Here is a 56,983-nt window from a genome sequence, read left to right as displayed (position 1 = left end):
GCTGGAAAGCGCTGCAGGAACATCTGGCCAAATAGCCGTGTTTGCCTGAAGCGGGCTCCCGAGCGGTACGTTGGCCGCTCGGGAGCAATTCCTGGCTAGGATTGCAGGATCATGTCCGCCGCGCGCTGGCCGATCATCATGCTCGGCGCGTTGGTATTGCCGGCGATCAGCTTCGGCATGATGGAGGCGTCGGCGACGCGAAGTCCCTCGAGGCCACGCACTTTCAGGGTTCCAGGATCGACGACCGCCATGGCGTCGTCGCCCATCTTGCAGGTGCCGACCGGATGATAGACGGTCAGCGCCTCGGCGCGCAGATAGGCAAGGATCTCGTCGTCGGAACGGACGTCCTTCCCGGGCAGCATCTCGATACCCCGCACAGGATCGAAGACTGACGATGCGAAGATCGCACGAGCGACCTTGATGCCTTCGACGAGAACCCGTGCGTCCTGTTCATCCGAGAAGAAACGGTGATCGATCTGCGTGGGCGTGGACGCACCGTCACGTGTGAGCGTGATCTCGCCTATGCTTTTCGGACGCAGCACGCAGGTGTGGATGGCATAGCCGTGGCCGTACTCGATCAGCCTGCCGCGATGGCTGCGATAGCCCGGCACGAAGTGGAACTGGATGTCGGGTTCTGCGCCCGCGTAACGGGTTCGCGCGAAGCCGCCCGCCTCGACATAATTGGTCGTCAGCATGCCTTTGCGGCGCGCGAAGTAGCTGTAGGGCGCGGCGAGGATCCGGGGCAGGTTGGCAACGGAAAGCCCAAGCGTGCGCGGGCTCGACGAGCGCACCGTGATCATGCCGTCGACATGATCCTGCAGGTTCTTGCCGACACCGGGCAGTTCATGGACCGGCGCGATGCCGACGCGCCGGAGTTCTTCTGCCGGGCCAATCCCGGATTCCAGCAGGATCTGCGGTGAGTTGATGGCGCCGGCCGACAGCACCACTTCGCGAACGGCCGTCAATAATGTGTCGATGCCTTTGCGGCGGATGCTCACGCCCGTCACGCGCTTATCCGAGACGACGACGTTCTTGACCGTGCATTCGCTCAATACGGTCAGGTTCGGACGGTTGAGAACCGGACGTGCGAAAGCGGTGAAGGCGCTGAAGCGTTGCCCCCGGTCCTGCGTCACATTGTAGATGCCGACACCGAATTGCGATCCGGCGTTGAAATCGCTGTTCTCCGGCAAGCCAGCATCCTTGCCCGCTGCCACGAACATGCGCGAAAGCTCGTTGGGATCGCGCGGGTTGTCGACCAGAAGGTCGCCGTCCGTGCCGTGATACCGCCTGTCCTGGCCGAGCAGGTTGCGCTCCAGCCTCTTGAAGACGGGCAGCACGTCGTCATAGGACCAGCCGGCGCAGCCAAGGCCTGCCCACTCGTCATAGTCGGCAGCCGCGCCGCGTATGTAGACCATGGAGTTGATCGAGGTTGAACCACCCAGCGCCTTGCCTCGATTGACCGGAATGCGGCGACCGTTCAGTTCCGGCTGGGGAACTCCGAAATAGCAATAGTCATAGTTCGGGTTGCCATAGAGCGAGAGGATTCCGGCGGGAACCTTCACCCGCAGGTTTTGGTCACTGCCGCCGGCCTCGATCAGGCAGACCCTTGTTGCCGCGTTGGCGCTGAGACGGTTAGCCAGCACGCAACCGGCCGAGCCTGAGCCGACGACGATGTAGTCGTATGTGTCATTCATGATTTATGCCGCGATAGCAGGAGAGCCTCCCGCCCACGAATGGGCGGGAGCGGTGTGGTTTGCGCTGCTATTGGAGAAGCTGCGTCCAGACCTTGGTGACCAGTTCCTGTGCGGCTGGCGAGCAGGCCTGGCCCATCTTGACCGGTGCGGTCGGGAAAAGCTCCGGCGCATTCTCCTTGTTGTAGAGCGCCTTGCTCGCATCCACCTTCACCGGCGAGGAATGGCCGTAATAGTTGTATTCGATGGTGGCGTTTTCTTCCGCGGCCATGAAGTTGATGAACTTCTTGGCATTGTCGATATTGGTCGCACCCTTGGGTACGACGTAGGAATCCAGCCAGCCGACCAGGCCTTCCTTGGGCATGGCGTATTCGACATTGGCCTTGTCGTTGCGGCGCACCCGCATGGTGTTGCCATCCCACCAGAAGTGCATGGCGACTTCGCCGCCGCCGATACGGTTTTCGATGTTGTCGCTCGAATAGGCGGCAACGAACGGCTTCTGCGCCTGCAGCAGGTCGAGCACGCGCTTCATCTCCTTCGGATCCTCGCTGCAATAGGCGATGCCGAGATAGTTCTGCGCGGCAGGGATGACTTCGTCAGGCTGGGCAAGGCTGGCGATCTTGCCCTTCAATTCCTCTGACGGTTCGAAATAGACCTTCCAGCTGTCGACAGGTCCCTTGTAGAGGTTGCGGTTGACGGTGAAGCCGGCGTTGCCATAGGCGAGGGGCACCGAATAGTTGCCGGTTGGATCCCACCATTGCTTCTGCCATTCGGGCAGGATCTGCTGGAATGCCGGCATCGAGCTCGCGCCGATGTCCTCGAGCAGGCCGCTGTCGATCATGATCTTCACGAAGTGTTGCGAGGGCGTGACGATATCGTAGCCCGATGAACCGGCCTGCAGCTTGGTCAGCAGGTCTTCATTCGAGGAGAAGGCGTCGACGGTGACCTTGATGCCGGTCTCCTTCTCGAATTTCGCCACCGCGTCGGGGGCGATCGAGTCAGCCCAGGCGTAGATGGAAAGCGAGCCTTCCGCCCATGCCGATGCGCTGGCGAGAAGGCTGAATGCGCTGGCCGCAGCCAGCACGGAAAGACGGGTTTTTACGGACATGAAGCTCCCCTTATCGTTGTGTTTCAGGGGACGATAACAAACGGGCTCCAGCGATAAATTTCATTTGCCCGACGTGCTGCTTAGGAAAAAGCTCGCTCTGTTTACTGCCTTCGCTGGAGCAGGAAGGCGATGGTGGCGAGCGCCACGGAAACGACCATGATCAAGGTGGAGATCGCATTGAGCTGCGGTGAGACCCCCTGCTTGATCAGTGAAAAGATGTAGACCGGCAAGGTCGTGGCGCCGCCTGAGTTCAGGAGATTGCTGGTGATGAAGTCGTCCATGGAAATCACGAACGCAAGCATCGCGCCGGCGAACACGCCGGGCAGGATCAGCGGCAGCGTCACGCGACGAAAGGCAACCCAGGCCGAGGCATAGAGATCACGCGCGGCTTCCTCCAGATCGGCGTCCATGCCTTGCAACCTGGCACGTATCGGCAGGAACGCGAAGGGGATGCAGAATGTCGTGTGCGCGATGGTGAGTTTCAGCAGGCCGTTGGTCAGGCCCATCTCGGAAAACAGGATCAGAACCGCCACCGCGACGACGATCTCGGGCAGCAGCAGCGGCAGGTTGACCACCGTTTCGGAGATGCGCCGGAAGCGCACGTTCCTGCCGCGCACCAGCACAAGCGCTGCCATCAGCGCGACGATCGTGGAAAGCACCGTGGCGATGGTGGCCACGAACAGCGACGTCTTCACCGCTCCGACAAGCGCGGCATTCGACAGCGCCGTCGTATACCAGTGCAGCGAGAACCCGCCCCAGTTGGAGACGATGCGGTTGGCGTTGAAGGAATAGAAAACCACAACGGCAATCGGCAGATAGAGATAGACGAAGAAGATCAGGCTAAATAGGCCGAAGCCTGGATAGCGCCGCACATTGCTGGTCATGCGCTCTCCTCCCGGCCTTCCTTGCGCATCGCCTGAATGCCGCGCCAGAGCAGGAAGATCATCACCGCACACATCAGCACGATGGAAATGGCCGCGCCCAGCGGCCAGTTGCGGGCGGCACCGAACTGCAGCTGGATCAGGTTGCCCATCATCATCGTCTTGCCGCCGCCAAGCAGGACCGCCCGCCGCCATGCCCGGACGGCACAGCGGCAAGATCACGCGGCGAAGCGTCGTCAGGCGGCTGCCGTAGAGGTCGTGCGAGGCTTCCACCAGGGCCGGGTCGAGCTTCTCGATCGAGGCGAAGACCGGCAGGATCATCAGCGGGATGTAGCTGTAGACGAGACCGATCAACATCGCGGTGTCGGTGAAGAGCAGGCTGCCCATGTTCTCGCCGAGCCCGAGTGCCCGCAGCGTCTTGGCGACGACCCCGTCATTGCCGAGGATGATGATCCACGAATAGACGCGCACGATCATCGAGACCCAGAAAGGCAGCGTCACCAGATAGATCAGCAGCATCTTGGCCGACGTCTTCTGCAGCGAGATGAAGTAGGCGACCGGGAAACTCAGGGCGAGGCAGACTATCGTGGTGGCCAGCGACAGGATGACCGTCCGGGCGACGACGATCAGATATTGCGGGTTGAATTCGAGTTCTCCGCTCCAGCCCTCGTTGAACAGGATCTGCTTGTAGGGGGCGGTGGTGAACACATAGTCGAAGCCGCCATACGGGCCTCTGGTCGAGAACGAAACCAGGATGATGATCCCGACCGGAATGATCAACGTCAGCAGCATGATCAGCTGCGCCGGGAGCAGCCCCAGCACATTCCAACTCGGGATTTTCGGGCGCTGGCTCATGCGCCCAGGATCCGCGCCGATTCCGCTGCGAAGCTCAACTTTACCGATTGGCCGACTTCCAGCGTGCGGTCGCGGCTCTGGCTGTTGCGTTTTGAGACGCGCAGCTGGGTGCCGTTGGCGTCCACCACGTAATGTGTGTAGCCGCCGAGGTAGTTGGCGCCGACGATGGTGCCTTCGGTCGTGATCTGGCCGTCCTGCGAGGACAGGCTGATCTTTTCCGGGCGGATGGACATGACGGCCCTGCTGCCCAGTGCCGCCTGTTTCTGCGGTGCGTTCAGCGTGACGCCGAGAGGGATCGAAACCGTGGCGCGATCACCATCGAGCGAGATCACCTCGGCGTCGAGGAAATTGGTTTCGCCGATGAAGTCTGCGACGAAGCGGTTGGATGGTTCTTCATAGATGTCTGCCGGCGTCCCGAGCTGCTGGATCTCGCCGTCGCCCAGCACGCAGATGCGATCCGACATGTCGAGCGCTTCTTCCTGGTCGTGTGTGACAAAGACGAAGGTGATGCCGGTCTGGCGTTGCAGGGTCCGCAGTTCGTCGCGCATGGCTTGTCTGAGTTTCAGGTCAAGAGCCGAAAGCGGCTCGTCGAGCAGCAGCACCTCCGGCTCGGGCGCGAGCGCGCGGGCAAGCGCGATGCGCTGCCGCTGGCCACCTGAAAACTGCTGCGGCTTGCGACCGGCGAACTTTTCCATGTGCACGAGACGCAGCATGTCGGCCACGCGCGCGGTGCGGCGCTCCTTTGGCCAGCCCAGGTTTTCGAGCCCGAAGGCGATGTTCTGTTCCAGCGTCATGTGCGGGAACAGCGCGTAGCTCTGGAACACCGTGTTCACCCGCCGCTTGTGCGGCGGCAGGGACTGGATGTTGGTGCCGCGCAGCGCGATCTCGCCGGTCGAAGGCTGCTCGAAGCCGGCGATCATGCGCAGCAGCGTGGTCTTGCCGCAGCCGGAGGGGCCGAGCAGCGTGAAGAACTCATTTTCATAGATGTCGAAACTGACCGGCTTCAACGCCTGGAAGGTGCCGAAGGCCTTGGAAACATCCTTGATTTCGACGGCCTTCTTGTGCTGCGCGGGGCGGCTCATATCCATATGGACGATCTCGACGGGAGGGGCGTGGCTTGTCACGACGCGAGCGGTCGCCGGCATTGCGCACGCTGTCGCAATGCCGGCTGGGCGATCACATCTTGACCCACTTGCCGTCGTGAACCATGAAGCGGTCGATCTCGACAGGCATCTGCGTCTGGCCATCCTGGTCGAACGAGACCGTTCCCAGGATGCCTTCGTGCTTGATCGCGCGAATGGCTTGGCTCAGCGCCTCCTTATCCTCGATGCCCTTCTCCTTGATGACCTCGAGCAGGATCTGGGTGGCTTCATAGGCGTATTTCGCATAGGAGCCGGCCGGATCGGAGTAACCCTTGGCTTCATAGGCCTTGTAGAAGGCCTCCAGCTTCGGATTGGTCTGCACGGCGGGCGTGCCGACGATCGTGCCTTCGGCTGCCGCACCAGCGATCTCGATGAACTTCGGATCATAGATGCCGGAAATGCCGTACATAGGCAGCGAACCCATGCCGAGGTCGGCCATCTGGCTGCGCACGAGCGCCGCCTCGGTCACCACGCCGCCGAAATAGATCGCATCCGGAGCCGCAGCCTTCGCCGTCGTCAGCATGGCGCGGAAGTCGGTCGTTCCGACGGCCGCCGCATCGGAGAACACGATCTCTCCACCGGCAGCCTTGAAGAAGTCGCCGAACCATTTGGTGTTGGCCGCACCGTAGTCTGTTGTGTCGGAGATGATGGCGATCTTCTTGACCTTGCCTTCCTTGGCGATGGCCTCGGCAAGCGGTCTGTCTTCATTGACGAGGGTCGGGGTGACGCGCGTGACGTTGGGCAGGTTCTGCTCGGTGATCTTCGGGCTGACCGCGCCCCAGACGATGAACGGCATCTGCGCCCGGTTGAAGACCGGGATGGTGGCCAGCGCGACCGAGCTGTTCCAGTGGCCGGTGGCGCCGACGACTGCCGGATCGTTGATCAGCTTCTGGGCGGCGGAAACGCCGACGGCCGGGTCGGAAGCGTCGTCCAGCACGACGCCTTCGACCTGATGCGGGTAGCCACTGGCATTGGCCTCGTCGATGGCCTGCAGGAAGCCGTTGCGGGCGCCGAGACCCTGCTGGGCGTTGCCGCCGGAGAGAGGGCCGATGAAGCCGAGCTTGATCTGGTCGGCGCTGGCTTCGGCCATCCCGAGGGAGAGCGCGAATACGGATCCGGCCAGCAAAGAAGATATGCGCGCGAACGCGCGGCGCCTGTTAAGCATGGTTCCACCTCTGTTTATCGTTTTCTGACGCGATGGCCGCGTTCCTTTGGTCCGTGGACCACCATCTGGACGCAACTATATTGCGCCGCTGCCGGCCCGCGAAATTCGGAAATTGCTATCCGCTACATCGGAGATTCATTATGTGCTCACAGGGGAGGCACTGCTAATCGTTCGGCCTCCAATAGAACAATTCCAGGAAAAGTGTGTAACGGTTCTCCGTCCGGAATTTCATAAAAACAAGGGGTTAGAGCGTGTCCGTTAGAAAACGGAACCGCTCTGGAGAGGAGCGATATGGCGGAGCTGCTGGTCCAGCAACTGGTGAACTGGATAACGCTCGGGTGCATCTATGCATTGCTGGCTATCGGCTTCAGCCTGATCTTCGGCGTTCTCAACGTCATCCATTTCTCGCATGGCGACGTCGCGATGACGTCGCCGTTCATCACACTGGCCGCTGCGCAGGCCCTGGCGATCGCGATCGGCGTATCCGGTCCGGTCTGGCTGATCGTTGCTGCGTGTATCGCCGTGTTCGCTGTCGGTCTCATCGGCATCATTTTGGACAAGGTGGTGATCCGCCGCTTCAGGGACGCCCCGGCGATGATGGCGCTGGTGGCCACCGTTGCGCTCGGCATCGTCATTCGCGAACTGATCCGTCATCTTTATCCGCAAGGCTCCAACCCGCATGCATTTCCGCGTCTCGTTTCCGGCGTTTCATTTGAGATTGCCGGCGTCCAGGTCGGCTGGTTCACGCTGCTTGTGGTGGCGTTGACGCTTGCGCTGGTTGTGCTGCTTTTTGCCTTCCTGCGCCTGACGCCGCTGGGCCTGCGCATCCGGGCGGCGTCCGAAGACCGCATCGTGGCGCGCATGATGGGCATTCGCGACACGCGTGTCTTCCGGGCGACGTTCTTCGTTGCCTCGGCGATCGGTGCGATCGCCGGGCTGCTCTTCGCCAGCTATGCCGGCGTGACGCGTTTCGACTTCGGTGTCATGGCCGGCCTGCTCGGCTTTTCCGCCGCGGTCATTGGTGGTCTCGGTTCGATGCCCGGTGCCATCCTTGGCGGTCTGATCATCGCCGGCATCGAGGTGCTGGCACAGACCTTCGTGCCGGACGGAGCTTCCTACCGGCTCGTCTTCGTCTTCCTGCTGGTCATTGGCGTTCTGCTTTTCCGCCCGGAAGGACTGCTCGGCCGCCCTGTCATGGTGAAGGTGTAGCATGGGCGCGCGCATGTCTTCCGAAACGCTCGGCTTTGGTCGCGCAGCCGCCGTGGCCGTTGGCATCCAGGTCCTGGGTGCCGCCTTCCTCTATCTCATCCTGAAAGCGGAAGGTGGCTGGCAGGTGATCGGCCTTCTGGCGCTGCTGGGGGCAGGTTTCTACCTGATCGAGAAACGGCCGCAGATCACCGATGTCGTCACGGCAAGTTTCTCGCGCGTGCCGATCGTGGCGCTGGCGACTGCTGTCGCTGTTGTGCTCTTGTTTCCGTTTGCTGTCGGCAACAACACCTATGTGCTGCATCTGCTCATCGTCGCGCAGCTTTATGCGGTTCTGGCGCTGGCGCTCAACTTCCAGCTGGGCAGTGCCAACATCCCGAACTTCGCGACGGGTGCCTCTTACGGCATCGGCGCTTATGTCTCGGCTCTGCTGGCTATCAACTTTGGGCTGAGCTTCTGGCTGACCCTGCCTGCCGCCGCGATTGCCGCCACGCTGTTCGGCTTCCTCATCGGCATTCCGTCGATGCGCACACGCGACACCTATCTCGCGCTGGTCACCATCGCCTTCGGCGTGGTCGTGCAGCAGCTTCTGAACAACTTCAACTGGACCGGCGGTCCGAACGGACTGGTCGGTATTCCGGCGCCGTCGCTGTTCGGTCATTCCTTCGCCAGCCCGCTGGTCGTGTTCGGCTGGAAGCTGCCGAGCCAGGCCAATTTCTACTATCTCTCCGCCTTGCTGGTGGTGGTGGCGATCATCACAGCGCACCGCCTGCATTCCTCCCGCATCGGCCTGGCCTGGAATGCGCTGCGCGCCGACGAGATCGCGGCGCGCGCGCAGGGCATCAATGTCGCCTGGTTCAAGGTGCTGGCTTTCGCGGTCGACGCGTTCCTGGCGGCTTTCGCCGGCACCATCTACGCCTTCTACGTCTCCTACATTTCGCCCGACAACTTCACCTTCCTGGTGTCCGTCACGATCATGACGATGGTGATCGTCGGCGGCATGGACAACATCTTCGGTGTCATCGTCGGCGCTTTCCTGCTCACCATCCTGCCTGAGAAACTTCGCGCCTTCTCCGACTACAGGCTGCTCTTCTTCGGCATCGTCATCATCGCCTTCCTGATGATCCGTCCGCAGGGGCTCTTCCCGCAGCGCATCCGCAGCTATGGAGAGAGCCGATGAGCGCGTTGCTGGAAGTCAATGACGCGACGATGCGCTTTGGCGGTCTGGTGGCGCTGAATGCGGTCAGCTTCTCGATCGGCCGCGGCGAGGTGCTGGCCGTCATCGGACCGAACGGCGCGGGCAAGTCCACGCTGTTCAACGTCGTCACCGGCGTCTACCGGCCGACGTCGGGACAAGTGCGCTTCGATGGTGCCGACATCACCGGCCATCCATCGCATGAGGTGGTGGCGCGTGGCATCGGCCGCACCTTCCAGACGTCGCGGCTGTTTTCGGATCTCAGCGTGCTCGACAACGTCATCATCGGCATGCACACGCGCACCAGGACCGGAGTGCTGGGCGCGCTGTTCCTGCCCGGTGCATCGCGACGCGAAATGGCGGCATGCGTCGAAAAGGCCGAACTTCTGCTGAAGGCCAGTTCCGGCGACCTTTTCGAACAGCGCCATCGGCCTGCCGGCACCCTGGCGCAGGCCGACCGGCGCAGGCTCGAAATCGCCCGCGCGCTTGCCTCCGAGCCGAAGCTGCTGCTGCTCGACGAGCCTTCCGTCGGCATGGACGAGGTCGAGACCGACGCGCTGATTGCCGATATCCGCCGCCTGCGGACAGAACGCACCGAGCTTTCGGTGATCCTGATCGAGCACGACATGCGCGTGGTCGAAGCGTTCCCCGATCATGTCATGTGCGTCGACTATGGCAGCAAGATCGCACAGGGCGATTTCGCGACAGTGAAGTCCGATCCGCGTGTGCAGGAAGCCTATCTTGGAAAGGCCGCCGCCCATGCTTGAGTTGAACGATGTCGATACCGCCTACGGCCCGGTGCCGATGCTGCGCGGCCTGAGCATCAAGGTGCAGCCCGGCGAACTGGTCTGTCTGCTGGGACCGAACGGCGCCGGCAAGACAACCACTTTTATGACCGTTTGCGGCGTCGTGCGCGCGCTGCGCGGCAAGGTCGACGTCATGGGCCGAGACATGGCCTCGCTCGGTACCGAGAACCTGGCCGCGCTTGGTGTCGGGCTGGTGCCGGAAGGGCGGCGGCTCTTCCCGAGCCTGACCGTGCAGGAGAATCTGCGCCTCGGTTATGACGCCGTTTCCGGCCGCGGGCCGAATTTCCAGCCGCAGCTCGACAAGATGTGCGACCTGTTTCCGCGCATCCGCGAGAGGCTGCGCCAGGCGGCCGGCACCTTGTCGGGCGGCGAGCAGGCCATGGTCGCACTCGCCCGCGCTCTTATCGGCGAACCGAAGCTGGTCATCATGGACGAGCCGTCGCTCGGGCTGTCACCGAAGCTGATCGATGAGTATTTCGAGATCACCAGCGAAGTGCACCGGCGCGGCACCACGATCCTGCTTATCGAGCAGAATGCCGAGATGGGTCTTGGCATCGCCGATCGCGGCTATGTGCTGGTCAAGGGCCGCGTCGCGCAGGAAGGCCCGGCCCGTGAGCTGCTGTCGTCCAAGGCGGCGAAGAGCCTCTATCTCTGATTTTTACGCTGTGATTTCGTGATTTGCCCGGTTTCCCGGCTGAAGCCGTTCGCTTCGGCCGGGTATTTAGGGACAGGCTAACCACTGCCACGTGAAATCGTAATTTTCGTGATCCGACCCCTCCAGTAAACCGGCAGTCAGACCTCCGCTGCGCTTGCAGGAATCCCGGAGGCCCAGAGAAGGGCGCTGAAATGTCGGTCGAAAAAATAGACACGCTTGTCGTTGGTGCTGGCCAGGCCGGGGTGGCCATGAGCGAAAACCTGGGCAAGTGCGGCGTGCCTCACCTCGTTCTCGAGCGGCACCGTATCGCCGAACGCTGGCGTTCCGAACGCTGGGATTCGCTGGTTGCCAACGGACCGGCCTGGCATGACCGTTTTCCGGGCATGGAGTTCCCCGGCATCCATCCGGACGGCTTTGTCGGCAAGGAGCAGGTCGCGGACTACTTCGTCGCCTATGCCAAGATGATCGGCGCGCCGATCCGCTGCGGCGTCGAGGTCAAGGACGTGCGTCGGCTTGTCGGGCGCCCGGGTTTTCGTGTCGAAACCTCGGCTGGCGTGATCGAGGCCAACAGCGTTGTGGCCGCCACCGGGGCTTTCCAGCATCCGATCATTCCGAAGATCGTGCCGGACAGTGCCGGTCTCATGCAGATACATTCCAACAGCTACCACAATCCACAACAACTGCCCGAAGGCGCCGTGCTGGTGGTCGGAGCCGGATCTTCCGGTGTGCAGATTGCCGACGAACTCGCACGCACGGGAAAGCAGGTCTATCTTTCGGTCGGGCCGCATGACCGCCCATTCCGCAGTTACCGCGGCTATGACTTCTGCTGGTGGCTGGGGGTCCTGAACAAATGGGATGCCGAAACCCCCGGGCCGGGAGCCGAGCATGTCACCATCGCGGTGAGCGGTGCCCGTGGCGGCGAGACGATCGATTTCCGTCGCCTGGCAGCACGCGGAATGACGCTGGTCGGCCGCACCGAAAGCTATGCGAACGGCGTCATGCGTTTCGCGCCGGACCTTGTCGAAAACGTCGCGCGCGGCGACGCCAACCATCACGCACTGATGGATGAGGCCGACGCCTACGCTCTCGCCAACGGTCTCGACCTTCCGGACGAGCCCGAGGCGCGCAGGCTCGATCCCGATCCGGCCTGCATGACCGATCCCATTCTGCAACTGAACCTGGCAGACGCGGGCATAACCTCGATCATCTGGGCCACCGGCTATTCCGTCGACTACAACTGGCTGAAAGTGGATGCCTTCGACGAGAAGGGCAGGCCGAAGCATCAGCGCGGCGTGTCGAGCGAACCCGATATCTATTTCCTCGGCTTGCCCTGGCAGTCGCGCAGGGGCTCCAGCTTCATCTGGGGGGTCTGGCACGATGCCAAGCATCTTGCCGATCGCATTTCCACGCGGCGGAAATACCTGGCCTATCACGCTGCCGCCCAGCGCCAGACCGTGGACGCCTAGGCGGTCCGACCGCTTGGTGGTCCGTCGTTCATCGCTGATTAGGCGGGGCCTTATCAGCAATGAGAAAGACTGTTCTTTCGGCGCTCAGCGCGCCTGACGAAAATCCGAACGATAATTCCGGGCATGGGCCGGCCGTCGCACGACGCGAGCCTTCAGTCCGATCTGATGGAGACCAGCATGGCGCATACCCGGGTTCGCAAATTCAACACCAAGGACACCTATCCCGAGCAGAAGCTCGACAATGATCTCTGCCAGGCGGTGGTGGCGCGCGGCACCATGATCTTCCTGCGCGGGCAGTGTCCGCAGGACCTGGACACCGCCAAGAACCTCGACAGCCACGATCCGGTCGAGCAGACCCACAAGGTTATGCAGAACATCCGGCAGCTCATCGAGGAGTGCGGTGGCAAGATGGAACATCTGGTGAAGGTGGTGGTCTACATCACCGATGTCCGCCACCGCGAAGCGGTCTACAGGACCATGGGCGAATACATCAAGGGTGTGCATCCGGTTTCGACCGGACTGGTGGTGACCGCACTTGCCCGCCCCGAATGGCTGGTCGAGATCGACGGCACTGCCGTCATTCCGGACTGAGGGGCAGGTCATGACCTTCTCCATCGTCGCGCGCTGCAGCAGCACGGGCATGTTCGGCGTCGCCGTCTCGTCGTCCTCGCCGGCGGTTGCGGCACGCTGCGCCTATGCGCAGGCAGGTGTCGGTGCGGTCGCCAGCCAGAACATCACCGACCCGACGCTGGGAACCCGGGCGCTCGACCTGATGGCGCGCGGTGCATCGGCGGCAGAGGCTGTCGCGATCCTGAAGCGCAACGGTGCCTACATGGAATACCGGCAGCTGCTGGCGGTTGACGGTGCCGGGATCAGCGCCATTCATTCAGGGCCGAAAGCCCTCGGCATCTGGGCCGAGGCGCGCGGCGAGAACGTCGCCTGCGGCGGCAATCTGCTCGCCAATGACGGCGTGCCGCAGGCGATGGTCGATACCTTCCTGGCCTCCGAAGGGCATCTCGGTGACCGCATCATCGCAACGATGCGGGCCGCGCTGAAGGCCGGCGGCGAAGCTGGTCCCGTTCACTCCGCCGGCATCAAGCTCGTGCGGGACGTTGCCTGGCCGCTGGCGGACCTGCGCTGCGACTGGACGGAACAATGTCCGATCGAGGAACTGGCCAGGCTCTGGGACATCTACAAGCCCCAGCTCGACGCCTATGTCACCCGCGCCATCAATCCATCGGATGCGCCGAGCTACGGCGTGCCGGGCGACGAATAACAGCGCAGCAGATCCAGACAAGCAGGAGCCGTCATGAGCGAACTCAGCCACAAGGACTGGATCGACAGGGCGGCCGCCATCCGCTTTCGCGACAAGGCTTTCATCGACGGCAAATTCGTCGCCGCGCGCTCCGGCCGCACTTTCGCAAGCATCAATCCGGCGACGGGAGAGACGCTGGCCGAGGTGGCGTCATGCGGGGAGGAAGACGTGGACCGTGCCGTCGCCTCGGCCCGGCGTTCCTTCCAGTCGGGCAGCTGGTCCCGGTCGTCGCCGGCTCATCGCAAGGAAGTGCTGCTGCGCCTGGCACAGTTGCTGCGCGAGAATTTGCAGGAACTAGCCCTGCTGGAATCGCTCGACATGGGCAAACTGGTCGCCGATGCCGCTACCATCGACGTGCCGGGTTCCGCCGGCATTTTCCAGTGGTATGCGGAGGCGATCGACAAGCTCTATGATGAAGTTGCCCCGACGGGCTCCGGCGATCTGGTTCTGGTCCGGCGCGAGCCGCTCGGCGTCGTCGGCGCGGTGGTGCCATGGAATTTCCCGCTCGACATGGCGACCTGGAAATGCGCGCCGGCATTGGCTGCCGGAAATTCGGTCGTGCTGAAGCCGGCCGAACAGTCGTCGTTTTCAGCGTTGCGGCTGGCTGAACTCGCCATGGAGGCCGGTTTGCCGGCCGGCGTGCTCAATGTCGTTCCGGGGCTCGGCGAGACCGCCGGCCAGGCGCTGGGCAGGCACATGGACGTCGACTGTCTCGCCTTCACCGGCTCGACGGCGGTGGGCAAGATGTTCCTGCAGTATTCCGGCCAATCCAACATGAAGCAGGTGTGGCTGGAAACGGGCGGCAAGAGCCCGAACCTGGTCTTCGCCGACTGCGCCAATCTCGATGCGGCGGCCGACATGGCGGCCTTCGGCATCTTCTTCAATCAGGGCGAAGTCTGCTCGGCCAATTCGCGCCTGCTGGTGCAGCGCGGCGTCAAGGACGCCATGGTCGAGAAGCTGGCTGCGCGCGCCGCGGCAACCCAGCCCGGCGACCCGCTGGACCCGGCTTCCAAGATGGGGGCTTTGGTCGATGCGCGCCACGCGGCCAATGTCATGCGGTTCGTCGAGGCCGGCAAGAAGACGGCGCGGCTGGTCATTGGCGGCGATCAGGTCACCGTCAATGGCCGTGGCAGTTTCGTCCAGCCGACGATCTTCGACGATGTGTCGCCACAAGACACCATTGCTCGCGAGGAGATATTCGGGCCAGTCCTGTCGGTCATCGCCTTCGATGACGAAGAAGACGCCATCCGTATTGCCAATGACAGCGTCTATGGCCTTGCCGCCTCGCTGTGGACCGACAGCCTCTCGCGTGCGCATCGTATATCCGAGCGTCTCCATGCCGGCACGGTTTCGGTCAACACCGTCGATGCGCTGAGCCCGATGACGCCGTTCGGCGGTTTCAAGCAGTCGGGTTTTGGCCGCGACCTGTCGTTGCATGCGCTGGACAAATACACGGCGCTGAAGACGACGTGGATCAAATATTGAAAAGCGCGAACGCCTTGATCAGCGCACCGAAACTGGCAACATAGCCGGCATGCCACTTCGTTTTACGCTCAGACAGCTGGAATATTTCGTTGCCGTGGGCGAGGCGGGGTCCATCGCCAAGGCGGCCGAACAGGTGAACGTTTCACCGCCGTCGATTTCGGCTTCCATTGCCCAGCTGGAAACGGAATTCGGTGTCCAGCTTTTTGTCCGCAAGCACTCCCACGGCCTGTCTCTCACTGCTGGCGGCCGTGTGTTCCTGAAGGAAGCGGCGCGTCTCCTCGCCGATGCGGATGCCTTGCACGATGTGGCGGGCGATATCGCCGAAAAGGTGCGCGGGCCGCTTGCGATCGGTTGCCTGCTGACCTTCGCGCAGATCATCCTGCCGGCGCTCCGTCGAAGGTTCGAGGAGAGTTATCCCGACGTGCGCGTCCGGCAGTTCGAGCGTAACCAGGGCCAGTTGCTGGAGATGCTGCAGCGGGGAGAGATCGATGCCGCGCTCACCTACGATCTCGAATTGTCGCAGGACGTCGCTTTCGAACCGGTGATGCAATTGCCGGCCTATGTCATGCTGCCACCGGGACACGCGCTGGCTTCCCGGGACTTGATATCGCCGGAAGAACTGGTCGACCAGCCGATGGTGCTGCTCGACCTGCCGTTCAGCCGCGAATATTTCCTGTCCGTTTTCCAGCAAAAAGGACTTCGGCCCTATATCGCCGAGCGCACCGGCGACATCGCCGTCATGCGCTCTATGGTGGCCAACGGTTTCGGTTATGGCATCGCCAACATGCGGCCGCTCAACACATTGTCTCCCGACGGCAAGCCGCTGGTATTCGTGCCGCTGGGGGGCGATATCCGCCCGCTGACCATGGGCATCGCCATGCCCAATGCCGAGCATCGCACGCAGACCGTGCAGGCGTTCATCCTGCATTGCCGCCGCTTCGTGGTCGAGCAGGGCGTGTTCGGAACCGAGCGGGTCGTGGGATAGATCGATTTATCGGCTCGTTGACACGCCCTCGACCAGTCGGCCCAGAAGCTTCTCCAGCATGTCGTCGCAGCGATGCATCTGCTCGACCGTGACGAACTCGTCAGGTTTGTGCCCCTGTGCCATCGAGCCTGGGCCGCAGACCACCGTGGGCGTGCCGACATCGCGGCTGAACAGGCCGCCTTCCGTGCCGAAGGCCACCTTGATGGTGCCGTTGGCGCCGGTCAGCGATTTCACGAAGGCCACGACTTCTGAATTGGCCGGTGTATCGAGACCCGGATAGGTGTTGGTGATTTCGATGTCGATGGCCGCTTCCGGTGCGATATCGGCGGCCGCGGCGGCGATGCGGGCAGCCTCGCCGCGCAGGCGATCGAGGATGATATCCGGATTGTCGGCGGCGACGTTGCGGATCTCGAAGTCGACCTGGCACAGGTTCGGCACGATGTTCAGCGCCACGCCGCCGTTGATCTTGCCGGCATGGACGGTGGTGTAGGGGATGTCGTAGTCGCCGTCACGGGCGCCATCCCGCGCCAAACGGTCCTGTTCGCTGCGCAGTGCGCCAATGAAGTCGCAGCCGAGGTGAATGGCGTTGAGCGCCAGTGGTGCAAGTGCCGAATGGCCTTCGCGCCCCCTGCAGAGCGCGCGTGCGGCAACCTTGCCCTTGTGGCCGGTGGCGACCTGCATCGATGTCGGTTCACCGACGATGCACATCAATGGCTTGCGGGGAGCCGTGCCCAGCATCTCCACCAGGCTGCGGACGCCGAGGCAGCCGATCTCCTCGTCATAGGACAAGGCCAGATGCAGCGGCGTGCGCAAGGGGCGTTCCGCTGCCTTCAGCGCCGCGGCGACCGCGCAGGCGACGAAGCCTTTCATGTCTGCGGCACCGCGTCCAAACAGCTTGCCGTCAAGCCTCGACATCTCGAAAGGCGGCAGGGTCCAGTCCTGTCCATCGACAGGCACGACGTCGGTATGCCCTGACAGCATGACGCCGGGCTGGTCGGTCGGACCGATCGTTGCGAAAAGATTGACCTTGTGCCCGTCGTGGTTATGGATGAGCTGGCACGGGATGCCTTTTGCTTCCAGCAGATCGGCGACGTAACGGATCAGCGCCAGGTTGGAATCGCGGCTCACCGTCGGGAAGGCGATCAGCCGGTCCAGGATTTCGATGCTGTTCATCCGCACGCCTCATTCATAGCGGCTTTCTAGCATCCGCATGCCGGATCATTGAATTCGCATTTGCTTTTGTCCTGCATCGGCTTTGCCGTTCTGTGCAGGCTCCGTCCATTAGGCGGCTCCTAAGCGGCACGGAAGAAAACTCTAGTTTTGTGTCGCCGCCGTCCTCCTATGAATAGGCGGCAACATTGCCAGCGCCCGATGCCAGCCACCGGAGGAGAGTTCATGCGCGATCCCCGCTACGACATTCTGTTCGAACCGATGAAGATCGGCCCGGTCACCGCCAGGAACCGTTTCTACCAGGTTCCGCATTGCAACGGCGGTGGTTATCGCGATCCTTCAGCGGCGGCCGAGATGCGGCGCACGAAATCGGAAGGCGGCTGGGGCGTCATCTTCACCGAACAGACCGAGATGCACCACACCTCGGAAATCACGCCTTTCATCGAGCTGAGGCTGTGGGAAGACCAGGATATTCCGGCACTGGCGAAAATGGCCGCCGCGATGCGCTCGCATGGCGCGCTGGCAGGTATCCAGCTCGCTTATTCCGGCATCAACGGGCCGAACCTCTACACGCGTGAGGTACCGCGCGGGCCGACGGCCTTGCCGATCCGCACCTTCACCAACGATCCGGTGCAGGCGCGAGCCATGGACAAGCAGGACATACGCGACCTGCGCCGCTGGCACCGCAATGCCTTCAAGCGCGCCAAGCTGGCCGGCTTCGATCTTGTCTGCCTCTATGGCGCCCATGGTTTCGGCATCATCCAGCATTTCCTCTCCACCGCCACCAACCAGCGCACCGACGAATATGGCGGCTCGCTGGAGAACCGATCGCGGCTTATGCGCGAGCTGATCGAGGAAGGGCGCGATGCCATCGGCGACACCTGCGGGCTGACGCTGCGCCTTTCGCTGGACGAGATGATCGGCGAGCTCGGCTTCGCCAATTCCGAAGTCCGCGACATGATCGAGATGCATGCCGACCTGCCCGATCTCTGGGACCTGGCCCACGGCGCCTGGGAGGATTGTTCCGGCCCATCGCGCTTCAAGGAGGAAGCCGCGCAGGAAAGCCTGGTGGCCGGCATCAGGAAGCTCACCTCCCGGCCGGTCGTCGGGGTGGGGCGCTTCACCTCGCCGGATGTGATGGTGAAGATGATCAAGTCCGGCACGCTCGACTTCATCGGCTGTGCCCGGCCGTCGATCGCCGATCCCTTCCTGCCGAAGAAGGTGGAGGAGGGCCGCATCGAAGACATCCGCGAATGCATAGGCTGCAACATCTGCATCACCGGCGACATGACCATGTCGATCTCGCGTTGCACGCAGAACCCCACCTTCATGGAGGAATGGCGCAAGGGATGGCATCCGGAGCGCATGCAGGCGAAAGGCGCCAGCGAAACGGTGCTGATCGTCGGCGCTGGCCCCGCCGGGCTGGAGGCGGCCCGCGCGCTCGGTGCGCGCGGCTATCAGGTGGCCCTTGCCGAAGCGGGTACGGAGCTTGGCGGCCGCGTTGCGCGCGAATGCCGCTTGCCGGGCCTCTCGGCCTGGGGGCGCGTGCGCGATTATCGCCAGTACCAGCTTGGCCAGATGCCGAATGTCGATGTCTATTTCGACAGCCGGCTCTCCGCCGATGACATTCTTGCCTTCGGCTTCGAGAATGTCGCCATCGCCACCGGCGCGGCCTGGCGGCGCGACGGCGTGGCGCGAGCCCATGTCGTGCCGATGCCGATGGACCCGGCCATGCCGATCCACACCCCGGACGATCTGATGGATGGCAAGGTACCGGGCGGCAACGTCGTGCTGTTCGACGACGACCACTACTACATGGGTGGCGTGTTGGCGGAGCTGATGGCGAAGCAAGGCGCAAAGGTCACGCTGGTCACACCATCGGCCTACGTGTCCGACTGGACCCGCAACACGCTGGAGCAGGGCGCTATCCACAGGCGCCTGGCTGAGTTGGGTGTCGAGATCGTTCTCAATCGCGTGGTGACGCGGGTGATGGCCGGCGGCGTCGCCACGGCATGCGCCTATACCGGAGCCGAGCGCGACTTCGCTGCCGACGCGGTGGTGCTGGTGACGTCGCGCCTGCAGAATGACGGCCTGTGGAACGAACTGAAGGAGCGTCGAGCCGAATGGGCGGACAACGGCATCCGTTCGATCAAGGTGTTTGGCGATGCCGAAGCACCTGGGCCTATCGCCTGGGCAACCTATGCTGGTCACCGCTTCGCCCGCGAACTGGATGAGCCGGATATCGGCGATGCGCTGCCATTCCGGCGCGAGGTCACCGCACTGGCGGTCGGCTAGATCGGAGCGAAGAAGCCGCCGGGCTCCGGAGGAGTGCCGCCGGCTTCTTCTGTTTCGAGGGTTAGTCGATCTGTCCTGTGTGGATGTTGACCCGCGCCAGGACGTCCCCCACCGCATCGGCAACCTTGCTGACTTCCTGTGGCGTGATGACCAGTGGTGGGGTCAAAGCCACGGCGCCGCCATGGATAGCCGTGATGACGCCATGCTTCCTGCGCGTGAAGAGCGGTATCTCTTTCTTCAGCCTGGGAAACGTGTCGAACAGCGACTGACGTGTCGCCTTGTCGGACACCAGCTCGACACCGATCATCAGGCCGCGGCCGCGCACGTCGCCGACGATTGGCAGGTTGATCAGCTCGCCGAGTTCGTCGAGGAACTGCTTGCCGCGCAGCCGGGACGCTTCGAGCAGGTTTTCCCGCTCGATGATGTCGATATTGGCCGACCCGATGGCCGAGGCCATCAGGTGCCCGGCATAAGAGCCGCCGCCGCCGGCACCGTCGAGAACATCGGCGAGATTGCCGTCGAGGAGAAGCGCGCCCAGCGGCACGTAGCCGCTCGCAATGCCCTTGGCCAGAACGATGATGTCGGGCGTGAGATTGTAGTCGAGCGCCGTGTACCAGGCGCCGGCGCGACCAAAGGCGGTCACGACCTCATCGGCAACGAAAAGGATGCCGTGCGACTTGAGCACCGCGACCATGCGCGGCCAGTAGTCGTCGGGAACCGGGATCATTCCGGCCGGTCCCATCACCAGCTCGCCGAACATGGCGGCGATGTTGTCCGCGCCGACACGCGCGATCGTCTGTTGTAGTTCGCGCACGCAGAAGTCCGTCGCGTCCTCGCCACCGAAAAGCTCGGTGTGATAGGACAAGGGTGGTGTCAGCATGATCGCGTTGTTCGGCACGTCACCGATGCCCGGGCGTCCGCCGGCAAGTTCCGCGCCGCCATAGGTCCGGCCATGGAACGAGCCACGCAGTACCAGGATCTTGCTGCGTTTTGGCTGGCCGCGCTTGTGGTGATAGAGCCGCACGAGCTGCAGCGCTTCGTCATCCGCTTCCGAGCCGCTGCTCATCAGGCGAACCTTGGCCATGTTTTTCGGAGCGCGTGCGATCAGCCTTTCGCAGAATTCGATTGTCGGGATGTTGGCGTAGTCGCCCATGATCGTGAAATGGGCGAGCGTCGACATCTGCTCAGCGGCGATCCTTGCCAGTTCCTCACGACCATGGCCGACCTGGGTCAGCCAGGCGCCGGCATGAGCGTCGATGTACTCGCGCCCGTCCACGTCCCACAGCGTCGATCCCTTGCCTCGTACCAGCACGAAACGCTCTGGGTCGGTTGCATCGCCATGCGGATGATGGACGACGCGGGCGTCCCGTGCGGCCCAGTCGATAGTGGGATCGGTCTTGATGTTCATGTCTGGTTCCCGGGCTTTTTGAAAGAGACAGCGATCGGCGCGGTTGCCGCGCTCGAGCAGGTTCAGAGGGTGGTGAAGAGCTTGCTGATGATGCTCCAGCGGCCGTCTTCTTCGACGAGATGCATGAAGTCGTTGAAGTTGAGCCCGGCAAGGCCTGACATCACGACGGTGGCGGTGGCAACGGAACCCTGAATGGTCAGGCCCTCGATACGGGCCTGATAACCTTCGTTCGAAACGCCCTGCGATGCCATTCTCTCAATGTCGTCGAGATAGAGTTCGGGTGTGCCGATCACGGCATTGCCGAGCAGATAACCCGTCATGATCGCGTTGGGATGGAAACAGCCCGCCAGCTTGGCGCGATCGAGCTCTCCGGAGCCATCGACATAGGCCTGAAGGACGGCATTCGGGGTGGTGTTCTGCATGGCTGCTCCGATCGTGATGGCGTCGAACAATATGGTTGCTGTCAAAGCGATAAAAGTCGTGACGCTTCGCACTTAGTGTTCTACCAAAGCGAACGATGACCAACGTCCGCAACATCAATCTCAACCGCCTCTCGATCTTCGTTTCTGTGGTCGAGGCAGGATCGCTGTCGGAGGCGGCGCGGCGAACCGGGCTGGCCAAGTCCGTCATCAGCACACACCTGTCACGGCTCGAAGCCGAGGTCGGGGCGGCACTTCTGCTGCGCAATCCACGCCACTTCGGCCTGACGGTTGCCGGCCGGCAGTTCTTCGAGGCGTGCACGGCAATCCTGCGCCAGGTCGATGAAGCCGTTACGGCTCTGGACCGGGAGAACCTCGACATTCGCGGGCTGTTGCGCGTGACCACTTCGGTGGATTTCGGTGCAACCGTGGTGACCCCGGTCCTCGTCTCGCTGATCAACCAGTTTCCCAGCCTGAAGGTCGACCTGATCGCGTCGGATCAGATCGTCGATCTGGTGGGAGAGGGAATAGACGTTGCCATCCGTCTGGGCTGGCCTCGCGACAGCAGCCATACGGCAGCGTTGCTCGGTTCCTTTGCGCAATGGCTTGTGGCGCCGCCGTCATGGTCGGATCGCCTTGCCCGCGTGCAGCGCCCCCAGCATCTGGCGGACTGGCCCTTCATCGAGCTGTCTATCCTGGAGAGGCCCGAGAACTGGTCTTTCACCAGCCCCGATCAGAAGGTTCAGCAGGTGCGGTTCGACCACCGTCTTTCGATATCGACGACAAGTGCGGTCCGCACAGCCGTCATGGCCGGTGGCGGGCTCGCGGTGCTTCCGGATTACCAGGTAGCCGAGGATGTCGCTCTCGGGCGCCTCATCCACGTCCTGCCCGACTGGGCGCTGCCGACAGGCGGGATTTATGCGGTGTTCCCGCAGAAGCGTCACCGGTCCCGGAAGGTCGAGCTGTTCCTGGATGTGATAAGGACCAGGCTTCGTTACCTGGAGACCAGGGGTCAGGTTGCAGGCGCCCGATGAGCTTGGACGCGGCTGGATCGCCGCGCCGTGTCGCTGAACGAAGTGGTCACGCCTGATCCGACTTCAGGAACGCCAGCACTTCTTCGACGAATTCCTTCGGAAATTCGACATTGGTCAGGTGCACTGCGGGAAAGCCCTTCAGCCGCGCGCCGGGAATGCCGGCTGCAATGGCTTCGCTCATGACATAGGAGGTCACGGTGTCAAACTGGCCACCGATGACCAGAGTGGGGCTTTGGATCAAGGCAATGGTACGGCGCAGATCGGCATCGCGTACCGCGGCAAAAAGCCCTGCCAGTCCCTGGCGAGGCGTCTCCAGCAGGTCCTGGCGGAATTTCCGGATGGCCGGGCCGTTGTCCTCGATCATCGCCGCGGGGAACCAGTTGTGAAGGAAGCCTTCGGCGGTCTCCTTCATGTCCACCGCCGCGAGAACCTTGCGGATGGCAGTGTCGAAATGGTCAGCCGGCCCGATATGGGAAGCGGTGTTGGCAAGCACCAGCCGGTCGATGCGCTCCGGGGCGTGGATGGCCAGCCACTGGCCAACGAAGCCGCCGAGGGACAGTCCCATGAAATGGGCGTGCTCGATGCCGAGATGGTCCATCAATTCCAGTACATCGCGGCCAAGCCGGCCATCCGAATAGGCTCCGGCGGGCACCTCGGAGCCGCCGTGGCCGCGATAGTCGTAGCGGATGACCTGGAAGTGCTGTGACAGTTCGGCGATCTGGCCGTCCCACATGTGCAGGGTTGTGGCGATGGAGTTGGCAAGGATGAGAGCTGGAAGGTCGGCAGTGCCATCGATCCTGTGGGCGATCCTCACACCGTCGCCGGTCGTGAAGAACGAAAGGCTGGTCGGTTCTTCCTGGTTCAGATTGGCTCGGAGAGCGGAGTTCATGACGGCACCTTTCTGTGTATCGGGCGGCATCGTTGCCGGCCTCAATCGGGAATGATGCGAAGGTAGTGCGAACTTGTTTCGATAAATATTGAAAAGATTTAGATTTCTTTATAAGAAAAACTTACAATGAATTCATTCACGCTCCAGGAAGTCCAATGCTTCGACGCTGTGGTCCGCGAAGGTGGATTCCAGGGAGCCGCGTTGGTGTTGAACCGCTCCCATGCCGCGGTGTTTGCCGCCGTCGCCAAGCTGGAGGACAATCTTCAGGTCGCTCTGCTCGATCGTACTGGTTATCGGGTGGTACTCACCGATGCAGGCCGCTCATTTCATCGCAAGGCGCAGTCGCTGCTTTCCGAGATGGAAACGCTGAAGCTGCATGCACGGCAGCTGGCTATGGGCGAGGAGACGCATCTGCGTGTCGTCATCGGCGACACCTGTCCATTGCATGACGGACTGGAACTGCTGAGCGGCTTTTTCACAGATCGCCCGAACACCAGGCTCGATCTTCATTTCGAAACCATCAGCGGGCCCTGGGAGCGGCTTTTCGAAGACGAGGCGGACCTCATCCTGCACTGGGTCGAAAAGACCGATCCACGGCTGGAATGGATCGACCTTGGCACAGTGTCATTCATACCGGTGGTTGCTCCGGGTTTTATGCCGTTTTCGCTTTCGGCTTCGGTCACTCCGGAACAGATGCGAGGGTTCACCCAATGCATCATCCGCGACACTGCTCGTGCGGCTCAAAGGGCGAATTATTATGTCGTCGAGGGCGCGCCGCAATGCACGGTGGGCGATCATCTGATGAAGAAGGAGATCATCCTGCGCGGCATGGCCTGGGGGCATCTGCCGCGCTTCATGATCGAGGACGAGTTGCGAAGCGGGCGTCTCCTTTCGATCGCCGGCGAGCATTTTCCCGGTGTCGATATCGACCTCGTCGCCGCGCGTCGCCGCGATCGCCCGCATGGGCCCGTAGCAACCCGCCTCTGGCTACATATTCAGGCTTGTGCGGTGGATTTTGGCGGCGACCCGCGGCAGATGCCTGTCTGAGGGCGGCGGAAGTCTCGTTAGTCCTTGTCGGGCTCGAACGCACCGATTCCCTGCGCGATCAGGTTGGCGGCCATCACCAGCGAAATGATCGCGCCGGAATTGAAGACGACAATCCACCACTTGCCGCCGGTGAGGAACCCATATCCCTCCGCGATGGCCAGCCCCCAGTCCGCCGATGGCGGCTGGATCCCGAGCCCGAGGAAGCTCAGCGTGGCGATGGAAAAGAAAGCATAGCCGAGCCTCGTGATCAGTTCGACCAGGATCGTCTCGCGCACATTCGGCAGGATCTCGAACAGCATGATGCCGGCCGAGCTTTCTCCCGCCAGTCGTGCGGCACTGACATAGTCGCGTTCGCGCTCCTGCCGCACGGCCGTACGTACGGTGCGCGCGACGAGGGGGGCATATGCGATGCCAATCACCAGGATGACCGTCAGGTTCGACGGGCCTAGTGCGACCAGCGTCATGGTGACCAGCACGATGAAAGGAAACGCCATCAGGGCATCGAGCAGCCTCGCGCCGATGGCATCCACCCAGCCGTTGAAGTAGCCGAGTACAAGCCCGATGAAGCTGCCGGCTGTGACGCCGGCCAAGGTGGCGAGCGGCGCGACCAGCAGGATATCGCGCGAACCGACCACGATACGGGAAAGGATGTCGCGACCCAGCGTGTCGGTTCCTAACCAGTGGACTGCATCCGGTGGCGCGAGCATGGCAAGGAAGTCTTCAGCGTAGGGGTCGAACGGCACGAACAGGTGCCCGAACACCGCGCACGCTATCCAGAACAGCAGGATGGCACCGCCGACCAGCATGGACGGTGCCGGAAGTATGCTGCGCAGCCTGGACAGGAAGCTGGTTTTGAGCGCGGCGGCGTCTGGCGCCGGAGCGTGGACGAGATCGGTCATGTTGCCGCCCTGCGCCGCTGTCGGGGATCAAGCAGCATCTGGATCAGATCGCCGATGGTGGCCGACACCACAAAGATCGCGGCGATGACCAGGACACCGGCTTCCAGGGTCGGGAAGTCCCGTGCCTTGGCAGCTGTCAAAACGAGATTGCCGAGGCCCTGGATGCCGAACAGCGCCTCGATGACGATGAGGCCACCGAGCAGGAAGCCGCTCTGCGTGGCAATCACCGCGATCGTCGGCGTCAGCGCATTGCGCAGTACGTGGCGGAAGATGATCTCGTGCCGGGTGAGGCCCTTCAGGACCGCAGAACGCGTATAGTCGGCGTTGACAGCCTCGATCACGCCGGCACGGGTCATTCGCGCTATGTAGCCGAGAAGATTGAGCACGAGCGGCAGCGCGGGCAGGATCAGATAGTAGCTGCTGGTCCAGAAGCCTGAACCGTCCGGGGCGACGCCCGATATCGGAAACCAGTTCAGCCACAGGCCGAACACGATCAGCAGCAGAAGACCGGAAACGAAGTCCGGCACGATCGCCAGGGATATGCCGGAGAGCACGATCGCCCGGTCAATGAGACTTCCGGCTTTCAGTCCGGCGACGATGCCGGTGCCGATACCCAGCGGGATCAGCAGGGCGAGGGAGACACCGGCCAGCGCCGCCGAATTGCGCAGGCTTTCCAGGACCAGGGGTGCCACAGGCTGGCGCAACGACAGCGACACGCCGAAGTCGCCCTGGATCGCCTTCTCGAACCAGCTCCAGTATTGCACGAGCACCGGTTGGTCCGTGCCGAGCTTCCGGTTGAGGGCCGCGACAGCCTCGGCATCAGCAAAAGGTCCGAGCATGACGCGCCCGACATCGCCGGGCAGGACCTGCCCGGCAAAGAACACCAGCACGCTGAGCAGCCATAGGGTCAACAGCAGCGAACCGATGCGCGAAGCGATGGTTCGGCCGAGCGTCATCGGTCACTCTTCCTCATGCGAAGGAAGCGCGATCGAGCAGAAGGTGCGAGATCGCCGTGAAGCGCACGCCCTCGATCTTCGCGCTGGTGATGCGGCTGTACTGCGAGAAATAGCTGATGATCAGCGGCGTCTCGTCCAGCAGCAGATTCTGGATCTTGCCGGCGACCAGCCTCTGCGCCTGAAGGTCACGGGCCTTGCTGTAGTCCAGCAGCAAGCCATCATAGGTGGGGTTGTTGAAATGCGCGGCGTTCCAGGTGCCGCTGCTCTTGAGCGTTGCATTCAGGAAGATATCGGGTGTGCCGCGGTGGCCGAAATCGGTAATGCCGAGCACGGAATCCAGCCAGGGTGAGCTGCCGAAGGTGGCTGACCCGTAGTAGGCGTCTTGCGGCAGCACGTTGAGCTTGATGTTGATGCCGGCCTTCTTCGCGAAATTCTGGATCAGCACGGCATAGTCGGGAATGTCGTAGGCGCGCTCGGTGGTCAGTGTGACGTCGAAACCGTTGGCGAAGCCGGCTTCAGCAAGCAGGCGCTTTGCCTCGGCGAGATCCTGCTTGCGCTGCGGAACCGATGGATCCGAGGATGGGAAGATCGGCGCGAAAGGTGTGTCGTTGCCGACGATCGCCCTGCCTTTGAGCAGGCCTTTCACCACGGCTTCGCGATCGATTGTCAAGGCAAGCGCCCGGCGTACCCGTTTGTCGGTAAATGGCGTCTGATCGGTGCGCAGGTGGACCTCGTCATGCGAGCTTGCCTGCACGCTGATGATCCTGAAGGCGGGATTGCCCTCGATCGCCAGCGAGGATCGGGTGGTCTCGGGGATCACATCCAACTGGCCGGCCTGCAGCGCCAGCAACTGCGCCTGCGAGTCGTCGAAGAACTTGATCTCGACTTTGTCCGGCAGAGCCTGTTCTCCCCAGTAGTCGGGATTGCGCACGAATGTCGCGCCCTGCTTGGGGCGGAAGGATTCCAGTTTGAACGGCCCGGTGCCGATAAAGGTCTTCTCGAAGTCGCCGCTATAGTCCGCCGGCAGGATGATGGCGTTGACGACGTCGGATGAGACATAGAAAGGAAAATTGCTGTTGGGCGCGTCGAGTTCGAAGGCGACCGTCTGCTCGTCGACTTGCCGGATGGCGCCCTTGGACAGGATCCCTTTGTAGGCGGAGAGGGCCGATGAACCGCTCTTGGGGTCGACCAGCCGTTCGAACGAGGCGACAACATCCTTTGCCGTGACCGCTCGGCCGTCGTTGAATTTGACGCCTTGCCTGAGCTTGAAGGTCCAGCGCTGGGCGGTCTCGTCCGCTTCCCAGGAAACGGCGAGCCGCGGCAGCAGACCGTCCTTCGGGTCGTCCAGCAGCAGATATTCACCCACCTGGCTGATCAGCGCGATGCTGGCGGGGTCGGTCACCAGGATAGGATCGATGGCCGCGGTTGGCTGGTCGAGACCGACGCGGACCGTGCCGCCCGGCTTGCTGGTGGCAGCGCGCGCCGGGCTGGACAAGCCGAGCCCCTGCGACGTCGCGAACCCGGTCAGGCCGATCAGCATCGCGTATTTGAGCAAGTCGCGGCGTTTGAGGAATCCGGCGGCATGTTCATCTACGGCGACATTCCAGAGATCGCCGGACAGGCCGCGCAAGGCATCGATATCAGAACGTTTGGTCATGGCTTTTCCGATGGATGGAGGAAGTGGCGAGAACGGCTAGGAGACGATTTCGCCGTCGAGTTCGATGCGATCCACAGCTTGCGGATAGAAGGCGATCAGCCCTTTGATCTTCGGGATCTCGTCGATCGGATCGCGGTAGCTCCAGGCGATGTCCCTGGCGATCGACCCGTCCTTCAGCTGTCCGGACCAGTAGGAAGCGATGCCCTTGTAGGGACAGCGCGTGTTGCTGTCCGAGGCAACCAGGCGGTCGAGCCGCACATCGTCGGGGTGGATATAGTAGCGGGTCGGCAGATGGGTCTCGAACAAGAGCACCGGGCGCCGGCTGTCCGCGATCAACTCGCCGTCGAACCAGACCCTGACATGGCTTGTGCTGTGCAGGACATCGATGCGGGCGTAAGGGTCGCGCGCATGGACGAAGACCTCTTCCTCCTCTTCGAGCCATTGGTCGACCGCGTTCCAGACGAAGGCGATACGGCCGGAAAGCAGATGCAATTCCTCGTCCGGCGGCGACACGAAGGTCCAGGCTGCGTTCGCCGTTTGCCGGCCTCCGCTATCCAGGTTCCAGTACTGGCGTTCGCCGCCGACCTCGTGCGGGTCGCGATATCCTGAGGGTTTGAGCACGGACGGCAGCACCGCCTCAGCGGGGAAGAAGTAGATCGGCAGGAAGTGGTTCGAGCGGAGCACGAGCACGTCGCGACTGTCGGCTATGGTCTGGCCGTCGAAACGAACGCGGATACGCTTCGGGCTGGAAAGGACGTTGACGAGCCGGGGTGTGCTGGCTTCGCGCGGCTGCAGCTTCGTATTGGTCACGGGGGCATTCATTGTTTCATCTCCATGCCGCGGTCAGGACACCGCGCGTACATTGTCGCGCTGCTCGGCAAAGCGGTTGGCCGGTCGGGCAAGGCCGAGGCGGTCGCGCAGCGTGCCGGGCTCGTATTCGGTCCGGAAAAGGCCGCGGCGCTGCAGTTCCGGCACCACGTTTTCGGCAAAGGCGTGCCAGTCTTCCGGCAGCAGCGGGAACATCAGGTTGAAGCCGTCCGCGGCTCCGGCAACGAACCAGTCCTCCAACTGGTCGGCGATCTCGACCGGCGTTCCGGCGACCGTCGGGACTGAGCCGCTGTTGGAAAGGCGGCGTGCCACTTCGCGCAGAGTGAGGTTCTGCTTGGCCCATTGCCGCACACGATTGAGCGAGGTGTGGCCGCCGTTGAACGTGCTTTCATCCGGCAACGGTGGCACGGGGCCGTCAGGGGGATAGGCCGAAAGATCGAGTCCGCTCCAGCTCGACAGAAGGTCGATGCCGACCTGATCGGGAAGCAGCGTCTGCAGGTATTCCTGACGCTCGAGCGCCTCGTCCTTCGAGCCGGCGACGATCGGCAGGATGCCCGGCAGGATCTTGAAACTCTCCGGGTGCCTGCCGTGGCGGGCAAGGCGCTCGTTGATGTCCTTGCGATAGCGGACACCATCTTCCCTGGTGCTGAAGATCGCGAAATGCGCGTCGGCATGGGCCGTTGCGAAATTCTTGCCGTCCTCCGACGAACCGGCCTGCACGATCAGCGGATGGCCTTGCGGCGGTCGCGGGACATTGAGCGGACCGCGTACCCTGAAATGTGGTCCCTTGTGATTGATGGCGTGGACCTTGGCCGGGTCGGCGAAGTAACCGGTCTCCTTGTCGATCAGCAGCGCCTCGTCCTCCCAGCTGTCCCACAGCGCCTTGACGATATCGAGATATTCGCCGGCCCGTTCGTAACGCAGTGCATGGTCGATGTTGCCGTCTCGTCCGAAGTTCCTGGCTTCCTCTTCCATGGCGGAGGTCACGACGTTCCAGGAAGCGCGACCCTTGCTGATGTGATCGAGCGAGGCAAAGAAGCGCGCCACATTGTAGGGCTCGCTGTAGGAACTCGAGGCCGTGGTGATCAGGCCGATGTGACGGGTCACGCCGGCCAGCGCCGCCAGAAGCGTCAACGGCTCCAACCGGGCATTGGCGTAGTGGGCGACGCCGCTCTTGACCGAATCCCAGATCGACACGTGATCGGCGACGAAGATCGTGTCGATCTTGGCGCGCTCTGCCGCCTGCACGAGATCACGATAATAGTCGAAGTCGAGGATTTCGCGGCCCGGCGCGCGCGGATGCCGCCACGACATCCGGTGATCGCCCTGCGGATTGAAGAAGAATGCGCTGAGGATGATGTGACCATGCGCCATGGCTGGTTGCCTCCCTTCTGCAGTCAAAAACTTCGCCGCATCGGCGGAGTTGGCGGCTGGAAATCTCCAAACCGGCAAAAGGTTAGATTGCGCGCATATTCAATACGAGTAATTTTATAGACATTATGGATCTCACATCCGGAAGCCGTTGCCCCGGACGGCAAAGCGAGAAGAATGTGGTTCCGAAAGAGACGTCATCGCCATCCGTTCTGAACATCGAACGCCTCTCCGTCAGCTACCGGTCAGGCAGATCGCTGCAGCGTGCCGTCAGCAATGTCTCGCTGAGTGTGGGGCCTGGCGAAGCGTTGGGCCTGGTTGGCGAGTCCGGCTCCGGCAAGAGTTCGGTGGCATTGGCCGCCCTGCGTTATCTGCCGAAACACACGCAGGTGGAGGCCTCCGCATTGCAATTCCTGGGACGCGATCTGCGAACGCTCTCGCCGGAGGAACTGCGCCGGTTGCGCGGCGATCGCATTGCAGCCGTCTACCAGCACCCCGGTTCGGCGCTCAATCCCAGCCTGACGATCGGCAGGCAGATCACCGAGACCATCGTGCGACATCGTCGTGCCAGCCAGCAGGACGCTTCCTTGCAGGCCGCTGATCTTCTACGCCGTGTGCGTGTCGCTGATCCGGAGCGTGTGCTTCGGCTTTATCCGCACGAACTGTCGGGCGGCATGCAGCAGCGGGCCAATATCGCGATTGCCATTGCGCTCGACCCCGCCCTGCTGATCCTGGACGAGCCGACCACCGCGCTCGACGCCAGCGTGCAGTCCGAGATCATCGCGATCCTGGACGACCTTCGCCGAAGCCACCAGACCGGTATCCTTTTGATCAGCCATGACATCGACCTGGTCAAACGCTGCTGCGAGCGCGTCGCGGTGATGCAGTCCGGCGTCGTTGTCGAAAGCGGCAACGCCAGCACGTTGTTCGACGAACCGCGGCATTCCTATACGCAGATGTTGGTCCGCAGCATCCCGACATTGACCTATACCAAGCGCGACGGGCGGCTTGCCGAAAGTGGATCGCCTTGCGCGGACCAATCGGCCGAGGAACTCCCGGTTTCAGATGACACGCTGATTGGCTGCCAGCGCCAGACCGTGCTCCGGTGCAAGGACATCCGGCAGTCCTTTGGCGGCCAGGCGGTTCTCCACGATGTCGACCTCAGCATTGCTGCCGGCGAGACCTATGGCTTGATTGGTGAGTCCGGCTCCGGGAAGTCGACGCTCGCCAGGATCGTCACCGGCCTGCAGGCTCCTGTCGCGGGCACGGTCGAACTGTCTGGACAGGCAGCCGCCACGCGTGTGGAACGGCGCAAGTCCAGCCAGCGTCGCGACATTCAGATGGTTTTCCAATCGCCGGATCGCACATTGAATCCGCAGCAGCGGATCAGCACCATCCTCGGCCGCTCGCTGCGGCGTCTGGCCGATCTGCCAAGATCTGCCAGGACGCAGCGAATATCGGACCTGCTTGGGTCGGTGCGGCTTGCGCCGTCATTCGCCGAGCGCAAGCCGGGGGCGCTTTCAGGTGGCCAACGCCAGCGCGCGGCAATCGCCCGTGCCTTTTCGGGAACACCGAAGCTGGTGGTCCTTGATGAGCCGACCTCGGCTCTCGACGTCTCGGTACAGGCGACTGTTCTCAACCTGCTCAACGACCTGCAGCGCCGTAACGACACGGCGTATCTGTTCATCAGCCACGATCTCAGGGTCGTGCGCTACATGGCCGACAGGATCGGCGTGCTCTATCGCGGCCGCCTTGTCGAAGAAGGGGCATCCGAGCAGATCTTCGCGGGTCCCAATCATCCGTACACGGAGATGCTGCTCGCTGCCGACGACACGGAGCCAGGTCCCGCCGGGCCTGCCCCCTTTGCTTCGGAAATCGAAACCCAGGCAGGTCAGGGCTGTGCTTTCGCCAGCCGCTGTCCGCAGGCGCAACCTGCCTGCATGGAAGCTGAGCCGCCGGGCAAGATGATCGCGGAAGGTCATACGATCCGTTGCTGGCAGCGGGGAAGGTGACCCAGCGTCGAGGTCATTCGCTAGTCGATCGCCATCACTCTCTTGTGTTCGGCGACCTGTTCAAGCAGCCAGTTCTGGAACAACGCGGCGCTCTGTTTGCTGCCTATGCTGCGGCGTTGATAGAGATAGATGCCTGCCGGATAGGTATGACGTGCCTTGAAGGGAGCGACGAGCTTGCCCTGATGCAGCAGGTCCTGGGCCATCATCGTGTCGGCGAGCGCTACCCCGCCGCCGTTCATCGCCTCGCGCATGATCAGCGTGCAGTCGTCGAGCACGGTGCTGGATTTCGGCATTGCCTCGAAGACACCTTCCTGTTCCAGCCAGCGCTTCCATCTGTTGGTTTCGCACTCATGGATCAGGTGATGGTGGATCAGATCGGCGGGTGATCGCAGCGGTACGGTCCCGTCGAGCAGCGCAGGCGAACAGACGGGAGTCAGCACCAGCGGGATGAGCAGTGTCAGCGCCGGGCCGGCCTTGTAGTCGAACTCGTCGACGATGGCCAAATCGAAATTGGTGCGTTTGCCTGAAGTCAGGATCTCAAGGTCGACTGACGGATGCTGCCGCCGGAAACCCGGCAGCCGGTCCGCGAGCCAGAGGTTCAAGACCGGGGGTACACACAGGACGCGTAGGCGCTGAGCCTTGTCGCGCCGCGCGCCGTCGTGAAAGCTGACATCCTCCGTGGCACGCCATATCGCCTCGAAGGCTTCCGAGAGATTGCGCGCGTAATAGGAGCCTCTTGTCGTCAGCGTGACCTGACGAAATCCCCGTTCGAACAGATCCTGGCCGAGATTTTTCTCGAGCGTGCGAATATGGCGGCTAACCGCCGATGCCGTGAGATGCAGTTCTTCCGCGGCATCCTTGATGCTGCCAAGACGTGCTGCAGCCTCGAAAGCACGCATGCCATTGAGTGAGGGTAGAGCCATTGCCCGATCATGGGTTCTCAGCTGAGTTTTTGTCAATCGACAAGGACAAAATTGGCGTTTGAACGCCTGCGTTGTCAGCGATACCCAAGAGACAAGAACAACTAAGTCGTCAAGAGAACACGACTATTCGGGGCTCCGGAACATTCCGTCATCGGCGGATGCGGCTTCGCGCATGAACATTTCGGACCGGCATCACTGCCGGGGCCGGGGCATGTCGCGGCGGCCGCACCTTGTTTGAGCCCCGACAATTTGGAGGAGATACCCGCCTGATGCCGCAGTCGCCAGTGCCGGTCTTTGAAACGACAGACAACCTCCCGGCGGACGCCTCCGTCATCGTCATCCTGCAGACGCCAGGAAGCGACCTCGGTTCTCAAGCTCAGGCATTGGATAGCAAGATCGGCGGGATCATATCTCGGGCCTGTTCAGGCGCTGGCGCCTTGAACGAAAACGGCGCCTGCCTCGATCTTGTCCCACCTCACGGGGTAAACGCACGGCGTGTGATCGTGCTCGCGTTGGGCAATGCGGATACGGTGACTGCCCTCTCGCTGACACGTGCGGGCGGTGCTCTGGCCGCTCATCTGGAAGCCAAGGGTGAAAATGAAGCAACGCTGCTTTTCGATGCCGTCGCCGGCGTCCGTGTGACCGAGGCCGAAGTCCTCGCGCGCGTCGCGCTTGGCATGCGGCTGCGCCGCTATCGCTTCGATATGCGCAACAAGCGGCCGAAGGCCGGTGCCGATCAGGTCTGGCGTATTCGTCTGGTCGCGGCCGGACAGGCGGAATTGCGGGCGGAACTCGCCCGCACGCTCGCCATCGCCGATGGCGTTGAATACGCGCGCACCCTTGTCAATCTGCCGCCGAACCATCTTCATCCCGACAGTTTCGCTGATCATCTCGACCCCCTGCGTCAGGCCGGTCTCGAGGTTGAGATTCTCGACGCGAAAGAGCTGAAGAAACTCGGCATGAACGCGCTTCTGGCCGTTGGGGCGGGTTCAGTTCGAGCGCCCAAGGTGGCGGTTCTGCGATATCGCGGCAAGAACGCCAATGCACAGCCACTCGCCTTTGTCGGCAAGGGTGTCTGCTTCGATTCCGGCGGCCTTTGTATCAAGGGCGGCGCGCAGATGTTCGACATGAAGGCCGACATGGCTGGCGCTGCGGCGGTGTGCGGCCTGCTGTTGGCGCTCGCCCGGCAGGACAGCCCGGTGCATGTGGTCGGCGTCCTGGGTATCGCCGAGAACCTGCCCTCGGGCACGGCCTTGAAACCGCGCGAGATCATCACGACGGCTTCCGGACAAACAGTGGAAGTGTTCGATACCGACGCGGAGGGGCGTCTGCTTCTGGCGGACTGCCTCTACTATACCGCGACGCGCTTCAAGCCCGCGGCAATGGTCGACCTGGCAACCTTGACCTATTCGGTCATGCGTGGGCTCGGCTCGATCTTCGCTGGCCTGTTCAGCACCGATGATGCCATTGCTTCACAGATGGTCGCCGCCGGTGAGACGGTGGGTGAGCGTTTCTGGCGCCTGCCGCTCGACCGCGCTTACGATGAAGGGCTGCAGTCGCCGTTTGCCGATCTCAGGCATCACGCCAAGGACATGGAGGATGGCGACGCGCCTTACGCGGCGGCTTTCCTGCGCCATTTCACTGAAGGCTGCGCCTGGGTTCATCTCGATATCGCCGGCAAGGAACTGGCTGAAACCGATGGCCCAGGCGGCCGCCAGGGCGCGACGGCTTTTGGTGTCCAGATGCTGGAGGAATGGGTTCGCACCAGCAGGGCTTGATGATGCGGTGCGACCGGGTTTGTTCAATCAGGGTAGGAAAGCGGAATGTCGTCTGAGATCGTCGTTAGAGAAGGCCGTGCCAGCTTCAGGGATTATGAAACCTGGTACCGGATAGCCGGCGAACTCGGCGGCGAGAAACCTCCACTGGTGATCCTCCATGGCGGTCCGGGCGTCGCGCACAACTATGTCGACGCCTACAAATTGCTCGCGCGGGACGGGCGCGCTGTCATCCATTACGATCAGCTCGGTTGCGGCAACTCGACCTTGCTGCCCGAAAAAGGTGCCGACTTCTGGACGCCGCAACTGTTCATAGACGAGCTCGAAAACCTGGTCGATCACCTCGGCATCCGGGCGGGCTTCCATGTACTGGGCCAGAGCTGGGGCGGCATGCTCGGCGCCGAATATGCGGTGCTGCAGCCGAAAGGTCTGAAATCGCTGACGATCGCCAACTCGCCGGCATCGATGAAACTGTGGGTGGAAGAAGCCAATCGCCTGCGTGCCGACCTTCCTGAGGATGTGCAGGAAACGCTGACGCGACACGAAAAGGCGGGCACCACCGACGCTGCGGAGTATCAGCAGGCGACAATGGTGTTTTACGAGCGGCACGTCTGCCGCGTGGTGCCTTTTCCGCCGGAGGTGGCTGAAAGCCTCGCTCAGGTGGCACGCAACCCGACCGTCTACAATGTGATGAACGGCCCGAACGAATTCCACGTCATCGGTACGCTAAAAACCTGGAGCGTGATCGACCGCTTGCCGGCGATCGATGTTCCGACGTTGATCGTCTCGGGGCGCCATGACGAGGCCACGCCGGCGACGGTGCAACCCTACAAGGACGGCATCAAGGGCGCCAGCTGGGTGATATTCGAGCATTCCAGCCACATGCCGCATGTCGAAGAGCAAGAGGAATGCATGCGGGTGGTCGGTTCATTCCTGCACCAGAACGACAACTGAAAAAAGGGGAATAAGAATGAAGAAACTGCTCTTGGCGGCAGCCGCCGCGACCTTGCTGACCTGCACGTGGCAGGCGCCTGCAAATGCGGAATATCTGAAGGAACATCGTGGCGGCACCATGCGGCTGCTGGCCCGCTCGGCGGCTGGCACGCTCGATCCGCATATCAACTACACGTTGCAATACTGGCAGATTTTCCAGCCGCTCTACGATGGTCTCGTCGCTTTCCGCAAGGCGGACGGCAAGGACGGCTTCAAGATCGTCGCCGATCTCGCCGAGGATATGCCGTCGGTGAGCAACGACGGTAAGACCTTCACCTTCAAGCTGCGCAAGGGCATCAAGTTCTCCAATGGCCAGGACATGACGGTGAAGGACGTCGTGGCGTCATTCCAGCGCATCTTCAAGGTATCGGGCCCAACCTCAGGCACGTTCTATGCTGGCATCGTCGGTGCCGACAAATGCCTCGCCGACACCAAGAGCTGCACGCTGGAGGGTGGCGTGACAGCCGACGAAGCCGCCGGCACGATAACGATCAACATCGTCAAACCCGATGCCGAATTCATCGACAAGCTGGCCATGCCGCACGCCGTGGTCTTGCCGGCCGGCACGCCGACGGAGGATGTCGGTTCAAATCCGATCCCGGGCACCGGAGCGTATGCGATTTCGGCCTACGATCCGAACAAGGGCATGACGATGGTGCGTAATCCGCACTTCAAGCAGTGGAGCGAGGAAGCACAGCCGGATGGCTATCCGGACGTCGTGCAGTACGACTTCGGCCTGACCGAGGAAGCGGCGGTAACAGCGATCCAGAAGGGCGAGGCAGACTGGATGTTCGATCAGCCGCCCACCGACCGGCTCGTTGAACTGGGCACCAAATACATGGACCAGGTTCACATCTCGCCATTGACGGCCTGGTGGTATGCGCCGTTGAACACGCGCCTGGCGCCTTTTGACAACGAGAAGGCTCGACAGGCTGTCGCCTATGCCGTCGACCGCAACACTCTGGTCAATCTCTTCGGCGGCAAGGTGTTGGCCACGCCGGTGTGCCAGGTGCTGCCCCCGGACTTCCCGGGACACGAGGACTATTGCCCCTTCACGAAGAATCCGGGAACAAAATGGTCTGCTCCTGACGTCGACAAGGCCAAGCAACTGGTCGAGGAATCCGGAACCAAGGGCCAGAAGGTCACGGTCATCGTGGAAGACACCGCCGTATCCCGGTCGATCGGCGTCTATCTCCAGAGCGTTCTGACCAGCATCGGCTATGTTGCCGACGTCAAGCCGATCTCCAGCAACATCCAGTTCACCTACATTCAGAACACCAACAACAAGGTGCAGATGTCGGTCAGCCAGTGGTACCAGGATTATCCGGCTGCATCGAACTTCCTCAACATTCTGTTCGGTTGCGACAGCTTCCGCGAAGGCTCGGATGCATCGGTCAACATTTCCGGCTTCTGCGACAAGGATATCGACGCCAAGATGAAGCAGGCGATGGACCTTGGCGTGACCGATCAGGATGCAGCCAACAAGGCATGGGCGGAAATCGACCGGGCGGTCACCGACAAGGCTGCAGCGGTGCCGCTGTTCACGCCCAAGCATGTGGACTTTGTCAGCAAACGTCTCGGCAACTTCAAGTTCAACGCCCAGTTCTACTGGATTGTGACCCAGGCCTGGGTGCAGTGATATCGCGCTGACGGGCTAGCTTCATGTCGAGCAACGTTGTCGCCGTGCCGCGCAAGACGCGGGGGCCCTGGGCCCTCGCTTTTGCAAAGCTGATGGGAAACAAGGCCGCCATGGCGGCCTTGGCAATCTTTGTCCTCATCGTGGTCGCCTGCCTCAGCGCGCCGCTCTATGCGCGCTGGGCCGGTGTCGATCCTTTCGTTTCGACGCTTGATGCGGTCATTATCCTGGATGGGCAGGATGTGCCCGTGATGGAACAATCCACGGAAGGACTGGGTCTGGGCTATACTCCCCTTGGTCCTACGTGGCGGCTCGGCAACTACTTCCTCGGCGCGGACAACCAGGGTCGCGATGTCATGGCCCGTCTGCTCTACGGAGGGCTCAACTCGCTCCTCATATCCGCCGTGGCAACCGTCTTGACGTTGCTGCTTGGGACGGCGACCGGGCTGGTCGCCGGCTATTTCGGAGGCCTTACCGACACCTTGCTGTCGCGGCTCCTCGACATATTGTGGGCTTTTCCGATCTATCTCCTGGCGATTTCGCTTTCGATCGTGATGATCGCGCAAGGCATCACGATCGGGCCGATTACGATTGAATCCGGTAGTCTCTGGCTGCCCATCATCATCATCGGCATTGTCTACGTGCCCTATGTGGCGCGACCCATTCGCGGCCAGGTCCTGTCGCTGCGCAACAGCGAGTTCGTGATGGCCGCCATCAATCTGGGCGTTCCGGGTTCGCGCATCCTGTGGCGCGATATCCTGCCCAACATCACCACCACCCTGATCGTCTTCGTGCCGTTGATGATGGCACTGAACATGCTGACGGAATCGGCACTCTCCTTCCTGTCGATCGGCGTCCAGCCACCCGCCGCCAGCTGGGGCACCATCATTCAGGATGGACAGGCTCTGCTCTATACGCGCCCGATCGTCGCCTTGGCGCCGGGTATCGCGATTGCCATTTCCGTCATGGCGCTCAACGTCTTTGGCGACGGCCTGCGCGACGCACTCGACCCTCGTTCCAAAGTCCGGCTGGGGCGCGACTGATGATTTACGCGATCCTGCGCCGTTTCGGTCAGATGCTGTTCGTGATGTTCGGCATCTCGGTCATCGTTTTCCTGATCTTCTTTGCAACACCGGGTTCCGATCCGGCAGCCCGCATCGCCGGCCGCAACGCATCGCCCGAAGTGCTCGAGGCGGTGCGCCACAATTTCGGTTTCGACCGTCCACTCTATGTGCAGTACGGGCTGATGATGAAGAAGATCTTCGTCACCGGCGACCTGACCTCTTTCGTCAACCGCGGCTGGAAGGTCGTGCCGGCAGTCCTGGATTCGATCCCGGTGACATTGTCGCTTGTCTTTGGCGCGGCGGTTCTGTGGGTGCTGGTGTCGATCCTCATTGGCGTCGTTGCCGCCGCCACGCGCGACAGCTGGCTGGACAAGCTTCTGATGGCGCTGGGATTGCTCGGCATTTCCATGCCTGTCTACTGGCTGGGCGAGGTCATGAACCTCATCACCCAGAGCCGCTATCACGACACCTGGCTGTTTTCCTGGGTGCCGCCGCTCGGCTATAAGAATTTCTCCGATGACCCCAAAGGCTGGTTCCTTGCGTTGGTCATCCCATGGGTCACGCTCGCCATCCTTTACATAGGCATCTACGGCCGCGTTCTGCGGGCAGCCATCATCGAGTCGATGCAGGAAGACTACATCCGCACCGCACGCGCCAAGGGCCTGTCCGAGACGCGCATCCTGCTGCGCCACGCGTTGCGCACCTCGTTGATCGCCTTCGTCACTTTGTTCGGCCTGGATTTCGGCGCGCTTGTCGGCGGATCCGCCCTTCTGACGGAAGTGGTTTTCGGCCTGCAGGGCATCGGCAAGCTGACCTATGATGCGCTTCAAAGTCTGGATCTGCCGATGATCATGGCCACGGTGATGTATGCCTCGATGTTCGTCGTCGTGGCCAATGCAGTGGTGGATTTCGTCTATATCCTTCTTGATCCGCGCGTGAGGACATCATGATGCTGTCGGTTCGCGACCTCAGGGTTTCATTCCGCACTCATGAGGGGCTGGTACGGGCCATCGACGGGGTTTCCTTCGATCTCGGCGAAGGCGAGATCCTGGGCGTCGTCGGTGAATCCGGTTCGGGCAAGACTGTCTCGCTGCTGGCCGTAATGGGCCTGATCACCGACCCCAATGCGATCATCGAAGGGTCGATCCGCTACAGGAATACTGAGCTGGTGGGGCTGCCGGCCCGCGAACTTCGACGCCTGCGCGGCAATGAGATCGCCATGATCTTCCAGGATCCGATGACCGCGCTGACGCCGGTCTATACGATCGGCTGGCAGATCGCCGAACAGATCCGTGCACACAAGCGTGTCAGTAAATCCCAGGCTCTGGCGCGCGTCGAGGAATTGCTCGCCGAGGTGAACTTCCCCAATCCACGCGAGGCGATGTCACGTTTCCCGCATCAGCTTTCGGGCGGCATGCGCCAGCGCGCGGTGATTGCCATGGCTCTCTCTTGCAACCCGGCGCTGCTGGTGGCCGACGAGCCGACCACAGCGCTCGACGTGACGGTGCAGGCTGGCATCCTCGATCTCGTGCGCAAGCTGCGCGCCACGCACAATTCCGCTGTCGTCTTCATCACCCACGACATGGGGGTGGTGTCCGAACTCGCCGACAGGGTGATGGTCATGTATGCCGGGCGCGTCGTCGAGCGCGGCAGCCGCGGCGAGCTCTTCTCCGCGCCTCAGCACCCCTATACCCGTGCACTGCTTGGCTCGATCCCGCCGCTGACGGGCGAGAAGCCGCGCCGCCTGCCGGCCATTCCCGGCTCGCCGCCATCGCTGCTGCGCTTGCCTGCAGGTTGCGCATTCGCCCCACGTTGCCCGGTCAACTATGAGCCCTGCGGGGCCGGCAAGCCAGATCTTGGCCAAGGCGCGCATGCCGCGGCATGTTTCCAGGTTCAGGCATGAGCGGGCAGATGATGGAACAGGACCAGCCAATTATCGAGACGCGCACGCTGAGCAAGCGGTTCTCGATCGGCACGCGCTTTTCCTCGCAAGGCAAGCGAACCGTCCACGCCGTCGACAACGTCTCGCTGACAGTCCGGCGTGGCGAAACCGTCGGCCTGGTCGGGGAGTCGGGTTGTGGCAAGTCCACCTTGGCGCGCTGTCTTGTCAGGCTCTACGACATCACCGACGGCAAGCTGCTGTTCGAAGGGGACGACATCACCGGCAAGTCGCTGGCTGAACTGAGGCCGTTCAGACGCCGCTTGCAGATGGTGTTCCAGGACCCGTCGGCTTCGCTCAACCCACGGCGCCGGGTCGGAGACCTGGTTGCGGAGCCACTGCGCATCCACACCAAACTGTCCTCCGGCGAAATCGCCAAGCGGGTTGCGGAACTGTTCGATCTTGTGGGTCTCCTCCCGGACCATGTCATGCGCTATCCGCATGAATTCTCAGGCGGGCAGCGTCAGCGTGTCGGTATCGCGCGAGCCATTGCGCTCAATCCCGATCTCGTCGTGCTGGACGAGCCGGTTTCGGCGCTTGACGTGTCGGTTCAGGCGCAGATCGTCAACCTGCTGGCCGACCTTCAGGAGAAACTCAACCTCACCTACATCTTCATCGCCCACGACCTGTCCGTGGTCCGCCAGGTCTCGACCCGCATCGCGGTCATGTATTTGGGATCGATCGTGGAGGAGGGGCCAGCGGAAGAACTGTTCGAGACACCCGCGCATCCCTACAGCCAGGCGCTGATCTCGGCCGTTCCAGTGGTAGAGACGACGCCTGGTGGCGTACGCAAGCGCATCATCCTGACCGGCGACGTGCCAAGTCCGCTCAAGCCGCCGTCAGGGTGCCGCTTCCATCCCCGATGCCCGATCGCAGCCGAGCGATGCCGCGTCGAACGGCCCGAACTCACCGAACATGGCCCTGGGCGAAAGGTCGCTTGCCATTTCCCGACACTTTCTTCTCGGTGACCTTCGAGTGTTTCCGCTTTTCACGGAAACGCTCTAACTCCTTGTTTTTCGCAATTCAGGACAGAACCCGTTACACACTTTTCCTGGAGTTGCTCCAGCCAAGCTATTGAAAACGGCCTGCGAAGTTGATGCGTCGGTGGCTTTTCGCTCCCCCGCGGTGGTCTACATCTCGTCTTTCAGGACCCCAAGCGGGTGCGGAATGAACCAGCCGTAGAACGTTCGCCTCGTGAATTTTCCCGGGGAACGTTTGAAGTTTGGCTCATGCGCTGGTGCAGGGCCTGTGGTCTCGCCTTCTTTTCTGTTTTCGTCTGGCTTCGGGCGCCTTCTGCGGTAGAACGGCCTTGCCTGTCCGCCGCGCAGCACACGAGTTGGGCGGGGGTGATTGGACATTGTCATATCGCCCGCGCCTCGATGATGAAGACCGGAGCGGCGGTCGGCACCGCCTTTGTCAGCTCGAAGCCATTCCGACGCAGCAGTTGTGCAAACTCTTGCTCGGTGCGCTCGCCTCCCGATACGAACAACAGCATCTCGATGTCGGTCAGGGTGGCGAGCTGTGCCGGTTTGCCCGGCTCGATCAATTGCTCGACCAGGATCAGCCGGTCGCCCGTTTCGAGTGCATTGCGGCTGTTGGTCAAGATCGTGCTTGCCTCTTCGTCGCCCCAGTCGTGAATGATGAATTTCATGATGTGAATATCGCCCTTGGCAGGGATCGGCTCGAAGAAGCTGCCACTGCTCACCTTGCATCGCCCGGTGCTGATTGCAGCGGCAAGGCGAGGGTTGGAAACCGCACGCTCCGTCACTTCCGGGAGGTCGACCAGGACGCCGCGGAGATGCGGATTGGCCTCCAATATGGCTGCAAGCAGGACACCTGCGCCGCCACCGATATCGACCACGGTGGCGGTCTCGGGGAACTCGAGTGCCGCGAGCACGGCGGGATTCCAGCCGCCCGTTATACTGGTCATTGCCGCATCGAAGGCGGCTCCGGCTTCCGGGTGCTGTCCGAGATAGGCGAACACCGGCATCCCGAACAGTCGGTCGAAGACGGGACCGCCGTTTTTCACGCAATCGACGATGCCGCCCCAGTTACGCCAGTGCCAATGCTCGCCATTGAGTGCCGCGAAACCATGCAGGGAGTTCGGCACGTCCGAGCGCAGCAATTGCCCCGTCGGCGTGAGATCGAAGCGCCCTTGGCTGTCTTCCTCGGTCAGTCCCAGGCCAGACATGGCGCGCAGCAGTCGGTAGAGGGGGCGCTCCATCGCGCCGACAGCCGAGGCGATCTCCCTCGCTGTTCTGGGGCGGCTTGCCAGTTCATCGGCCAATTTCAGCTTGGCAGCCGCATAGACGACCTGAGATGCCCAGGATCCGGTGATCAGATTGAGAAGGCTCCTTGTCGACTCCAGGATCGAGTGCGTCGGATGGAAGTCTTCCTGCAGGCGAACTTGCGCATGTGTCATGGTCGGCTCCGCTTTGCTGATGTCAGTGCTTTCCGTCTCGCTGCGACTTCGGACCCCGTCAGGGGGATGTCTCATTGCCTGGTGGTGTTGCCCTGCGCATCGACCACCGTCATTTTGACGAAACCGGTCGAAAAGCGTGCGCTTTCGGGAACATAGCAAAGAACGACGTCGCCGATCTGGCAGTGCCCCCCATTCAGGAGTTCCTCGATCATCAGATACATCGACGCCGCGCCGACATTGCCGACGCGTTCCAGATTGGTGAACCAGCGCTGCTCGGGAATCTCGAAACCAATGTCGCGCAGGGCCTGCTGGACGACCGGCCGGAAATAGGCCGATGAATAATGCGGCAGGAACCAATCGACTTCGTCCGGGTCGAGTGGACGCGTCTTGAGTATGTCGGAGAGCCCGCGGGCGACCGTGACAGGCACTGCTATGGCGTTCAGGAGCTTGACGTCCTGTTCCAGGGCAAGCACGTCGTTGTCGATAACTTCCTGCAGGGAGCCATATTCCTTCCAGCCCTTGATGCTGCCGTCGGGTTGTTTTGCCGCTCCCATGAACATGCAGGTTTCATGGTCGTGCGCATAGGAGCGCATCTCGATCCAGTCGATGCGCATCGAAAGCCCTTGCGGGTTAGGTGTCCCGCTCAGCAGGGCAGCCCCGGCACCGTCGGACAGCATCCAACGCAGGAAGTCCTTTTCGAAGGCGAGTGCTTCATGTCTTTCGAGCTCCGCGATCTTCGCATCGGATTCCGGGGAGAAGTTGCGTGCGTGAAGCTGCGTGGAGAGCATCTCCGAACCGGTAACCACGGCATTGCGCACGAGCCCGGCGGCAACCGCCATGTACCCGTATTTCATTGCCAGGACACCGGACACGCAGCCGCCACTCGAAGCGGCCGTCTCGCAGGTACCGCTACGCAGTTCGCCATGCACCATCGAGGCATGATTTGGCAGCATCTGGTCCGGCGAGGTGGTGCCGCAGGACAAAAGCTCGATGTCTGCGAGTTGGAAGTCTTCATCTGTCAGCGCGCGCACCGCCTCGGCAGTCAGTTGCGCGTTGGTGTAGCGCAGCTCACCGGTTTCGCGGGAGATCGAATAATGCCGGCTGCGGATACCGTTGCTGCGCAGCGTGATCCGACGGGCACGCGACGGCCTGCCATCGATCATGCCCAGAACATCTTCCACATTGTCGTTGTCGACGGGGCTGTTTGGCAGGAACTTCGCCGCGCGTGTGAGATAGACCGCAGATGTCATGTGTGCACTCCATGTGAGATTGACGGTATGGACCTAATGTCTGCTTGCGCTTCCACTGGCATCGACAACGGTCATTTTCATAAAGCCAGTGGAGAAACGGCCGCTTTCCGGCACGAAGCAAAGCACCACATCGCCGGCCCGGCAGCGGCCGCCATTCAGCAACTCTTCCACCATCAGATACATCGACGCCGCGCCGACATTGCCGACGCGCTCAAGGTTGATGAACCAGCGCTGCGCGGGGATCTCGAAGCCGATGTCGCGCAGACATTGCTGCAGGATGGGGTGAAAGTGATAGGACGAAAAATGCGGCAGGAACCAATCGACTTCATCGGGGTCGAGCTTGTGCTGTTTGAGGATGTCCGGCAGGCCGCGGCCGACCAACACCGGGGTGATGTTGGGATTGAGCAGCTTCACATCCTGCTCGAAGGCGAAAGCGCCGCTGTCGACCGCGTCCTGGAGCGAGGTGTTTTCGCGCCACCCGCGCATGTTGCCGTCGGCCTGCTTGGTGGTACCGAGATACATGCAGGTCTCATATTCGTTGGCATAGGAACGCATCTCGATCCAGTCGATGCGCATCGAGAGTCCATGAGCGTTGGGTGTGTCGCTCAGCAGGATCGCGCCCGCACCGTCCGAAAGCATCCAGCGCAGGAAGTCCTTGCCGAAGGCCAGTCCCGGCTCCCTTTCCAGTTCGTCGACTTTGGCGTCGGATTCCGGAGTGAAATTCTGGGCCCGCAACAGGGTGGAAAAGAGCTCCGAGCCCGTTGTCACGGCATTGCGGGCGAGGCCAGCCGCAATCGCCATGTAGCCGTATTTCATCGCCAGAAGTCCCGCCAGGCAAATGCCGCTGGATGCGGAAGTCTCGCAGGGCTGGTTGCCGAGTTCGCCGTGCACCATCAGGGCGTGGTTGGGCAGCACCTGGTCGGGTGAGGAGGTACCGCAGGACAGCAACTGGATGTCATCGAGCTGAAACTCGTCGTCGGTCAGCGCCCGTACCGCTTCTGCCGTCAGTTGCGCATTGGTGTAGCGCAGTTCACCCGTATAGCGTGAGATCGCGTAATAGCGGGTGCGGATGCCGTTGTTGCGCAGCGTGATCTTGCGGGCACGCGACGGCTTGCCGCCAATCATGCCAAGCACTTCCTCCATGTTGTCGTTGTCGACGGGATTGTTCGGCAGGAATTTTGCAGCGCGGGTGAGATAGACTGCAGCTGTCATGAAAATTCTCCCATGCGGAAGTCGGCCGAACCTGAAGGCCGCTCGAAGTAGTCGCGTTGCCGCTGGATGCTGTTCTTGCGGATAGGTTTGAGCAGGCTGCGCACTGCCATCGTCACCGGCACCACGGTGATGATCAGCAGGAACAACACGCAGGCCCATAGCACGATGATGGGCTTGCGGGCGGCGTCACCCTGCCGTCCGCATCGGCGCAGCAGCCGGCCCCAGAGCATGAAACTGCGGCGTCCGATCTCTTCGCTGGCAATCAGCCGCTGATCGACGGTTGCCGCGCGCAGGCCGGTCACGATCGGCCTGTCTGCGCTCGGCAGCCCTGCTCGCATGGCGGTGAGGATGGCGCGACCAAACCGCGAGGCACCGGCAATATCCTCCTCTGTAATACCGGCGCGCGGGAAGAAACCACCCCAGAAGGCCTCGCGCCTGCCCGTGAACATCCAATGCGGCGTCGTCACCAGCGTCTTCATCGCGCTGCCGCGATCGGTAAGCACGATGTTGTCGATCAGCCGAGCGCCGGCGTCGGTCAGCAGTTCCTTTGTCCGTTCCTGCGCCTGCAGCCACATGTTGCGGCACCCGATGAGGGTGACGACCGGCGTGCCGGCCAGCACCCTCCGGCCTTCCGGCGACTTCAGGAAGGCAGTGATCGGCGGCGATGGCGACAAGTACCATACGGTATAGGCGAGTATGACCAGATCGAAATGCTCGCCTTCGAGCAGGCCCAGCGGCTCCAACGCGGGCGGGTCGAGATAGACGGCTTCCGGAAATTGATCGAAGAAAGCGAAGAACGGCCAGGGGAAGGGGTATGGTTTCGTCGGCTTCAGCGACAGCCAGCGCAGACTGATATCGTCAGCGCGTGCCAGGGGTGCAGCGACTGACTCGGCGATGCGTCTCAACTGCCCAGTTTGCGAGAAATAGACGACCAAAACTTTGCGCATGACGGTACCTCTCGGCTGGGTGGTTGGATCCAGTCGTCGCCAAGTCAATACTGTGAATGTACATCGGAAGTTCTTGCATGCTTCCCAATACTAAAATTATGGAACGCTAATATGAGAGTCAACAGTTATAAATTAGTGGCGTTTTGAATCGATTCTACTGTACATTGTGCCGTTCAAGTCGCGATAAGTTCTTCATATTTCTGCATGAAAATAGATTTCATATAGAGGAATGGTGCTTTTTTATTGATAAAGATCAGCGTCATGGATGTTGGGTGATCGCCATGGCGCGAGTTCCATGCACGTCCCGATGCTCTGCGCATCCCGCCAGAATCCCGATTGACGGCGCCATTTCAGCATAATAAGTTCGGTTATAGAACGAATTAATGGGGTGGAGATGACGGACAGCCTGCGCATCTCGCGGCGATTTTCGCAGCGCTCGGTCATGGAGGCGGTCGTGCAGGGCGGGCCGATCTCGCGAGCGTCGATCGCCAAGCAGACCGGACTTTCCAAGCAGACGATCTCGGAGATCGTGCGCAGCTTGGAGCAGGATGGCTGGGTGCAGGAAACAGGGCGTACCAGTGGCCATGTCGGGCGCACGGCGGTGACCTATGAGCTGGTCTATGATGCCGCCTACATCGTCGCCGTCGATCTCGGTGGTACCAAGGTGCGGGTCGCGATAACCGACCTTGCCTGCCAGATCTTCGCCGAGGACACCGTGCCGACCGATCCTCGCGGCGGTCAGCATATCGTCGATCAGATCGTTGCCCTGGCTTTCCAGGCCGCATCACGCCGCGGAATTCCTCGCACGAAGATCCGCCTGGCGGTGATCGGTGTTCCGGGTGCGCCCGACAACGCGACGGGTCGGGTGCTGATGGCGCCCAACATCGCCGATTTCGACACGATGGATGTGGTCGCGGCTTTCGAAAGCGGCTTCGGCTTCGACGCGATGCTGGAGAACGACGTCAACCTGGCCGTTCTCGGCGAGAACTGGCTGGGTCAGGGGCAGGGCATCGACAATCTTGCCTATGTTGCCCTCGGCACCGGCGTGGGTTCCGGGCTGATGGTCGGCGGCCATCTGGTGCGTGGCGCCATCAACGCCGCCGGTGAGCTGGGTTTCCTGCCTCTGGGTGCCGACCCCTTCGAAGCTGAATCACTGCGCACGGGTGCTTTCGAACGTGTTGTCGCGTCGCACGGTATCGTCGAGCGTTATGCCGCTCTCGCCGGCGAGCGGCTCGGCGTTCCGGGCATCTTCGAAAGGGCTGAAGCCGGCGACGAAGCTGCGCTGACCGTGCTGGACGAGACCGCTCGCTATCTGACCAGAGGCATCGCCGCCATCGCCGCCATCGCCAACCCGGAAAAGGTCATTCTGGGTGGCTCGATCGGCCTGCGTCCGGAAATGCTGGCACGAGTGAGGGCTCTCCTGCCGCAGTGCTTCCCGTATCCGGTCAATGTCGAGACAGGTGAGCTCGGATCACGTGCGGCGATCGTGGGCGCGGCGGCGATTGGTCTCGGTCAGCTCCACAATTCGCTCTTCGGCGTGAATGCGCCCGACGGCCGGATTTCACTGCCGCCCGCCAATATGAGCGCGGCACTTCGGGAGGCAGTGTGATGGCGATCGCGGCTGATCTGACCGGGCGCTTGCGTGCCGCGCTCGACCGCGAAGGGGCCTTGGCGCTTTTTCGAGGCGCCGTGCAGCACGAAAGCGTTACCGGCAACGAGGCAAACTTCGTCGCCTATCTTCAGGACAAGATGCACGGCCTTGGCCTCACCGGGCTGCAGACGGCCGAATTCCTGCCTGGCCGTCCGAACATCTGGGCGGAGCGCAAGGGCGCTGGGCAAGGCAAGCGCCTGCTGTTCATCGGCCACACAGACACGGTTCATGTCGATGGCTGGCGTGAACACTGGGCTGGAACGGAACGTGAGGATCCGTTCGGAGCGGCGGTGATCGACAATGCGGTCTGGGGACGAGGCTCCGGCGATCTGAAAGCCGGCATTTCGGCATCTCTTGCCGCGCTTTCCCTGCTGGATCGGGCAGGCATCAGGCTGGCCGGTGACGTTGCCTTCGCCTTCGTCGGCGACGAGGAAAGCGGCCAGCCCGGCACGGGCGTATCCGCCGGTATCAAGCATTTTGTCTCGCGCATCGAAGCGGGCGAAGTGGAACGTCCGGATTTCACCGTCTACGTCGAGCCAACCCGGCTTTCGGTCTATCCCGCGCAGATCGGCTTCTTCATCGCCGACATCACCATTACCGGCAAATCCGCCTATTTCGGCGTGCCGGAACTGGGCAAGGATGCGCTGCGCGCCAGCCATGCCGCCATGGCCGCGCTCTGGAAGCACTCAGACGCGATCGCGGCGCGCGCCGAACACAAGCTGGTCGGGCGCAGCTTCCTGCTGATCACAGGACTGACCGGTGGTGGCTACATCGCCGTGCCCGAACGCTGTTCGTTGTCACTGATCCGCAAATTGCTGCCCGGAGAATCCCTGGATGTCGCTGCCGCCGATATCGAGAAAACCGTGCGCGACGCCATCACCGATCCGGAAATCCAGGTCGAGTTTGCCTATCCGGCCGGGCGCGACCATGCGCTTGGCGGTACCGCCGCGGAAATCGACGAGACGGCACGGGAGGTGCGCATGCTTTCCGCGGAGATGGCTGCGGCGTTGGCCGGGCGTGGGATGGTCGAAGGCGCGCCGTTCTGGTCGGAGCAACCCTTCTTCGTCAATCGGCTCGGCATTCCCGCCGTCTATTGCGCACCGGGCGATATCCGCAATTGCCACACCTACGAGGAGCACGTCGACGTCGAGGAATACCTGGCCGGCGTCGTTGGCTTCGCTGCCTTCATGGCTCGCTACTGCGGTGTCATCGAATGAGTTCAAAGATCTGACAGACAACAACAACAACGGGAGGAAAATATGATCTTGAGGAAACTACTGGCTGCTGCACTGACAGGCGGTCTGACGCTGGCGACCGGGGCCACCTTCGCTCAAACGGTCGGTCCCGCTGGAGAGGCCGCGACCCCGAGCGCTGAGGTCAAGCTCAATGACGCCGACATCGGTGCACTGAAAGGCAAGGGTTACAAGGCGGCGCTGCTGTGGCACACCTCCTCGGACTTCACCAATGCGGTCTCGGCCGGTGCCAAGGACGAATTCGCGCGTGCCGGCGTCGATATCGCCGTGACCACGGATGCGGGTTTCGATGCGGCTCGGCAGCGCAGTGACATCGAGACGGCGCTGGCCGCCAAGCCGAATGTCATCCTGGCGCTGCCGCTCGATCCCGTTACTTCGGCCGAGGCTTTTCGACAGGCGGTCAAGGACGGCACCAAGCTGGTGTTCCTCTCCAATGTACCGAGCGGCTACAAGCAGGGCGGCGACTATGCGTCGATCGTGACGGATGACCTGTTCCAGATGGGCAAACAGGCCGCCGACGCGCTCGCCAAGGCGATCGGCAGCAAGGGCAAGGTCGGCTACATCTACCATGATGCTACCTACTACGTGACCAACCAGCGCGATCAGGCCTTCAAGACCACGATCGAAAAGAGTTATCCCGACATCAAGATCGTCGCCGAAAAGGGCATCTCGGATCCGGCCCGTGCCGAAGAGATCGCCAATGCGATGCTGTTGCAGAACCCTGATCTGGACGGCATCTATGTGACCTGGGCCGAACCTGCCGACGGCGTGCTTTCCGCACTGCGTTCGGCCGGCAACACCAAGACCAGGATTGTCACGCTCGATCTCGCCGAGCCGGTCGCGCTCGACATGGTGAAGGGCGGCAACGTCACCGCGCTTGTTGCCGACAAGGCTTACGAGCTTGGCCGGGCCATGGCTGCAGCCGGCATGAAATCGCTGCTCGGGCAGCAGACGCCGGCGTTCGTGGTGGCGCCTGCGTTGACCGTCACCAAGGAAAATGTCGCCGATGGCTGGAAGGAGTCGCTCAACCGCGATGCGCCAAAAACGGTGCTCGACGCCGCGAAGTGATGCAACTGCCCTGCGGTAAAAGCCGCAGGGCCTCTCAGCCAACCTCACAGGGGGGAGAAAACAATGTCGATGAAATTCAACAGCATTGCGCTGTTCTTGGGCCTTGTGGCGGCAACACAGGCTTTCGCCGCCGAAGGCGTAACCACGGGCCCGCATGGTGAAAAGCCGACCCCGGCAGCCAGCATGGTATTGAGCCAGGACCAGGAGCAGAAGATCAGGGACGGCAAGTTCACCGCCGCGCTGGTCTGGCACGAGATGAGCGAATACACCAACGCGGTCAACCGTGGCGCCCAGGACGAGTTCAAGCGTCTCGGCATCGAGGTCGTTGCCCAGACGGATGCCGGTTTCGACGGTGCCCGCCAGAAGGCCGACGTGGAGACGGTTTTGGCCAAGAAACCATCGATCATCGTCTCGTTGCCGGTCGATCCGGCAAGCGCGGCCAGCGTCTACGACCCGGCACGCGCTGCCGGGGTGAAGCTGGCCTTCGTCGACAACTCGCCTGCCGGCTACGAACACGGCAAGGACTATGTCACGATCGTCTCCGACGACCTGTTCCAGATGGGTAACAAGGCCGGTATCGCCATGGCCGAAGCGCTCGGCAGGAAGGGCAAGGTCGGCTACATCTTCCACGATGCCGATTTCTACGTCACCAACCAGCGCGACGGCGCCTTCAAGGCGACGATCGAGAAGGACTATCCCGACATGAAGATCGTCGCGGAGGCGGGAATGGCCGACCCCGCGCGCGCCGAGGAGATTGCACAGGCGATGGTCACGCAGAACCCGGACCTCGACGGCATCTACGTCACCTGGGCGGAGCCTGCGCTCAGCGTGCTTTCCACCCTGCGCAATGCCGGCAACACCCACACCCGGATCGTCACGCTCGACCTCAACGAGCCGGCTGCACTGGATATGGTCAAGGGCGGCAACATCGCCGCGCTGGTGGCCGACGAAGCCTACGACATCGGCGTCACCGTCGCCCGCGCTGCGGCCGGCTCCCTGGTCGGCAAGGCGGCGGAACCTTTCCTGGTGGTCGACTCCCTCGCCGTGACCAAGGAAACGGTCGCCGAGGGCTGGAACAAGTCGCTCCGCAAGGACGTGCCTGCGAGCATCGCGGAAGCCACGAAGTAACAAGGATGCGGGGGCAGCCCCTGTCTTTCCCGGAGGAAGAATGATGTCCAGTGCCAACACGAGCGCTGCCGGTCAGGGTTTGGCCAGTCGCTTCAACCTGCAGCAATATGTCGTCTATCTCGGCTTCCTGGCCATTTTCCTGTTCTTCGCCATAGTGCTGAAGGACAGCGGCTTCCTGACGGTCCGCAACCTGTCCAACATCGTGCTGCAGACCGCACCGGCCACGATCATGGCGATCGGGCTGGTCTTCGTCATGTCGGCCGGGGAAATCGACCTTTCGATCGGCTCGACGGTCGCTGTGGCGGCATTGGCCGCAGCAGTGACGCTTGGCCAATACGGTCTTGTCGCCGGTGTCCTGGCCGGTCTCGGCGCCGGCCTGCTCGTCGGCCTGCTCAATGGCGCGCTGGTTGCCTATGTCAAACTGCCGTCCTTCCTGGTGACGCTGGCGACACTGGGATTGTTTGCCGGCGTGTCGCGCTCGATGACGGACCTGCGCTCCATCCCGGTTACCGACAGCGTCTTCACCGGCTTCTTCGGCTCGGGTGTCTTTCTCGGCATCCCGTCACTGATCTGGTGGACGGCGATCGCCGTGGCGATCGGGCACATCATCTATCGCGAGACCCGTTTCGGCGCTCACGTCCTTGCGACCGGCGACAACGCGCGGGCCGCCAGCGTGTCCGGCATCAGCGTGCCGCGCGTCCGGCTGGCCGTCATGGCGATCAGCGGCAGCCTCGCCGGCCTTGCCGGCCTGCTTTATGCCGGCCGCCTGCAGGCCGCCAAATACACCCTCGGCGAAACCGATCTGATGACCGTCATCGCTGCCGTCATCGTCGGCGGCACGCTGCTGAACGGCGGCAGGGGATCGATCATCGGCGCGCTGGTCGGCTCGCTGATGATGGGCATGCTCAACAACGGCCTCATCCTCATGGGCCTTTCGGTCTCCGACCAGATGATCGTCAGAGGCCTCATCATCCTGGCTGCAGTCGCCGTGTCGCTGCGCGAAAAGTCCCGCTGAAGGAGCGATCATGTTTCTCGACGTTCTGCGCCGCCGCAATCCGGCTTTCATCGAAGCGGCGATGGCCCTGCACCAGCAGGGGAAGATTCCGGCAAACGCCTATGTTCTCGACCTGGACACGGTCGAACGCAACGCCCGTGTGCTGGCTGACGAGGCCACCCGGCTCGGGTTGAAAGCCTTTGCCATGACCAAGCAGGTTGGCCGTTCAAGCTCGTTTTGCCATGCAGTCAAGCGTGGCGGCATCGATCGCACCGTCGCCGTCGATATGGCCTGCGCGCGAGCGACCCACAAGGCTGGCCTGAAGCTCGGCCATCTCGGGCACCTCCAGCAGGTCGCGCGCCACGAGGCGGCTGCTGCAGCAAAGGCATTCGCGCCCGACTATTGGACGGTCTTCAACGACAGCAAGGCGGAAGAGGCCGCTGCCGCAGCCAAAGCTGCCGGATACACTCAGGGGCTGCTGGCGCGCATCCGCGCCGAAGGCGACACGTTCTATCGCGGCCACGAGGGCGGCTATGATGCGGCCGACGTCACGGCGGTGGCCGATCGTCTCGACGCGCTGGATGGCGGCCGTTTCGCCGGCATCACCACATTCCCCGCGCTGCTGTTCGATCAGGCCACGCGCAAGGTCCTGCCGACGCACAATCTTTCGACCCTTGCGAAGGCGGCGGAGATCCTGGCGACGTCCGGCCGCAAGGATATCGAAATCAATGCTCCCGGCACCACTTCGGCCGTGATGTTGCAGGCCCTTGCCGATGCCGGTGCGACGCAATGCGAACCGGGCAATGGCCTGCACGGCACCACTGCGTTGCATGTGATGGAAGATCTGCCGGAACTGCCGGCGGTGCTTTATCTCACCGAAGTGTCGCATCTTGCCGGCGGCAAGGCTTATTGTCTGGGCGGCGGTTTCTACATCGACCCGATCTTCCCGGATTACGACGTGAAAGCCCTGGTCGGTGCCGAGCCCACCGTGGCGGAGACTGCGCAGCGCAGTGTCGAGGTGCCTCCACCCTCTGCGATCGATTATTACGCGATGATCGACGCCACCGGCTCGTCCGCGCCCAAACCCGGCGACACGGCGGTTTTCGGCTTCCGTGGCCAGGCTTTCGTCACCCGCGCCTTCGTCGTCGGTGTCTCGGGCATTTCGACGGGCAAACCGAAGGTCGAGACCATCGAAAACGGGTTTGGTGCGACGGCCGACTGGCCCGTCTAGGAGTGATGTCATGAATACGACTGAGGCAAACGCACCGGTGCTCAAGCTGCAGGACATCCACAAGATGTTCAGCGGCATCACCGCGATCGAGAATTTCTCGCTCGAAGTCTATCCGGGCGAGATCGTGGCGCTGGTCGGGGACAATGGCGCCGGCAAATCGACGCTGATCAAGATCATCTCTGGCGTCCATTCGCCGACCTCGGGCACGATCTCCATCGAGGGCGAGACGGTGACGATGTCCAACGCCACCATGGCGCGGTCGCATGGCATCGAGGTAGTCTATCAGGATCTCGCTCTCGCCGACCAGCAGAGCGTCTACATGAACATGTTCCTGGGTCGGGAGCCGGTGAACAGTCTTGGCCTGCTGGACAGGCGCCGCATGATCGCCGAGACCGAAAGCCTGGTGAAGGAACTCGACGTACGCATTCCTTCCGCGCACGCCACCATTCGCGACCTGTCAGGCGGCCAGCGCCAGGGCGTGGCGATCGCCCGCGCCACGCACTGGGCAAGCAAGCTGATCCTGCTCGATGAACCGACAGCCGCACTGGGCGTCGCTGAAACCGCCAAGGTCGAGGAGATCGTCCTGTCGCTGAAGCGGCGCAACATCGGTGTGCTGATCATCAGCCACAGCCTCGATCAGGTCTTCCGGCTCTCCGACCGTATCTGCGTGCTGCGTCGCGGCAAGCAGATCGGCGTGCGCGAGACGGCCAACACCGACAAGAACGAGATCATCGCCATGATCACCGGCCTGCAGCAGCAATAGCGCGGAGCGAGCATCGACAGCAGCTGACGCGCCGTCGGAACGCGTCAGCGAGGCAGTGCAGGTGGCTTAGATGTCCAGATTGGCCACGCTCAGCGCGTTTTCCTGGATGAATTCGCGGCGCGGCTCCACTTCGTCACCCATCAGTCTCGCGAACAGCGAGTCCGCGTCGGTGGCGTCGTTGACCTTGACCTGCAGCAGCGAGCGCACGTTCGGATCGAGCGTCGTCTCCCACAGCTGCTCGGCGTTCATCTCACCGAGTCCTTTGTAACGCTGCATGGTCAGGCCCTTCCTGCCGGCCGCGAAGATCGCGTCAAGCAGGGCGAGCGGGCCGGAAATCATCTCCAAGGTCTCGCGGCGACGCAGTTGCGGCGGCTCGGAATAGACTTCGGCGAGGCGGGCGGCGTAACGATCGAGCTGACGTGCATCGGCAGAGTTGATCAGGCCCATGTCGAGTTGCACCACTTCACGCACACCGCGCACGGTGCGTTCGAACACATAGCCGCCGGTACCATCGTTGGACGTCGATGTGCGCCCCTGCCAGCCACGCTCGGTGTCCTCGGCGATGACGTCGAGCCGCCTTGCTATCGTTTCGGCCATGGCGTTGGCGCGACCGAGATCGCTGAAGACTGCGGGATTCAGACCGCCGGCGATCGCCGCCTGTTCGACCACGCTGCGGTTGTAGCGTGTGTGCAGGCCATTGATCAACTGGCGCACACCCAGTGCGTCGGTCACAGCGGAAGCCAGATCCTGACCGGTACGGACTTCGCCGGATGACAGGGTGAGCGAGGCATCCTCGAGACCGGAGGAAATCAGGAATTCCTCGAAGGCACCTTCGTTCTTGATGTATTGCGAACTCTTGCCGCGGCTGACCTTATAAAGCGGTGGCTGCGCGATATAGAGATGGCCACGCTCGATCAGTTCCGGCATCTGCCGGAAGAAGAAGGTGAGCAGCAGCGTGCGGATGTGAGCACCGTCGACGTCGGCGTCCGACATGATGATGATCTTGTGGTAGCGCAGCTTGTCGGCGTTGAATTCGTCCTTGCCGATCGAGGTACCGAGCGCGGTGATCAGCGTGCCGATCATGTCGGACGACAGCATGCGGTCAAAACGCGCGCGCTCGACATTGAGGATCTTGCCGCGCAGCGGCAGGATCGCCTGGTTCTGGCGCGAGCGGCCGCTCTTGGCCGAGCCACCTGCCGAGTCACCCTCGACGATGAAGATTTCTGATTTGGCCGGATCGCGTTCCTGGCAGTCGGCAAGCTTGCCGGGCAGGGAGGTGATGTCGAGCACGCCCTTGCGGCGGGTCAGTTCGCGCGCCTTGCGGGCAGCCTCCCGGGCGGCGGCGGCTTCCACGACCTTGCCGATCAGCGTCCTGGCCTCGGAAGGATGTTCCTCCAGCCATGTGCCGAGCGCCTCGTTGACGAGGCTTTCCACAACCGGACGCACTTCCGAGGATACCAGCTTGTCCTTGGTCTGCGACGAGAATTTAGGATCCGGCACCTTCACCGAAAGCACGGCGGTCAGGCCTTCGCGACAATCGTCGCCGGTCAGCGTCACCTTTTCTTTCTTGGTCAGCCCCGACGTGTCGGCATAGCCTGTCACCTGGCGCGTCAGCGCGCCACGGAAGCCGGCCAGATGGGTGCCGCCATCGCGCTGCGGGATGTTGTTGGTGAAGGCCAGCACATTCTCGTGGTAGCTGTCGTTCCACCACATCGCGACTTCCACGGTGATGCCGTCGCGTTCGTTCTTGATGGCGATCGGCTTCTCGATCAGCGACTTCTTGGACCGGTCGAGATATTTGACGAACTCTTCCAGACCGCCTTCATAGTGCAGTTCCTGCGTCTTGACGTCGGCATGACGCTTGTCGGTCAGGACGATGCGCACGCCGGAGTTCAGGAAGGCAAGCTCACGCAACCGGTGTTCCAGCGTGCCGTAGTCGAACTCGGTCACGCCCTTGAAGGTGTCCGAAGACGGCAGGAAGGTGATTTCCGAACCGCTGCGGCCCTCATAGGTGCCGGCGAGTTTTTCCTGCACATAGGTGCCGGTCACCTTCAGCGGCGCATCGGCATCGCCATGGGTGAAGCTCATTTCGTGGATCTTGCCGTCACGGCGAACCCTGATGCGCAGCCACACGGACAGCGCGTTGACCACCGAGACGCCGACGCCGTGCAGGCCGCCGGACACCTTGTAGGAGTTCTGGTCGAACTTCCCGCCGGCATGCAGCTGGGTCATGATGACTTCGGCCGCGGATACGCCTTCGGTCGGGTGCAGGTCGGTCGGAATGCCGCGGCCGTTGTCGATCACCGTGCAAGAACCGTCTGGATTAAGCGTCACCGTCACCAGGTCTGCATGGCCGGCCAAAGCCTCGTCGATGGCGTTGTCGACCACTTCATAGACCATATGGTGCAGGCCTGAGCCGTCGTCGGTATCGCCGATATACATGCCGGGGCGCTTGCGCACGGCATCCAGGCCTTTGAGAACCTTGATGGAATCGGCGCCATACTCGGCGCTGCCGCCGTTGGCGTTGTCGCTCTGATCGCTCATGAAAACCTGTTCGTTCGATACCGTTCTGAAAGGCGCAGGAAGCGCCCGAATCGTGCTCGTCCTGAAGACACAGATATAGGGGTAAAAGGCGGTTTTTCCAAGGTTTGCAGGGTGCTTGGGCGGGGATAACGAGGGGCCGCTGAAACGGGGCCGATCTGGAGTGGGGCAATTGGCGCGTTCACCGCCCGAACGCCTCGTCAAGGCCTGTTCTCAACATGTCGAGACCCCTGCAGCCACGGTCCACGGCCAG

The 56,983-nt window shown here is 62.3% G+C and carries 48 protein-coding genes (1 of these 48 running past the window's edge); 28 read left to right on the top strand and 20 right to left on the bottom strand.

Annotation, left to right across the window (positions count from 1 at the left end; all coding sequences use genetic code 11):
• Nucleotides 1–35, top strand: the 3' portion of a protein-coding gene (locus tag ACFWYE_RS17465) for an SRPBCC family protein (protein ID WP_379113091.1). 403 nt of this gene lie to the left of the window's left edge; the window shows 35 of its 438 coding nt (coding positions 404–438); its start codon lies off the left edge, out of view; its stop codon occupies nt 33–35.
• A 60-nt stretch (nt 36–95) separates the two neighbouring features.
• Here ACFWYE_RS17465 and ACFWYE_RS17460 read toward each other — a convergent pair whose 3' ends face one another.
• The 5 genes from ACFWYE_RS17460 to ACFWYE_RS17440 form a co-directional block, all read right to left on the bottom strand.
• On the bottom strand, nt 96–1,694 hold the full coding sequence (locus ACFWYE_RS17460; protein WP_379113089.1) for a GMC family oxidoreductase: 1,599 nt from the start codon (nt 1,692–1,694) through the stop codon (nt 96–98).
• A 67-nt stretch (nt 1,695–1,761) separates the two neighbouring features.
• Complete coding sequence (locus ACFWYE_RS17455) at nt 1,762–2,799, bottom strand: extracellular solute-binding protein (RefSeq protein ID WP_379113087.1); 1,038 nt, start codon at nt 2,797–2,799, stop codon at nt 1,762–1,764.
• A 101-nt stretch (nt 2,800–2,900) separates the two neighbouring features.
• Nucleotides 2,901–4,535, bottom strand: a complete 1,635-nt coding sequence (locus ACFWYE_RS17450) for an ABC transporter permease subunit (RefSeq protein WP_379113084.1) — start codon at nt 4,533–4,535, stop codon at nt 2,901–2,903.
• Nucleotides 4,532–5,617, bottom strand: a complete 1,086-nt coding sequence (locus tag ACFWYE_RS17445) for an ABC transporter ATP-binding protein (RefSeq protein ID WP_379113145.1) — start codon at nt 5,615–5,617, stop codon at nt 4,532–4,534. The genes ACFWYE_RS17450 and ACFWYE_RS17445 overlap by 4 nt, the downstream gene beginning before the upstream one ends.
• Before the next feature lie 94 nt (nt 5,618–5,711).
• Nucleotides 5,712–6,842, bottom strand: a complete 1,131-nt coding sequence (locus tag ACFWYE_RS17440) for a branched-chain amino acid ABC transporter substrate-binding protein (RefSeq protein ID WP_379113082.1) — start codon at nt 6,840–6,842, stop codon at nt 5,712–5,714.
• Nucleotides 6,843–7,133: 291 nt separating this feature from the next.
• Between ACFWYE_RS17440 and ACFWYE_RS17435 the strand changes: the two genes are divergently transcribed.
• The 9 genes from ACFWYE_RS17435 to ACFWYE_RS17395 all read left to right on the top strand — a co-directional run bounded on the left by ACFWYE_RS17435 (nt 7,134) and on the right by ACFWYE_RS17395 (nt 15,955).
• Nucleotides 7,134–8,051: a branched-chain amino acid ABC transporter permease gene (locus tag ACFWYE_RS17435; protein ID WP_379061941.1), complete on the top strand. Its 918-nt coding sequence runs from the start codon at nt 7,134–7,136 to the stop codon at nt 8,049–8,051.
• A 1-nt stretch (nt 8,052) separates the two neighbouring features.
• Complete coding sequence (locus ACFWYE_RS17430; protein WP_379113079.1) at nt 8,053–9,228, top strand: branched-chain amino acid ABC transporter permease; 1,176 nt, start codon at nt 8,053–8,055, stop codon at nt 9,226–9,228.
• Nucleotides 9,225–10,010, top strand: a complete 786-nt coding sequence (locus ACFWYE_RS17425) for an ABC transporter ATP-binding protein (protein WP_379061937.1) — start codon at nt 9,225–9,227, stop codon at nt 10,008–10,010. The genes ACFWYE_RS17430 and ACFWYE_RS17425 overlap by 4 nt, the downstream gene beginning before the upstream one ends.
• Entirely contained in the window at nt 10,003–10,704 is a 702-nt protein-coding gene (locus tag ACFWYE_RS17420; protein WP_379061935.1) for an ABC transporter ATP-binding protein, read from the top strand. The genes ACFWYE_RS17425 and ACFWYE_RS17420 overlap by 8 nt, the downstream gene beginning before the upstream one ends.
• Before the next feature lie 191 nt (nt 10,705–10,895).
• Nucleotides 10,896–12,170 (top strand): flavin-containing monooxygenase, encoded by a 1,275-nt coding sequence (locus ACFWYE_RS17415; RefSeq protein WP_379113076.1) that lies wholly within the window; start codon nt 10,896–10,898, stop codon nt 12,168–12,170.
• A gap of 177 nt (nt 12,171–12,347) precedes the next feature.
• Nucleotides 12,348–12,761: a RidA family protein gene (locus tag ACFWYE_RS17410; protein WP_101935965.1), complete on the top strand. Its 414-nt coding sequence runs from the start codon at nt 12,348–12,350 to the stop codon at nt 12,759–12,761.
• Nucleotides 12,762–12,771: 10 nt separating this feature from the next.
• On the top strand, nt 12,772–13,446 hold the full coding sequence (locus tag ACFWYE_RS17405; protein ID WP_379113073.1) for a DUF1028 domain-containing protein: 675 nt from the start codon (nt 12,772–12,774) through the stop codon (nt 13,444–13,446).
• Between the two features lie 33 nt (nt 13,447–13,479).
• On the top strand, nt 13,480–14,970 hold the full coding sequence (locus ACFWYE_RS17400; protein WP_379113070.1) for an aldehyde dehydrogenase: 1,491 nt from the start codon (nt 13,480–13,482) through the stop codon (nt 14,968–14,970).
• 49 nt (nt 14,971–15,019) lie between these two features.
• Nucleotides 15,020–15,955, top strand: coding sequence for a LysR family transcriptional regulator (locus ACFWYE_RS17395; protein ID WP_379113067.1), 936 nt, complete (start codon nt 15,020–15,022; stop codon nt 15,953–15,955).
• A gap of 6 nt (nt 15,956–15,961) precedes the next feature.
• On the opposite strand, the gene argE is transcribed toward ACFWYE_RS17395, so the two are convergent.
• Complete coding sequence (argE, locus tag ACFWYE_RS17390; RefSeq protein ID WP_379113064.1) at nt 15,962–17,128, bottom strand: acetylornithine deacetylase; 1,167 nt, start codon at nt 17,126–17,128, stop codon at nt 15,962–15,964.
• A gap of 222 nt (nt 17,129–17,350) precedes the next feature.
• Between argE and ACFWYE_RS17385 the strand changes: the two genes are divergently transcribed.
• The gene (locus tag ACFWYE_RS17385; protein ID WP_379113061.1) at nt 17,351–19,420 is read left to right on the top strand and encodes an NAD(P)-binding protein; all 2,070 of its coding nucleotides are present in this window, start codon (nt 17,351–17,353) and stop codon (nt 19,418–19,420) included.
• 61 nt (nt 19,421–19,481) lie between these two features.
• Here the strand turns inward: ACFWYE_RS17385 and ACFWYE_RS17380 are convergent, their stop codons facing one another.
• Nucleotides 19,482–20,828, bottom strand: coding sequence for an aspartate aminotransferase family protein (locus tag ACFWYE_RS17380; protein WP_379113059.1), 1,347 nt, complete (start codon nt 20,826–20,828; stop codon nt 19,482–19,484).
• A gap of 62 nt (nt 20,829–20,890) precedes the next feature.
• Nucleotides 20,891–21,250, bottom strand: a complete 360-nt coding sequence (locus tag ACFWYE_RS17375) for a nuclear transport factor 2 family protein (RefSeq protein WP_379113057.1) — start codon at nt 21,248–21,250, stop codon at nt 20,891–20,893.
• A gap of 95 nt (nt 21,251–21,345) precedes the next feature.
• On the opposite strand from ACFWYE_RS17375, the gene ACFWYE_RS17370 reads away from it, so the two are divergent.
• Nucleotides 21,346–22,281: a LysR family transcriptional regulator gene (locus ACFWYE_RS17370; RefSeq protein ID WP_379113054.1), complete on the top strand. Its 936-nt coding sequence runs from the start codon at nt 21,346–21,348 to the stop codon at nt 22,279–22,281.
• Between the two features lie 46 nt (nt 22,282–22,327).
• Here ACFWYE_RS17370 and ACFWYE_RS17365 read toward each other — a convergent pair whose 3' ends face one another.
• Nucleotides 22,328–23,170: an alpha/beta fold hydrolase gene (locus ACFWYE_RS17365; RefSeq protein ID WP_379113051.1), complete on the bottom strand. Its 843-nt coding sequence runs from the start codon at nt 23,168–23,170 to the stop codon at nt 22,328–22,330.
• A 126-nt stretch (nt 23,171–23,296) separates the two neighbouring features.
• On the opposite strand from ACFWYE_RS17365, the gene ACFWYE_RS17360 reads away from it, so the two are divergent.
• Complete coding sequence (locus ACFWYE_RS17360) at nt 23,297–24,217, top strand: LysR family transcriptional regulator (protein WP_379113049.1); 921 nt, start codon at nt 23,297–23,299, stop codon at nt 24,215–24,217.
• Nucleotides 24,218–24,234: 17 nt separating this feature from the next.
• On the opposite strand, the gene ACFWYE_RS17355 is transcribed toward ACFWYE_RS17360, so the two are convergent.
• Genes ACFWYE_RS17355 through ACFWYE_RS17335 form a run of 5 tightly spaced genes read right to left on the bottom strand, consistent with a single transcriptional unit; the run spans nt 24,235 to nt 29,931 of the window.
• Nucleotides 24,235–25,116 carry an ABC transporter permease gene (locus tag ACFWYE_RS17355; RefSeq protein WP_379113046.1) on the bottom strand — a complete coding sequence of 294 codons (882 nt, stop codon included), beginning with the start codon at nt 25,114–25,116 and terminating at the stop codon, nt 24,235–24,237.
• Nucleotides 25,113–26,072, bottom strand: coding sequence for an ABC transporter permease (locus ACFWYE_RS17350; RefSeq protein WP_379113043.1), 960 nt, complete (start codon nt 26,070–26,072; stop codon nt 25,113–25,115). The genes ACFWYE_RS17355 and ACFWYE_RS17350 overlap by 4 nt, the downstream gene beginning before the upstream one ends.
• 13 nt (nt 26,073–26,085) lie before the next feature.
• Entirely contained in the window at nt 26,086–27,729 is a 1,644-nt protein-coding gene (locus ACFWYE_RS17345) for an ABC transporter substrate-binding protein (protein WP_379113040.1), read from the bottom strand.
• 36 nt (nt 27,730–27,765) lie between these two features.
• Entirely contained in the window at nt 27,766–28,551 is a 786-nt protein-coding gene (locus tag ACFWYE_RS17340; protein WP_379061897.1) for a DUF427 domain-containing protein, read from the bottom strand.
• 21 nt (nt 28,552–28,572) lie between these two features.
• Complete coding sequence (locus ACFWYE_RS17335; protein ID WP_379113037.1) at nt 28,573–29,931, bottom strand: LLM class flavin-dependent oxidoreductase; 1,359 nt, start codon at nt 29,929–29,931, stop codon at nt 28,573–28,575.
• A gap of 176 nt (nt 29,932–30,107) precedes the next feature.
• Here ACFWYE_RS17335 and ACFWYE_RS17330 point away from each other — a divergent pair, with 176 nt between their 5' ends.
• Nucleotides 30,108–31,940: a dipeptide ABC transporter ATP-binding protein gene (locus tag ACFWYE_RS17330; RefSeq protein WP_379113035.1), complete on the top strand. Its 1,833-nt coding sequence runs from the start codon at nt 30,108–30,110 to the stop codon at nt 31,938–31,940.
• A gap of 20 nt (nt 31,941–31,960) precedes the next feature.
• Here ACFWYE_RS17330 and ACFWYE_RS17325 read toward each other — a convergent pair whose 3' ends face one another.
• Nucleotides 31,961–32,863, bottom strand: a complete 903-nt coding sequence (locus ACFWYE_RS17325; protein ID WP_379061890.1) for a LysR substrate-binding domain-containing protein — start codon at nt 32,861–32,863, stop codon at nt 31,961–31,963.
• Between the two features lie 269 nt (nt 32,864–33,132).
• On the opposite strand from ACFWYE_RS17325, the gene ACFWYE_RS17320 reads away from it, so the two are divergent.
• From ACFWYE_RS17320 to ACFWYE_RS17290, 7 genes are read left to right on the top strand one after another with little or no spacing between them, the layout of a single operon-like run.
• The gene (locus tag ACFWYE_RS17320) at nt 33,133–34,641 is read left to right on the top strand and encodes a leucyl aminopeptidase (protein ID WP_379113032.1); all 1,509 of its coding nucleotides are present in this window, start codon (nt 33,133–33,135) and stop codon (nt 34,639–34,641) included.
• A 45-nt stretch (nt 34,642–34,686) separates the two neighbouring features.
• Nucleotides 34,687–35,592: a proline iminopeptidase-family hydrolase gene (locus ACFWYE_RS17315; protein WP_379113029.1), complete on the top strand. Its 906-nt coding sequence runs from the start codon at nt 34,687–34,689 to the stop codon at nt 35,590–35,592.
• Between the two features lie 16 nt (nt 35,593–35,608).
• On the top strand, nt 35,609–37,270 hold the full coding sequence (locus ACFWYE_RS17310; protein ID WP_379113027.1) for an ABC transporter substrate-binding protein: 1,662 nt from the start codon (nt 35,609–35,611) through the stop codon (nt 37,268–37,270).
• A 23-nt stretch (nt 37,271–37,293) separates the two neighbouring features.
• The gene (locus tag ACFWYE_RS17305) at nt 37,294–38,310 is read left to right on the top strand and encodes an ABC transporter permease (RefSeq protein ID WP_379113024.1); all 1,017 of its coding nucleotides are present in this window, start codon (nt 37,294–37,296) and stop codon (nt 38,308–38,310) included.
• Nucleotides 38,310–39,281, top strand: a complete 972-nt coding sequence (locus tag ACFWYE_RS17300) for an ABC transporter permease (protein WP_379113021.1) — start codon at nt 38,310–38,312, stop codon at nt 39,279–39,281. The genes ACFWYE_RS17305 and ACFWYE_RS17300 overlap by 1 nt, the downstream gene beginning before the upstream one ends.
• Nucleotides 39,278–40,234: an ABC transporter ATP-binding protein gene (locus tag ACFWYE_RS17295; protein ID WP_379113020.1), complete on the top strand. Its 957-nt coding sequence runs from the start codon at nt 39,278–39,280 to the stop codon at nt 40,232–40,234. The genes ACFWYE_RS17300 and ACFWYE_RS17295 overlap by 4 nt, the downstream gene beginning before the upstream one ends.
• Before the next feature lie 8 nt (nt 40,235–40,242).
• A complete protein-coding gene (locus ACFWYE_RS17290) occupies nt 40,243–41,238 on the top strand; it encodes an ABC transporter ATP-binding protein (protein WP_379113018.1) in 996 nt (331 codons plus the stop codon).
• Between the two features lie 392 nt (nt 41,239–41,630).
• On the opposite strand, the gene ACFWYE_RS17285 is transcribed toward ACFWYE_RS17290, so the two are convergent.
• The 4 genes from ACFWYE_RS17285 to ACFWYE_RS17270 all read right to left on the bottom strand — a co-directional run bounded on the left by ACFWYE_RS17285 (nt 41,631) and on the right by ACFWYE_RS17270 (nt 46,101).
• Entirely contained in the window at nt 41,631–42,692 is a 1,062-nt protein-coding gene (locus ACFWYE_RS17285; RefSeq protein ID WP_379113017.1) for a methyltransferase, read from the bottom strand.
• Nucleotides 42,693–42,763: 71 nt separating this feature from the next.
• A complete protein-coding gene (locus ACFWYE_RS17280) occupies nt 42,764–43,942 on the bottom strand; it encodes a beta-ketoacyl-ACP synthase III (RefSeq protein ID WP_379113015.1) in 1,179 nt (392 codons plus the stop codon).
• 33 nt (nt 43,943–43,975) lie between these two features.
• The gene (locus tag ACFWYE_RS17275) at nt 43,976–45,154 is read right to left on the bottom strand and encodes a beta-ketoacyl-ACP synthase III (protein ID WP_379113013.1); all 1,179 of its coding nucleotides are present in this window, start codon (nt 45,152–45,154) and stop codon (nt 43,976–43,978) included.
• On the bottom strand, nt 45,151–46,101 hold the full coding sequence (locus ACFWYE_RS17270) for a dialkylrecorsinol condensing enzyme (protein ID WP_379113011.1): 951 nt from the start codon (nt 46,099–46,101) through the stop codon (nt 45,151–45,153). Before ACFWYE_RS17270 ends, ACFWYE_RS17275 begins: the two co-directional genes overlap by 4 nt.
• Nucleotides 46,102–46,495: 394 nt before the next feature.
• Between ACFWYE_RS17270 and ACFWYE_RS17265 the strand changes: the two genes are divergently transcribed.
• From ACFWYE_RS17265 to ACFWYE_RS17235, 7 genes are all read left to right on the top strand, one after another.
• Nucleotides 46,496–47,710 carry an ROK family protein gene (locus tag ACFWYE_RS17265; protein ID WP_379061863.1) on the top strand — a complete coding sequence of 405 codons (1,215 nt, stop codon included), beginning with the start codon at nt 46,496–46,498 and terminating at the stop codon, nt 47,708–47,710.
• Nucleotides 47,710–48,969 carry a M20 family metallopeptidase gene (locus tag ACFWYE_RS17260; protein WP_379113010.1) on the top strand — a complete coding sequence of 420 codons (1,260 nt, stop codon included), beginning with the start codon at nt 47,710–47,712 and terminating at the stop codon, nt 48,967–48,969. The genes ACFWYE_RS17265 and ACFWYE_RS17260 overlap by 1 nt, the downstream gene beginning before the upstream one ends.
• Nucleotides 48,970–49,011: 42 nt before the next feature.
• Nucleotides 49,012–50,073, top strand: a complete 1,062-nt coding sequence (locus ACFWYE_RS17255) for a substrate-binding domain-containing protein (RefSeq protein ID WP_379061858.1) — start codon at nt 49,012–49,014, stop codon at nt 50,071–50,073.
• Nucleotides 50,074–50,136: 63 nt separating this feature from the next.
• A complete protein-coding gene (locus tag ACFWYE_RS17250; protein ID WP_379113008.1) occupies nt 50,137–51,201 on the top strand; it encodes a substrate-binding domain-containing protein in 1,065 nt (354 codons plus the stop codon).
• Between the two features lie 43 nt (nt 51,202–51,244).
• Nucleotides 51,245–52,216, top strand: coding sequence for an ABC transporter permease (locus ACFWYE_RS17245; protein WP_379113007.1), 972 nt, complete (start codon nt 51,245–51,247; stop codon nt 52,214–52,216).
• A gap of 10 nt (nt 52,217–52,226) precedes the next feature.
• Entirely contained in the window at nt 52,227–53,426 is a 1,200-nt protein-coding gene (locus tag ACFWYE_RS17240) for an alanine racemase (RefSeq protein ID WP_379113004.1), read from the top strand.
• 10 nt (nt 53,427–53,436) lie between these two features.
• Nucleotides 53,437–54,189 carry an ATP-binding cassette domain-containing protein gene (locus tag ACFWYE_RS17235; RefSeq protein WP_379113002.1) on the top strand — a complete coding sequence of 251 codons (753 nt, stop codon included), beginning with the start codon at nt 53,437–53,439 and terminating at the stop codon, nt 54,187–54,189.
• 66 nt (nt 54,190–54,255) lie between these two features.
• Here the strand turns inward: ACFWYE_RS17235 and gyrB are convergent, their stop codons facing one another.
• Entirely contained in the window at nt 54,256–56,733 is a 2,478-nt protein-coding gene (gyrB, locus tag ACFWYE_RS17230) for a DNA topoisomerase (ATP-hydrolyzing) subunit B (protein ID WP_379061847.1), read from the bottom strand.
• Nucleotides 56,734–56,983 lie beyond the last annotated feature (250 nt).

This window comes from Mesorhizobium sp. NPDC059025, assembly GCF_042739655.1.
Taxonomy (GTDB): Bacteria; Pseudomonadota; Alphaproteobacteria; order Rhizobiales; family Rhizobiaceae; genus Mesorhizobium.
Note: the sequence above shows the minus strand (reverse complement) of the source record. Positions and strands in the feature narration are given on the sequence as shown.

What these genes read in the sequence shown, in the direction of transcription:
- ACFWYE_RS17460 (WP_379113089.1), bottom strand. Translation starts at nt 1,694, where the DNA reads ATGAATGACACATACGACTACATCGTCGTCGGCTCAGGCTCGGCCGGT.
- ACFWYE_RS17455 (WP_379113087.1), bottom strand. Translation starts at nt 2,799, where the DNA reads ATGTCCGTAAAAACCCGTCTTTCCGTGCTGGCTGCGGCCAGCGCATTC.
- ACFWYE_RS17450 (WP_379113084.1), bottom strand. Translation starts at nt 4,535, where the DNA reads ATGAGCCAGCGCCCGAAAATCCCGAGTTGGAATGTGCTGGGGCTGCTC.
- ACFWYE_RS17445 (WP_379113145.1), bottom strand. Translation starts at nt 5,617, where the DNA reads ATGAGCCGCCCCGCGCAGCACAAGAAGGCCGTCGAAATCAAGGATGTT.
- ACFWYE_RS17440 (WP_379113082.1), bottom strand. Translation starts at nt 6,842, where the DNA reads ATGCTTAACAGGCGCCGCGCGTTCGCGCGCATATCTTCTTTGCTGGCC.
- ACFWYE_RS17435 (WP_379061941.1), top strand. Translation starts at nt 7,134, where the DNA reads ATGGCGGAGCTGCTGGTCCAGCAACTGGTGAACTGGATAACGCTCGGG.
- ACFWYE_RS17430 (WP_379113079.1), top strand. Translation starts at nt 8,053, where the DNA reads ATGGGCGCGCGCATGTCTTCCGAAACGCTCGGCTTTGGTCGCGCAGCC.
- ACFWYE_RS17425 (WP_379061937.1), top strand. Translation starts at nt 9,225, where the DNA reads ATGAGCGCGTTGCTGGAAGTCAATGACGCGACGATGCGCTTTGGCGGT.
- ACFWYE_RS17420 (WP_379061935.1), top strand. Translation starts at nt 10,003, where the DNA reads ATGCTTGAGTTGAACGATGTCGATACCGCCTACGGCCCGGTGCCGATG.
- ACFWYE_RS17415 (WP_379113076.1), top strand. Translation starts at nt 10,896, where the DNA reads ATGTCGGTCGAAAAAATAGACACGCTTGTCGTTGGTGCTGGCCAGGCC.
- ACFWYE_RS17410 (WP_101935965.1), top strand. Translation starts at nt 12,348, where the DNA reads ATGGCGCATACCCGGGTTCGCAAATTCAACACCAAGGACACCTATCCC.
- ACFWYE_RS17405 (WP_379113073.1), top strand. Translation starts at nt 12,772, where the DNA reads ATGACCTTCTCCATCGTCGCGCGCTGCAGCAGCACGGGCATGTTCGGC.
- ACFWYE_RS17400 (WP_379113070.1), top strand. Translation starts at nt 13,480, where the DNA reads ATGAGCGAACTCAGCCACAAGGACTGGATCGACAGGGCGGCCGCCATC.
- ACFWYE_RS17395 (WP_379113067.1), top strand. Translation starts at nt 15,020, where the DNA reads ATGCCACTTCGTTTTACGCTCAGACAGCTGGAATATTTCGTTGCCGTG.
- argE (WP_379113064.1), bottom strand. Translation starts at nt 17,128, where the DNA reads ATGAACAGCATCGAAATCCTGGACCGGCTGATCGCCTTCCCGACGGTG.
- ACFWYE_RS17385 (WP_379113061.1), top strand. Translation starts at nt 17,351, where the DNA reads ATGCGCGATCCCCGCTACGACATTCTGTTCGAACCGATGAAGATCGGC.
- ACFWYE_RS17380 (WP_379113059.1), bottom strand. Translation starts at nt 20,828, where the DNA reads ATGAACATCAAGACCGATCCCACTATCGACTGGGCCGCACGGGACGCC.
- ACFWYE_RS17375 (WP_379113057.1), bottom strand. Translation starts at nt 21,250, where the DNA reads ATGCAGAACACCACCCCGAATGCCGTCCTTCAGGCCTATGTCGATGGC.
- ACFWYE_RS17370 (WP_379113054.1), top strand. Translation starts at nt 21,346, where the DNA reads ATGACCAACGTCCGCAACATCAATCTCAACCGCCTCTCGATCTTCGTT.
- ACFWYE_RS17365 (WP_379113051.1), bottom strand. Translation starts at nt 23,170, where the DNA reads ATGAACTCCGCTCTCCGAGCCAATCTGAACCAGGAAGAACCGACCAGC.
- ACFWYE_RS17360 (WP_379113049.1), top strand. Translation starts at nt 23,297, where the DNA reads ATGAATTCATTCACGCTCCAGGAAGTCCAATGCTTCGACGCTGTGGTC.
- ACFWYE_RS17355 (WP_379113046.1), bottom strand. Translation starts at nt 25,116, where the DNA reads ATGACCGATCTCGTCCACGCTCCGGCGCCAGACGCCGCCGCGCTCAAA.
- ACFWYE_RS17350 (WP_379113043.1), bottom strand. Translation starts at nt 26,072, where the DNA reads ATGACGCTCGGCCGAACCATCGCTTCGCGCATCGGTTCGCTGCTGTTG.
- ACFWYE_RS17345 (WP_379113040.1), bottom strand. Translation starts at nt 27,729, where the DNA reads ATGACCAAACGTTCTGATATCGATGCCTTGCGCGGCCTGTCCGGCGAT.
- ACFWYE_RS17340 (WP_379061897.1), bottom strand. Translation starts at nt 28,551, where the DNA reads ATGAATGCCCCCGTGACCAATACGAAGCTGCAGCCGCGCGAAGCCAGC.
- ACFWYE_RS17335 (WP_379113037.1), bottom strand. Translation starts at nt 29,931, where the DNA reads ATGGCGCATGGTCACATCATCCTCAGCGCATTCTTCTTCAATCCGCAG.
- ACFWYE_RS17325 (WP_379061890.1), bottom strand. Translation starts at nt 32,863, where the DNA reads ATGGCTCTACCCTCACTCAATGGCATGCGTGCTTTCGAGGCTGCAGCA.
- ACFWYE_RS17320 (WP_379113032.1), top strand. Translation starts at nt 33,133, where the DNA reads ATGCCGCAGTCGCCAGTGCCGGTCTTTGAAACGACAGACAACCTCCCG.
- ACFWYE_RS17315 (WP_379113029.1), top strand. Translation starts at nt 34,687, where the DNA reads ATGTCGTCTGAGATCGTCGTTAGAGAAGGCCGTGCCAGCTTCAGGGAT.
- ACFWYE_RS17310 (WP_379113027.1), top strand. Translation starts at nt 35,609, where the DNA reads ATGAAGAAACTGCTCTTGGCGGCAGCCGCCGCGACCTTGCTGACCTGC.
- ACFWYE_RS17305 (WP_379113024.1), top strand. Translation starts at nt 37,294, where the DNA reads ATGTCGAGCAACGTTGTCGCCGTGCCGCGCAAGACGCGGGGGCCCTGG.
- ACFWYE_RS17300 (WP_379113021.1), top strand. Translation starts at nt 38,310, where the DNA reads ATGATTTACGCGATCCTGCGCCGTTTCGGTCAGATGCTGTTCGTGATG.
- ACFWYE_RS17295 (WP_379113020.1), top strand. Translation starts at nt 39,278, where the DNA reads ATGATGCTGTCGGTTCGCGACCTCAGGGTTTCATTCCGCACTCATGAG.
- ACFWYE_RS17290 (WP_379113018.1), top strand. Translation starts at nt 40,243, where the DNA reads ATGATGGAACAGGACCAGCCAATTATCGAGACGCGCACGCTGAGCAAG.
- ACFWYE_RS17285 (WP_379113017.1), bottom strand. Translation starts at nt 42,692, where the DNA reads ATGACACATGCGCAAGTTCGCCTGCAGGAAGACTTCCATCCGACGCAC.
- ACFWYE_RS17280 (WP_379113015.1), bottom strand. Translation starts at nt 43,942, where the DNA reads ATGACATCTGCGGTCTATCTCACACGCGCGGCGAAGTTCCTGCCAAAC.
- ACFWYE_RS17275 (WP_379113013.1), bottom strand. Translation starts at nt 45,154, where the DNA reads ATGACAGCTGCAGTCTATCTCACCCGCGCTGCAAAATTCCTGCCGAAC.
- ACFWYE_RS17270 (WP_379113011.1), bottom strand. Translation starts at nt 46,101, where the DNA reads ATGCGCAAAGTTTTGGTCGTCTATTTCTCGCAAACTGGGCAGTTGAGA.
- ACFWYE_RS17265 (WP_379061863.1), top strand. Translation starts at nt 46,496, where the DNA reads ATGACGGACAGCCTGCGCATCTCGCGGCGATTTTCGCAGCGCTCGGTC.
- ACFWYE_RS17260 (WP_379113010.1), top strand. Translation starts at nt 47,710, where the DNA reads ATGGCGATCGCGGCTGATCTGACCGGGCGCTTGCGTGCCGCGCTCGAC.
- ACFWYE_RS17255 (WP_379061858.1), top strand. Translation starts at nt 49,012, where the DNA reads ATGATCTTGAGGAAACTACTGGCTGCTGCACTGACAGGCGGTCTGACG.
- ACFWYE_RS17250 (WP_379113008.1), top strand. Translation starts at nt 50,137, where the DNA reads ATGTCGATGAAATTCAACAGCATTGCGCTGTTCTTGGGCCTTGTGGCG.
- ACFWYE_RS17245 (WP_379113007.1), top strand. Translation starts at nt 51,245, where the DNA reads ATGTCCAGTGCCAACACGAGCGCTGCCGGTCAGGGTTTGGCCAGTCGC.
- ACFWYE_RS17240 (WP_379113004.1), top strand. Translation starts at nt 52,227, where the DNA reads ATGTTTCTCGACGTTCTGCGCCGCCGCAATCCGGCTTTCATCGAAGCG.
- ACFWYE_RS17235 (WP_379113002.1), top strand. Translation starts at nt 53,437, where the DNA reads ATGAATACGACTGAGGCAAACGCACCGGTGCTCAAGCTGCAGGACATC.
- gyrB (WP_379061847.1), bottom strand. Translation starts at nt 56,733, where the DNA reads ATGAGCGATCAGAGCGACAACGCCAACGGCGGCAGCGCCGAGTATGGC.